The following is a 55,846-nucleotide window of genomic DNA, read 5'->3' on the forward strand; positions in this document are numbered from 1 at the left end:
CGGTCGTCGAGCCCGACTGCGCTAACCGGCAAGCCGGTAAGCTTCGCGGAATCCCTTCGGGGTTCCGGCCTGACGGCTAGGGTCTGATGGCAACGACCAGGTCAACACCCGCAGCCGGCTTCGCCGCCGCACAGACACTGGCCGGTAAACCGGCCGCTAAGGTCGCCACGCCGTTCCGTCGTGTCGGGTGTGTTCATCCTGTCCGGGCTGTCCGGCGAACCATCGCTCAGCCAGCCCTTCCGCGCGGGCTTAAACGTAGCACCGCCTGGTCATCCGGCAAGGGGTATATAAACTCCGCCAAAAACTTTCCTCCCGTTCCGTCCGTAAACTTTTTGTCTCCGCCCCTTGCCGTCTGCCTGCGTTGGTACTCCGTTGCCCTTGCCGCGAAAGAACTCACTGAGAGATGGACTAACCACCGAAGGGGAACAACCAGAATGAACACACAGAACGTCAAGACCGCCGCTCCTGAATCTACTGAAAGATGGGGGAAACACACAACGCTGCGCATGAACGTCCTCATTACTGACATTTCGTCCTCCCATCCCTTTGACGTATTTCGTTCCGACGCGGTGATTTCCACTCTCGAAAAGGAAGCACAGGCAGGATGTGGGCTGTATTGGGAAATTTTCGAATTTCGCCTAATCCGCAGTTTATTGGAACGTCTCTGTCAGCTGCCGTTGAAAGATCGTGATGTCTTTATCGTCGCGATAGGACTCAGAGGCATCACGTTTACGTGGGCAGAAGTGGAGCGTATTCAGACGGCTTACCGTGAAGTAATGGCAGAGATTGCGGCCGATCAGTAATAACAGCCGACGGTGGGATTGTCCCGCCGTCAACACCGAGGAGAAACACCATGTACACAACTGAAATCAGCCAGACCGGCTACCAGAATCCCGACCGTTTCCAGTGGGACGCGAGCGCGGAGGCCGCTTACTGGCAGCAGCGCGAAAAGCTGGCCTATACGGACGTATCAGAAATCACCCTGACGGCATTTATGGACGCGATCGCGCTGATGTACCCGAAGGACTGGCAGGGCGACGCGCACTGCGAATCGTTCAAGCTGGCTGAAATGGTGTGCGGCGACGTGACGGATATTTACGCCAAAGTAGGGGAGCGTTATTTCACGTTCCGCGACAAGGCAACCATGACCCACGCGGCGATTGTCAGCCGTATCACTAAGGAGGTGTTAAGCAAAGAAACCGTATCGCAGAAATGAAAAAAGCAGACTTTCGTCTGCTCTCTCGTGCCGGTTTGTCCCTTAGAAAGCTAAACCGGCTATCAATACTCGATTGGAGTTAATGCTATGAATATCGACGCACAGATAATTGCATCCCCCACACCGTTTGTAAAGTCTGAGACGGCAAAAAAGCATCCGCGCATTGTGCGGGAACCGCTGAAAAGTCAGGACATCGCCGTGCCGTTTAAAGCGCTGGGACGTCATATCGCCAAATGCCAGCGCAAAGGTCAGTCCGTCAGGGTGCCCGCCATGCGGGGCAGTGAACTGGGACAGGTGCTGCGCACGCTGGAACTGAAACGGGCTTACGCCTGATGACCTTGCCGCCCTGCGGGGCGGCAATTCAATGACTTTTCAGAGGTGAACAATGCCGAATAAATTGATTTTTAAAGCGGAGACGCTATCGCCGGTTATTCAGGATGTGACGAAAAATGCGTGTGAGCTGTGGTTTATGGCCGATGACGGCATTTATCTGACGGCGTCAACCGCAACCTTTATCCGAAAAAAACGCAATATCTGTTATGCGGAGGGGTTTGATCCGGATTTATGGGATGACGCAGGTGCGCATTTTGACGCGATTGATAGCGTGCTGGGCAACGGTGATATGTGGGAAAGCGTGAAGTTAGCGCCTAAAACGCTCGATGCCCTGTTAACCGGTAAGGCAGATCTTGCGATTGAGGTGACAGATGACGGATTTGTGTTTACTGCCCGCCAGCGTGAAGCGGATAAAACAGCATGAGCCAGTTATCGTTTGATTCGCTGTTTTCCTCGCCAGAAATGCCGGAGACCGTGGCGGTTAAGCCGGTAATTGTAACAACCGCGCTGCCTGCTGAGGTGGTTTCACCTTCGTGGCCTGTAAGGGATAGCTCAGTTTCGCTGCTGGATAATCACCGAAAAGAATTCGTGAAACTGTTCCGTGAAACTGCTCGCTATCACAACCGGTTTCAGGTGTTCAGGGATTTTGTGACGATGGGCGCCGTGGCTCTGGAAAATGTTTTTTTGCAGTGCGACGAGCTGGAGAATGAATATTTTCAGACGATTGCCGGTTATGAGAAAGACGACCTTAACCGCATGGCACACCTGCTGGCTCTGGTGACGTCAGGTCTGGACGCGGGTATGTGCGATTTTCTGGGCTCCATTTTTATGGAACTGGAGATCAGCAGTAAGGAAATGGGGCAGTTTTTTACCCCGTTCTCACTGAGTGAGCTGATCGCGGGGCTGGTCATGGGGCAGCGCGTTCAGGAGCTGGCGGACGGTGCGCCCTATATTACCCTCGATGAGCCGACCTGCGGCGCGGGCGGCATGGTGATCGCGGCGGCTAAAGTGCTGCTTGACCGTGGCTATAATCCGCAGACGCAGCTGTTAGTGCAGTGTACCGATCTGGATCCGGTGGCGGCGCGGATGTGCTACGTGCAGTTATCACTGTTGGGTATTCCCGCCTGCGTCAGGATCGGTAACTCGCTGAGCCAGAAAATCACCCGCGAAATGTACACGCCGTTCTGGTATCGCATTAAGGGCAGTCGCCGGACGTTCTGATAACAGGGCAGGGAGCACTCCCTGCTTTTTAGCTCGCCTAAAACCCGCCCGCAGGCGTACCGCCTGCCCAATCAGAGTGACGGGGCGGCTTCGCCGCCCTTTCTCTCCGTTATGTTCCGGGGGCTTGTCTCTCTCTTCCCTTACTGTCTTTTTATCTCCGGGCTTTCGCTCTTTTTCGCCGTGCAGCTGTTGTGCGTGATCCTGTATGTATACCTCATTTCCGATCTTTTCCTGGTCGTTTTTGCCACCTTAAGTCACCCCCAGGACATGGCCCCCTTCGGCTCCCGACCTGCGGCCGGTCGTCGAGCCCGACTACGCTAACCGGCAAGCCGGTAAGCTTCGCGGAACCCCTCCGGGGTTCCGGCCTGACGGCTAGGGTCTGATGGCAACGGCCAGGTCAACCCCCGCAGGCGGCTACGCCGCCGCACAGAAACTGGCCGGTAAACCGGCCGCTAAGGATCTAGCAATGCGAGGGGCAAAATAGTGTTAACTGAAATAATAGATTGTTACCTCCGCGTGTTTAAAAACTATGGAGGTAGGCTGTAAATAGCTAATTTTAACGGTGGAGAATGATAAAAAAATGGCGGGCAATATAGGGGGTAATAGGCTGGATATCACAGCTGAAAATTCTGCTGACAGTTGATGTGAGTGATGGTTATGTATGTCGAGATATTAATAAAGCTGAAAACAAAACCAATGCTGCCGATAAACGAGAGCGATGTAATCAATTCTCACTAAGGAGTAAATAATGGTAATGTTTTCTGGTATTAAATGCAGTACAGCACATATGAGCAAGCAAGATTATGAAATATTTGCTGACAACGCGCATCGTGACCGCCCTTGGATACATGATACCTACTACGGGTATCTACTGATATTTCGGGAATATAGACATCCAGGTTTAATGTTGAAAGATCTAGGGATTTCGAAATCTGTCAGAAAATTGATCTATACAATGATGAAAACACATGGCGTAGAGATACTTAACTTTGATAGAGACGCTGACACCATAGACGGTTTTGAAACTTTTGATTGGTAACGACGATAATGTAAGCTCTCCATCTTGGAGGGCTTACATTATCTCCGTCAATCCATCAGTGCGAAACGGAAAATGACCCTTTTATATCGATTCTACGCTGGGGTTACCTCGTTTGGTTAGTCACCGTTAGATTTATCCTCCATATGAGGGGGATTAAAAAGGACTGGTTATGAGTATGATTTGTTGGATATGGTTAATCAAACGTTAAATAAATTCCCATCGAAGGGATTTATTTAAACCCCGCCCGCCCGAAACGATAAAGCAGTTTCTGCCGCTGCCCCAAAGGGGCTCCCTAGTTAGACTGACTTACCCCCATACCCACCGCCGTTATTTTTCACCTCATTTCGGTGAAAAATCGCTGAAGCTTATTTTATTCCCTAGGTGGGGGAATAAAATGACGCTGGCGACACGCCCGTGTATATAGGGATAAGTCAGACCCACTTACCCACAACTCCACAGCCGTCGTTTTTCACCTTGTCCCGGTGAAAAACCGCTGACGCTTATTTTACCCCTTGTTGGGGATAAAACTGCGCTGGCTTTAACGGCTGGGGATTTGATGGATAAGTGGGGTTCTGTGTCGCCTGTTTGTTTTCCAGTATTTGTCGGGCAAGCAGGATGCTGTAAATGGATTTGATAGTGTCGCTGTATTTTTTACGTATCGCGGCCCTGTTTTTACCTGCCCCTGCGTTATATATTCCCACGCTGTTCCAGTTTTTTCCGTACTGCTTGAATATTTTTGCTAATACCCAGGTTCCGGTATACACGCAGATGCACGGATTTTTCAGGAGGTCGCTGCGGGTAATATTAAACCCCTCCAACTCCTTAAAATGAATGCTGTTGACCTGCATTGCGCATACGTCCTCAGTTTTATTCGTATTCGCGCTATTTATCGCCCCGGCGCGCAATCGTGATTCATGTATTCCTATTGCCATGAGCAACAGAGGATCAATATGGTTGTCCCTGCCGGCATTATCAAAACATAAATTCGCATGAGCCGGTAAAGACAGGCTCATAAAAAGCATAAGGGCGGCAATGCGTTTCATTCTGGACTCGCTTAAATGTGCATGAGTGAGAAGCTGTGCGGTTTTGCGATAAAATACCCGCGCCGATCACCGCATGCAAGATAAATCACTGTGGTCGCGCACAGGCTTATTTCCTGCGGAAATCTGTAGCTACGCCTAAATAGCTGAATTCGCGACAACAGTTCCACTTAAATATCCCGCTCCTCACTGAAGAAAAACATCACACCCCACGCAAGGCTTCGCCTTGCTGATTTATCTATGTAAATTAGTGAGTTGCCATCTATATTTTATGTTTTTTGGGGGGGTAATGCCAAATGGTGGCCTTATCAGGCCACACAACAGTGCCAGGTGGTGGCCTGATGGTGGCCTAATTAGGCACTATTAGGTGTTCGCTGAGTGGCTAATATTAAAAATCAGTTATTTAACTAGGCAACGATCCGGCACTGGTGCCGGATACAGCCACCTGTATATGCTTGACCAGTGCCGCATAAGGCCACACAATGCAAAGGCATTCACCAGCGCGGGGTGATTGAAATTCGACCCTGTGAGCTGCTATTTTCTGTTCAACAGTGCCTAATCCGGCACTGCTTAAAAATGAGAGAAATTTATATGGCACGGCATAACGTCTATCTGAAAGATAAAATCGAAAATGAAATCAAAGATATTATTGCGTTAGAGATCCAGAACGGTGCCAGTAAATCTGAGATGAACGTGTCGGCGATGGTTAATGAGCTTTGTCGCTTGGGTTTGATGATTTATAAATCCTCTGAGGATGAGTCATCTTTCAATCTTGAGACCTATCGTCGTGATCTGATTAAGAAAGCTTCCGGGGCAAGAGAAGGGACAATGCTGCTGGTGTCCATGATGACTGAGTTATATCTTCGGGGGATCGGGGAGACAAACAGAGATAAACTTGATGAGGCTATTGATGCCCATCTTACGGCAATTAACGCGGCAGAAGACGAGCTTGAAAAGAAACACTTTGTAATCGAGTAATTGGGGTTTCGGGCACTCAGAGTGCCCGAAAATCAACCTTCTCCTTTTTCATTGGGATTTTTCTCTGCGGTATCCTGCTTATCAAGTTCACCCAATCTTGCTTCTATAAATTCCGAGAATAATTGAGACAACTTCACAAGTCTTTTGCCTTCCTGTGTATCAACAGTATCTTTTTTGGGTTCATAATTAAGTGACACCATTAAACGAGATAGCACTTCATCATTGATGCTGTGCCCTGCAACTCTTGCACTCAGTCGTAGTTCATTTAATAGCCCTTCAGGCATTCTTAAACCCCACCGGACTTCTTCACCCACTGCGATTTTACGTGGCCGCCCTCGCCCTTCTGGTATTTTTTCTTTATCTTTCATTTGGTTATGTTCTTTGGCATTGAATATCTCTCATGTCGATACCCTTGTCCGCTATTTACAAGGCGAAACAAATAAACAGATGTGTAAGATAAAAAATGTGATCTAGATCACATTCAGATTTAATGGCACCATGCGATTATAAATGCGCGTATTTACATCTCTTTACGTAAATTCGGGTCTTTCCTATTACACAACAGAGGTTCCTTCCATGGCTGGTTTAAGCAATGCCCTTTGCGCTTTAAAGGGACGGGCGGTAGCGTGCCCGTCCTTTTTTTCGTCTAAATTTAGTAAAAACAGTAAGTTAATTAAATTTGTTGTTGCGGCTTTTGGGGCTCTTGCAGTTACGCATCCTGCTCTAGCATCAAGCTCAGCCGATCTCTTCTCAAGTCAAAGCACTACTGTCTCAAACACATTTGGACATGGTTCTTCCATCGAAAAGTGGATTTACTACGCAGAAATTATTATTGCGCTAGCGGTTTATATTAAAGCTCGTAACCCGCTGGTATTCGTGGGTATTGCGATGGTGATGATTTTTACTCGTGTTGCTTTCGGTATTGCGGGGTAAATCATGGAAGGGGAAGATGATAAATATTCTTTCCCGGAGACAATAAATCAGCAAGGCCGCTATTTTGGATTGCCCATCGACGAACTAGTTGTTATTGCGGTGCCGGTAGGACTTGGCATCGTGTACAACATGACGGGTGTGCTTTCCATTCTGGCGGCTTTTCTGTGGTGGGTAATAAGGCGTCTTAAAAAAGGGCAGGGGTCATACTGGTTAATTAATTTGTGCTACTGGTATCTCCCCAACCTGCTTTTTAATTACGCATTTAAAAAACTGCCTGACTCCGGAAATCGCCACTGGATGAAATAGGGTATTTCATGAAGCTTTCAGTTAAACGTGCCAGTGATAAAATCCTGGCCATTATTTTTTCCGTTGTCATCCTGGCGTTAATGCTGAGCATTACGGCGAACATTGTGATTGGTCACCTGGCTTATGTGTTCTATACAGAGCAGCGTATAACCACCGTGCCTATGGTGTTTGATAAAGCCTTTACCACTACGCTTAATTCCGCCGACGGCAATTACATGAATATGGCTGCGCTGTCGTTTATTACGCTGCGACTGAACGTTACGCCGGAAACGGTTGACGGTCAGCATAAGCAATTATTGTATTACGTGCCGTCCGAGCACCGCTCAGCGCTTAAAAATGCGCTGTCTGTGGAATCTGACTACATCAAGAAAAATGGCGTATCGACGGTGTTCTACAGTGACTCTATTACGATTGAGCCGACGTCCGGCGCGCTGATATTTAAAGGCACGCTGAAAAGCTCAACCTCTACCGGGCAACTCCCTGACGTACCAAAAGCCTATCGTCTTGATATTCGCTATCACAACGGTAAGCCGGATTTAGAGGAGTTTACCGAACTGCCTTATTTATCTGTTAAATAACCCCCGTATTTACGTGAGGTCGGAATGAAGCTTTCACGCACGTTACTTTCACGCAGTCTTATTGCCGGCGGTCTGTGCGCTATATCCGCGACGGCCACAGCGGCATCTTATTATTCACCCCCGTCAGAAACGGTATTTTCTGACAACCAGCAGCTAAACGTGACGCTCAGTAATACGAACCCCAACAAAATTGTGATTGAGGGCGAGCGCATCATCAAACTCGACGGTATGGATGGCGCCTATCAGGCGTCAAACTCCGACGACGGTTCCGTCATTTTGACGCCAACTTCAGGGCAAGCCTTCACCGTGTTTATCCAGACGGAGCACAACATTTCCGTCTCACTCAACGTCACGCCAAAGGCGGGAGTGGGTAAAACACTTTCACTTTTACCGGATAGTGTTCCTTCTCTTCCCAATGACTCCGCCAGGTCATGGGAAGAGGGGGAGCCTTATATTGATACGCTAAAAAACATCGCGCACGACGTGGTAAACGGCAAAGTCCCGCCAGACTTTATCGACTACCCCGTGCGCCGTTCGCAGGCTTATCAGCCAGCGGCCGGTGTGCAACTGACCCCGGAGCGCCAACTCCTCGGTTCACACCTGCGCGTGGTGCGCTATCGCATGACCAATCCGGGCTCTATCACACAGCACCTGCAGGAACGCCAGTTCTACTCGCCAGGTGTTCGTGCGGTCGCCCTGTCCACCGCGCAGCTGTATCCGGGCGGACAGGGGTTTGCCTGGGTGATTTTTGCCTACAACGGTGAGGGCAACAAATAATGGCGACTAACATCAACGTCAGCGCCCGCAGAAAGCAGCTGGCCATTTTGGTGGCCGCCGTCGTCGCAGCAAGTGCGATTGGCGGTCTAGTCTGGTACTTCGGTCAGGACAAGCCGGTAGCCGCTTCCACCAACGCCAACGCTGCGCCTTTGCCTAACATGACCGGGGTGGTCACCAGCTCGTTCACTGACAAAGAGCAGCAGTCGGCGCTGACGCAGCAGCAAAACAAGGTGGCTGCGCTGGAAAACAGCCTGGCTAAAGTGACCGACACGGTAAGCCAGGTGAAAGAAAGCCAGCAGAAGACGCTGGAGATGTTGCAGGAGAGCCTGGCCCAGAATGAGCAGATGCGTAAGCAGCTGCAGGGCAGCACGCCGGCCGCACCGTTGGCCAACGGCGGGGCGGGGATCAGCCGCGACGCACAGGGTAATCCGCTCCCGGCGCAGCTCTCCGGCATTCCTGCTGCGCCTCCGGCGCAGTATTCCGTCACCACTCCCCCGGCGGGCGGGCAGGGCGTCGGGTTCTATCCGGGCGGCAGCGCGGCAAGAGTGACCGGCACGCTCAAGTCTACGACCTTCACCTACGCCAGTTCCCTAAAGAAGAATAACCTGCCTTATATCCCCTCGGGTTCCTTTTCCGACGCGGTGATGATCGAAGGGGCCGATGCGAACGCCAGCGTCACCGGTAGTACGCAAACTACCCCAGTTGAGTTTCGTCTGTCCGGCAAGGTGCAGTTGCCAAACAGCCATGAATACAGCATGGAAGGTTGTTTCGTGACGGCGGAAATCTGGGGCGATATCTCCAGCGAACGTGGCACAGGACGCACCCGCAACATCAGCTGCAACCTTAAAAACGGTCAGCATATCGACCAGAAGTTCGAGGGGCACTTTGCCTATCAGGGTAAAGAGGGGATCCGCGGCAAGCCGGTCATGCGTAACGGCAAAATCATCGGCTACGCCGGTGCGGCGGGCTTCCTGTCCGGTATCGGTGCCGGCATCTCTTCCGCCGCGACGCCAAGCGTTGGCCTGGGTGCCACAGCATCCGTGGGCGGTGGAGATATCCTGAAACAGGGCTTTGGCGGCGGGGCAGAAAAAGCCGCTGACACGTTGAGTCAATACTGGATAAAACGCGCCGAGCAGTACCATCCGGTGATTGATATCGGGGCGGGCAACCCGGTCACCATCGTCTTCCAGGAAGGATTCCAGCTGGAAACCATCGAAGAAGACATGGCAAAGAAGGCGGCGGCGCAGGTGCAGACGGCGTCGGCACAAACGGCCAGTGCGGTGACCAACACGGTCAGCAGTTCAGCGGGCAACGTGAACCCGGACGACGTTCTGCGTCAGGCCAGGGCGCTGCATCTGGGCGACACCATCAACTGAGGAATGGGTAATGAAAGCTGTTAAGGCGTTGTACCGCCCGTCGTTTCTGGTTCTTGTCCTGTTGTTTGTTTCCCTGCTTTGTGGCTGGGTGCAGTTAATTCATATCGGATTTATGCCGCCTCAATGGATGGCGTGGCGAATTTTTGCCATGATCGTCTGCTTATTTTTAGGGCTGGCGTGGTTTATTCCTATTGATTGCTCGGAAAACCTCATCGTCGCGAACATCTTAATAGTGGTTCCCTGGGTTTTGTATGGCGTTGTATTCGGACTGGGCAGTATTGCACTCTGGCATCCCTGGATAGCGCTTGTGAACCCGGATGCGTTTTATTATCTGGGGGGCGCGTCTTATTTTCTGGCCGCCATTCCCCTTATCTTCGAGTCTTCAATTTTTACGAGGTATTGGGAATGACGTTTATTAGCAAAAACAACCGTGTGCCGCTGGTCGCGGTGATCTTAGGATGCTTCTTTGCTGAACTTTAACGCCGGATCTTGCCGATAAGACATCAGTAAAAAAAAATCCCTTAGTCTGACGTTTACCCTCGCGTTTCCCTTATTTACACCGTTACCTCACTTTATTCCGGAGTTTCTATGCCTTGTAAAATTTTAGGTGCGGCTTTGCTGTGCGCCGCGCTCACCGGCTGCGCCGGTATGAACTCAGATTTTGACTGTAATAAATCCGCCACCGACCAGTGCCTCACGATGGGGCAAGCCAACAGCATGGCCACGGCGGGCAAAAATCTCGACACGCTGGCCGCCGCCGGAGACAACAGCGCAAAAAAGGCTGCGGGTGAGACGCTGAGCGCGCCGGCCAACGTCCCACCGGTGCTTAAACCCTTGTCGGCGGCAACGCTGGGTGGGCCGAAATACATCGCGCCCCGCCCAATCCAGCCCGTTTCCGGCAGCGATGCAATGATCTTGCCCAACACGGCCAATCCGACTCGCGTGACCTACGGCACGCTACAGACGCCGCAGAAGATGGCCACGCCGGGGGCGGTGATCGCCGACCGCGTGCCCGACCAGACGCAGCGCCTTTGGGTCGCGCCGTGGGTGGATAAAGACGACGCCTTTCACCAGCCGGCGATTGTCGTGATCGTGAAAGACAAATCTCACTGGGATCAGAACTATTCGGTTATCGGGGAGGGGCAGTAATGAGTGACCCACTGGAAACGTTAACCCGTCTGTTTGGCTCGATGAGCCAGAAAGACGGGGCGGGCACCGCCAGCGAAATGCTGCAGCAGAACTGGGATTACCCGTCCCTTACCGCCGCTTTGCCCTACCGCTATTCCGATGACGACCACGACCTGTACGTGAACGCGGACACCACCGGTTTTATTCTGGAACTGTCGCCGCTGATTGGCGCAAACCAGCAGGTGGTGGCTTCACTCGACGACATGATCCGCAAAAAGCTGCCGCGCAATATGCCCTTCACCGTGATGATGGTGGCGAGCAAGTGTGTCGGTGACCGCATTGCGCGCGGGGTGGGCGCGGACTACTGGACGGGCGGGATGGCCGACCGCCTGAATAAAATCACCCGCGCCTTTTATGAGCGTGCGTCGCTAAAAGGCTTCACCAACAAAAACGATCTGCCGCTCTATCTGCGTCACTACCGCGTCTTTTTTATCTATTCGCGCCGCGGCAAGCCGAGCAGTAAAAGCCTGGGCGAGCTGTCGATGTTGCGCAGCACCCTGAAAGTGTCTCTGGAGTCGGCCAAGCTCAGCTCGCGCAACGTTGAGGTGCCGGAGTTTTTGGCGATGATACGCGAGCTGGTGAATTACCGCGCCGGGCAGATTAACCCGAGCAGCAGCCACTACAGCACCGACGAGCTGATTAACCGGCAGTGCGTCGATCACAGCATCGACCTGGAGGTCAAACCCTCCTATCTACGGGTGTCCCTTGACCGGCAGGAAAGCGACCGTGGGGGAATTGGCGTCGGCGACGACGGGCGAAAAACCGCGTCGCGCATCGTCAATCTGCAGCTGACCAAGAACCCAGGGCGCTTTGCCCTCTGGCAGACGCCGGACAACGTGCAAAATTTACGCTTTCCTGACATGGGGATCCCGTGCCCGTTTGTCATCACCTGCTGCATGGAGGTGGAAGAGCAACAGGCCAGCTCCACCGAGGCCCTGAAAAAGGACTTCGACCTGCAGAAAAAAATGGCCTCGGCCTACGGCCGGCTGTTTCCGGGCACCGAGAAGGCCGCCAAAGAGTGGAAGCGGCTGCGTGAGGGGCTCAGCAACGGCGAAGAGTCCATGTGCCGTTACTTTTACAACGTGACGCTGTTCTGCCCTGACGACGACGCCGAGGCGCTGAAATGCGAGCTGGCCACGGTGAACACCTTCCGCAAGAACGACTTAGAGCTGAGTCCGCCGCGCTATCAGCAGATGCGCAACTACATGGCGATGTTCCCCTTCATGCTGCAGGAAGGGCTGTGGGACGACATCAAGATGACTGGTGCGTCGCTGCGTGCCACCGCGTTTAACACGCTGAACCTGCTGCCGCTGGTGGCTGAAAATCCGATGAACGTCAGCGGGCTGCTGCTGCCCACCTACCGCAATCAGGTGGCGTTCTACGACATGTTCAGCGAAGAAAACGGTAATACCAACTTCAATATCGCCGTTACAGCCACGTCGGGGGCGGGAAAAACCTTCTTCGTGCAGGGCGTGCTGCGTCAGGTGCTCAACAGCGGCGGGTTTGGCTGGGCGATTGACATGGGGGACGGCTACAAGAACTTCTGCGAGCAGGTGGGGGGTGTTTACCTCGACGGCGCGGCGCTGCGGTTTAACCCGTTTGCCAACGTCACAAACATTAAGGAGTCGGTGTCGGGCATTGTCCGGCTGATCACCGTGCTGGCCAGCCCCGACGATATGCTGGACGAGGTCTGCGAGGCGCTGCTTGAGCAGGGCGTGATGCGCGCGTGGGAAACCCGTCAGAACAAGGCGCGCATCGATGACATCGTGCTGTTCCTCAAGTCGCCGGCGGTCACCGAAGAATACGCGGACAAGCCGACCATCCTGTCGCGCATGGCGGAGCTGGCCCTGCTGCTGGACAAATACTGCACCTGGGGTGCCAAGGGCGAGTATTTCAACTCGGACAAGCCGTCGATGGACTTCGACAACCGCTTCACCGTGCTGGAAATGCTCAGCCTGGAGGACGATCCGGACCTGATGAGCGCGGTGCTGTTCTCCCTTATTCTGGCCATTCAGGAAAAAATGTACCACTCGCCGCGTGACCTGAAAAAAGTGGCGGTCATCGATGAAGCCTGGCGGCTTTTAGGCGGCTCCAACAAGCACGCCGCGCGGTTTATCGAAACCGGCTACCGCACGGTGCGCCGCCACACCGGCTCGTTTGTGACCATCACGCAGGGCATCAAGGACTTCACAGCGTCGCGGGAAGCCGAGGCGGCGTGGAACAACAGTGCGACAAAAGTCACCTTGCTGCAGGACGGCAAAGCGTTCAAATCCTACCTGCAGGACAACCCGGATCAGTTCACCGAGCTGGAAAAAGAGGTCATCCGCAAGTTTCAGAAAGCCGCCGACACCGGGTTCAGCTCGCTGCTGATCACGGCCGGCGAGTACAGCACCTTCCACCGCCTGTTTGTCGATCCGGTGACCCGCGCGATGTTCAGCTCGCGGGGAACGGATTTTGCATTTATGCAGGAAGCGAAAAAAGTGGGCGCAACCAGTGAGGAAGCGGCCTATCTGTTAGCAGAAAAGCTCTATCCACAGGAGCTGGAGGAACTGGAAACATGGTACACAGCGGCGTAACGCCCGATGTCACGTTTAAAGAGTTGTTTGATGTACAAGGGCAGGCTGGCTATCCGGGCCTGTCCGGTACGGGCATCGCGGTGCAGGGCGACGGCGTGCACGAACGCGTCACGCTGGTGAAAGCGCTGTGCGCGGACGTTCGGGCTAAGGGGGGCGACGTGCTGCTGGTCGATACCTGCGACCAGTACCGCCTGTTTTGTGAAAAAAACGGCGGGCGGCGGCTCTCGCTGCACGCGGTGAGCTTCACGCTGACGCCCGACCGGCTGGAAAACCCCTTCGACCGCTACCGCCCGCCGGTGGCCTACGGACGGCTACCGGTGGGGGACGTGACGCAGGGCGACCTGCTGCACGTGTCCATCGGCGAGTTTGACAGCGTCTTTCCCGAACGGCGAACGGAGGCCATCGCGACGCTGCTGCAGGCGATTGAAATCACGCTGATGTCGTCTCAGTTGCCAAAAGTCACCTTCTGCGTGCTCGATGACGGTCTGCTGTATCACATCAGTTCGGACGACGCGCTGCGCAGCAAACTGACCGCGCTGCTGGGTCAGGCGCGAAAGTTCGGGGTGAACTTTGTTTTGGAGACCGACACGGCGCTGCCGTTTGAACCCGGTCACGACGCCTGCGACCGGCTGCTGGTGGGGTGCTGCGACCGCAGCCTCGACCGTCTGTCAGACGTCAGTGAGAGTGACCGGCTTTTTCTCAGCCAGCCTCACCGCGACGGCGTATTGCCTGTCGTCAGGGGACTCAGGGGGCAGTCTGGCCAACGTTTTCATGTGCACATCAGCCCGCACGAACGGGTGAGCCTCATCGACTATGCCGGCGACATGGCCTTTATGGACGAGCTGCAGGATGCGGGACTGACCCGCATAGCGGCGTTACACGAACTCGCCCGCTACCGCTGGCAAAGTGATAACCACGCGTCCGGTGAGGCGCAGGAGACGTTATGACACAGACATATATAGGCATTGAATCCCCGCGCGCTGGGCGTCGTTACGCCGTTTGGGCGGGGGCAGTGGTCGGCGCCGTCCTTTTCTGCGCGCTGTGCTCGGCGCTGACGTTCTGGCTTATGGCGCCGCGCGTGGTGCAGTTCGACATGAAAGGCACGGTGGATTTGTTCAACCAGCAGGCGGCGCAGCAGCAGACCGACAGCGCCTCGCTGCAGCAGCTGTCGGCGAAGTTCGGTGAGTCGATGGCGGCGGCGCTGACGCAGTATCAGCAGGCGAACCACGCCGTGATACTGGTCTCACCGGCGGTCATCGGCGGGGCACAGGACATCACCGTGCAGATCCGCAGTGATATTTCCAGACGGATGCAGGGGGCGAAATGAAGACGCGTCTGGCCTTGATTCTCCTGTTGGGCATGGCGTGCGGGGCACCGGCGGTGGCGAAGAACCTGGGCACCATCGGGCAGGTCTTCCCCATCACCGAGCCGGACATGCTGGACTTTATCGCCCAGCGTCTCGACAGCATGCAAAAGAGCGGCGAGCTTGACCGTCTTAAAGCGCAGGCGATTGCCAGGGTCAAAGAGCACGCCGTGCGCCCGCCGCCGGTGCGCGGCCTTTCACCGGCGACTGTCGATCGCGTGACCGCTTATGACCCTACGTTTGTTGCAAACCAGACCATCACCGACATGCAGGGCAACGTGATTGTTCACAAAGGCGACCGCGTGCACCCGCTGGAGAAGATCCCATTCAACGAAACCCTCTACTTTCTCGACGGCGACAACAAGGCGCAGGTGAAATGGGTGAAGGCGCAGCTGAGCCAGCTTGCCACGCCGTTCAAGGTGATTCTGGTCAACGGCAACATCAAGGACGTCAGCGACGCACTGGATGAGCGGGTGTATTTCGATCAGGCCGGCGTGCTGACCACCAAGTTCGGTTTTGAGCATACGCCGGTGGTGGTCAGCCGGGCTGAAAATCACCTGCAGGTTAAAGAAGTGGCCTTGCCGCCGTCAGGAGGCACGCAGTGAACCTCGTTAAAGAGCGTGCCAGAACACTGCTGAACTGTGTTGTCGGTAAGGTGGCGGTAAAACGCTTAGCGGATATCGACGGGCAGGACGATGCGCTGTTTTTGACAGTGTCGCTCGAGCTGGAGCACCTGCTGTTGGACAACGGCCTGTGCCTGAGCACTGACCCTCACGCCGAGGTGGTTTTCCCCGAGCCGCTGTTTAGCCAGCTGGCAAACGCGCTGCTGTATACCTGGATCAACGCGCTGCCGCCGAATATCAAACCCGAACAAAAAATCGCGCAGATCCGCATGGAGATTGCCTCCGGTCAAAGTGCGCAGAAGGTGCACCGGATGCTCAGGCGGCTGCGTCAGCGGGGACTCTACGTGGCAGCTTATCCGCATTGTCAGAAGGTTGAATAACGATGAAATTATCTGCTTTTATTGAATCACTCACCCCCGGCGAAATACTGTGGCTGCTGTCATTACTCCTCTGCCTCTACTTGTTTTTTTGCTACAAAGCTGTCGGAAGGAGTGATTTTGTGGCAAAACCCCTGCCCCGTCCGGACGACGCTCCCCGTTCCGAAGGCAATACATCCATTCTGTTCAGGTACCCGGCCGCCATCACGGGGAAGGCCTCACATGCGCAGATGAATGCCGCCTACTTTGACACGATTTATTCCGCTTTTCTGCGCAGCCTGCAGGGCGCGGGTTACCACCTCTCTGACCGTGAGCCGGGCGTCGCGCCGCTGCTGTCCGGCCCCACCATTGATGCGCTGGCCCGTGAGGTTGAAAGGGCACGACAGGAGTTCCTGACCGTGCTGGGCACGGATGTTGAAGACGACATTGCCTATCAGATGCAGTCCGGACGGGCCCCGAAGTTTCTTATCCACCTTATCGACAGTTGCGAAAGATTGGGCTGGAAAGTCGTCCCTGCCATTCTGCTGGCGGAGGACGAATGCGTAAACTCATTCTCTGTTTCACCTTAATTTGGGCGGGGCTGCTGTGTACGCCTGCTCACGCCGCCAACGCCGGCGACGGCCGCTGGGTGAATCCCATCAGCGACGTATGCTGGAGATGTCTGTTCCCGATGACTATTGGCAGCATTCCGCTCGCCGCCGGTTCTTTACCTGATACCGGCAACCCGGCGTCGCCCATCCAGATCTGTCCGGTGGGTATCTTCTTCCGGCTTGGGATTGCGATCGGATACTGGGAACCGTTTGCCATGACCGACGTCACCCGCGAACCCGGCGTGATGGTGAACATGGGCGGATTTAAGATTGACTTCGGGCGCACGGGAACGGGCACCGGCGGGCAGAGTGACCGCCCCGTCGCCGGTGCGTTCTACCACGTTCACTGGTACAAATACCCGCTGATGGAATGGATGAACATCATCGCCAGCGAAGGGTGTCTGCAGGGCGGGGACATGGATATCGCCTACCTGTCCGAGGTGGATCCGATGTGGAACGACAGCAGCCTGTCGATGATCGTCAACCCCGAGGCAGCGCTGTTTGGCAACCTCCTGGCTCAGGGGGCGTGTGCCGCCGACTCCATTGCCAGCAGCGCAGGAAAGCCGCTCGCGCCGCTATTCTGGTGTGCGGGTGCACAGGGGTCGATGTACCCCTTTACCGGCTACACCAGCAACGAGTTCTCCCCGCTGGAGGCGTCGGTGTTGGTCAGCGAGCGCATGGCGTTCAAGCTGCATCGAGAGGGGTTGATCCAAAACAGCATCGGGGTGGACACGGCGGTCTGTTACACCTACCCGTCGCCGATTATCCCGAAAGACCGCTACCGCTATCAGATGGTGAACATGTACCCCGACGTCGCGTCCTGTCATCCCTTTGGCAGTACGACGCAGCTCTGGGGCAGCACGCACAACCTTCCTACCAGCAAAAAGAACTTTGGCTACCTGATCTGGCGTAAGCGTAACTGCGCCTATATGTGAGATCCGTTCATGAAAAAACCTCTCTGCGGGGCGCTGCTTAGCGTCCTGATGGGCTGCGCCTGTGCGTCAGCCTCCGAATCCACGCCCGTTGTTTCCCCCGTGCCCCCTTCAGCCGCCGATCGCGCCTGGATGAAGACGCAGCAGGATGAGTTGACCCAGTTTAAAAACAGCCTGCAGGGGCAGACGTTTTCCCTGCCGCCGGCGCAGCAGCAGTCGGTAGACCAGCTGAGCGACGGGCTACGTCAGCAGCAGGCGCAGCACGAAGCCGCGGCGGAAAAGACCCCGCCAGCGCTCTATTTCGTGAGCTTCTCCATCCCGAAAGAGGGGTTGCAGGCGATGCTGGACGAGGCGGCTAGCCTGAAAGTCACCGCTACCATCCGTGGTCTTATCGACAATGATTTTCGCAAGACTGCCGCGCAGATGCTGGAATTTTCCAAGCAAAACAACAAAATCGGCGTGCAAATTGACCCCACAGTGTTTAAGCAATTCAACATTCAGGCCGTTCCGGCGCTGGTGGTGACCTGTCCGGGACATTATGACGTCATTTCCGGCAATATCCGCATCCGCGATGCGCTGCGCCGTGTGGCCCGCGAGGGTGAGTGTGCTGACACGGCTAAAACGCTGCTTGGAGGTGATCTGTGAACCGGCGGGCGTGGGCACTATTGTTGATGTTGTTACCGGTGATGGCTGTGCGGGCTGATGCGTTAAGCGATGCGTATAGTGCCGGCTCCAGCACCGGTAAGGGTGCGACATCGGGGGCGAACGCCATTAAGAACACCTCACCAGCCGATATGATCCCTGGCTACAGTGGTTCACCGCCGCAGACAGGCTACTACGGTGGTGTGCAGGGCGGGGGAGGTTCAATGGCCAGCGACGGGCAGGCGGCGCTCAACAACAGCGAGGCAGGGCAGGCTACGCAAGATGCCATGATCAAAAATCCTAAGACGACGATAGACCCGAACGCAGACTTTATTACCAACGGTAAAAATGCGGAAAGTACCTCGGATACGGTGGCGAACGGCACCTACGCACAGTGTACGGATAAGGTGGTGAGTAAAACCACCTTCCAAAATTTTACCTGCGATCAGGACGTCAACGTTATTCAGGCGTGTGCGAGAACAGCTGTCGCCTCCGGGCATGAAAGCATTACTTACGAAGATCATGAAATCACGTTGGATTCGAATTCACTTTCCTTCTCTCTCAATGGTGGAGACTTTGCAGCGACTTATACGCTGCCTGCTGGCACCGTCATTTCGGTGACTTCAGACTTCACTTTTCATCCCGATAATGTGAAACCCAGCGCGTTAGACGGTGCTTACTACCTGACAGCCAATACCGTTTTTGGCGCGTTTGACCTTCACTCTACGGGGCAATACAACCAAAGCGGACATTATCAGTTACAGAGCGGACAAGTATTCAATGACCCGACAGTTGTTCGTTTTACGATCACCGACTTAAAGGGCAAAACGGCAAAGCCAGCTATCTGGTCAAGTAAAAATCTGGCCTATCACTTCGTGATGAACATCCACATCCGTCAGGAAACCAAAACCTGGGTGCCTGAAGTCACATGGAGCGAATCCTGCGCCTTTGACAAGGGGACGGCGACGGCGAGCGCGGGCAGCACCTGTACCGATCCGGGCGGCGACCGGCAGCAGGTGGTCAACGGCCAGACTTACACGGTACACAGCGACTGCTGGCAGTACACCGACAATTACGTGACACCCACTAATTCCGTCGGTAACTGCGGTACTTTGCAGTCTAATGCCAACTGCACCAAAGTCGGTTCTGGATGCACAGAGTCTGACAGCGGCACCTGTACGCATCAGCAGGTCACCTATCAGTGTCAGAAGACCATCACCTCAACCGGCAAAATGTGCGGCGGGGACTACTTCTGCATCACCGGCGACTGCGCCTCAATTGACCCGGACAACAGTAACGGTTTTGATCTGGCGATATCCAAGCTGGCCGGGCTTGCGGCGGCGGGAGACTCCGTGCGTGCCGATCAGGTCAACGTCCGTGCGTTCACCGGGCAGCCTGAATCCTGCCGAAAAGCGATGGCCGGGTTCTCAGACTGCTGCGTGGACTCAGGATGGGGCAACAGTGCCAGCCTGGCTCACTGCAGCAGCGATGAGGTGGCATTAGCGCAGGCCAAGGCGAAAAAACTTGTCGTCAACGTCGGTCAGACGTGCGCGCGGGCTGTACTCGGCGTGTGCATCCAGAAAAAAGCGGTGTACTGCGAATTCAGCAGCAAGCTGGCCCGCATCATTCAGCAGCAGGGGCGTCTGGGGCAGTTGGGCATTGGGTTCGGTAGCGGGGATTCACCGGACTGCCGGGGCATTACCGTGCCGGAGCTGAGCAGCATTAATTTCGACAAAATCGACTTCTCAGACTTCTTCGAAGACTTTGAGAAAAACAAAAACATCCCCAATCAGGGCGTGCTGTCTGACCGCATCAAGCAGCAAATTCAGGCACAGGTGCCGCAGAATTCAGGAGCCAATAAATGAAGAAACTGCCGCTGGTTCTGATGCTGCTGGCGACGGGAAACGCGCTGGCGGACGACATTGTGCCGCCCGCTGCGCCTTTCACCGGCTACCACTGGTACAACGAACCAAAAAATGTTCCCGCGACGCCGAAACAGCCTGCCCCTGCACCGCCGGGGAAGGATCTGGCCAGTATGTCACCGACGCAGCAGGCGAAGGTGCTCAAAGAGCTGACGCAGGACGCGCTGAACAAGGCGATTTTGTACCCCAGCAGTGAAAATACGGCGACGTTCCTGCGCTGGCAGAAGTTCTGGACAGACCGCGCCTCGATGTTCAGCCAGTCGTTTGCGGTCGCGCAGCTGAAGCACCCGGATCTCGATTACAACCTGGAATATTCGCACTACAACAGCACCGCGCCGATGCAGCAGGCCAAAGACCAGCAGGATCAGGAAAAGGGCATTGCCGAGCTGGCGGGCAAGTACGGGATGTTTTACTTCTATCGCGGTAAAGAGCCGCTGGACGCGCAGATGGCGGGGATCGTGGCTGACTTTGCCCGGACACACCACATCTCGCTGATCCCGGTGTCGGTTGACGGGCAGGTGGCCTCTACGGTGCCGGACAGCCGCCCGGACAATGGGCAGAGCAAGTCGCTGGATATTCACTATTTCCCGGCCCTGTTTCTGGTTCAGCCGCAGACGCACGTCACGCAGGCGCTGGCCTACGGGTTTATGACGCAGGACGACCTGGCCAAGCGTTTTCTCAACGTGGCCACGGGCTTTAAACCTAACTTCTAATCACCCGTTTTTACCCTTCTTCAGAACCAAGGATTTCTCATGTCATTTGCAGCGTGTAAAGCCGGTGCAATGTCCTGCTGGGCAGCGTTCAGGCTCGTGCTCGATATTGTGGTTATCGGGCCAGTGTTTATTTTTTCCTTCGTTATTGTCCTGAGTGCCTGGCCGTCTCCGGGTGCATTCATTCTGACCCAAGCCGAGGGACTGGTCAGGGGGGCTGAGCCCGGCAAAGTGTGGGGATGCGCTTCCCTTCCTGACGCAGTGACCCTCAATCAGCGTGCGTCGCCGCTGGTTCACAGAGGGGTGCCAGAAACGGTCTTATGCCTGCCAAAACAGGAGAGTCGTGACGCCTACGCGGTCGCGGTTGACCACTGCGTCTTTCAACTTTACGGGCTGGTCACCACGTTGTATGCGGTTTTGTATATGGCCGTCAGGTTTGCGTTAAATCATTTTGCACAAAACACAACGGTGAAGGTGGCGCGCGGCCGCCAAGCGACATCGGGTATGACACATAAAAGGGAGAAAAAACATGGCGAGCATTAGTCAGGTGATGGGGCTGTTCCTAATCGGGATGCTGTTTATGGCACTGGGTGACATTCTGGAATATTCGGTCAGCCTGACCCAGAGCCTCATTGCCTTTGTCGGGTACGGTTTTCTGGCCGCCGCCGCCGCGCAGCTGCTGTACTGCGAGTGGCGTCTTCGCCGTCAGCAAACCAGCGCTGAGCATGATAAAGAGGCAAAACAATGAAGGCTTTCGGTACGGCAGGATTTTTGGCACTTCTGTTTGCACTGCCCGCGCTGGCGTCCACGGCGGATGATATTGCTGCGCTGGAGGCGGCGAAGCACGAGCACACTTCAACCCAGCAGACCCTGCGGCAGGCGCCCACCGTCCATCCTTTTTCGCTGCCGGACGGGCGTGAAGTGAACATCAATAACTATGCGCTGGTGTTGTTTATGGGGGGCAACTGCCACTACAGCGCCCAGATGGATCCGCCGCTCAAGCAGTTGGCTGCGGATAAGGGGCTGAAAGTCTATGCCTATACGCTCGACGGCGGCGGCGACAGCTCTTTCCCGTACCCGATGCTGCCGCGTAAATCTGACCCGAACGCACCGATCGCTGACGAAATTATGTCGTTCTTTGGCAACGGCCTGCCGATAGCCACACCGACGGTGTTTATGGTCAACGTGAATACAATGAAAGCCTATCCCGTTTCGCAGGGTGTTATGGACATGGGCGTCTTCAGCGGGCGGCTCTCCACTGTGATCAGCGCTGACGTTGACAATCTCAGCGGCGCGCAGCTCGCTCCGATGCCGGTCGGACAAACGACTTCCCAGCAATAACGCCTCTTTTCAGCAGGAAAAAATCATGACTCAGCAGCGTCCAAAAGACGGGTTTTTCACCCGCGTGGGTATCCTTTTTCTCTATGGCGGCCTGACCGCCTTTCTGACCGCTTGTTTCTATGAATTCTGGATGGAGCGGGTGCTAAACAGCATGCTGACCCAGCATAAGCCGGAGTATGTAAACAATCTTATGTCGATGGCCACGCACCTTCCCGTCTGGTTCATGCTGGCCGTCAGTGCCGCTCTGATGGTCACCGGAGCACTGATTTTCGTTTGTGAAGCGGTGGACAGAATGATGACGGGTGCGGTGCGCTTGCTCCTGCGGCGTAAACCGACCAAATCGGAGGTGAAGCCATGAAGTTGCGTCATATTGCGCTTTCTTTTGCGCTCACCGTGGGCGTCACACTGCCAGCGTGGGCCGACGTAAACGGCGACCTGAACGGGTACTTCTCGAGTCTCGGCTATTCAGGCAACGTGTCCAAGGCGCAGGCCTGGCAGGGTCAGGCGGCGGGGTTTGCCACCGGTGGGTCGGTATACCTGCGCGATCCGGTCAAGCAGGTGCAGTTGATGTCGATGCAGGTGCCGTCTCTGAACGCGGGCTGTGGCGGGATTGATGCCTATCTGGGGGCATTCTCTTTCATCAACGGTGCGGAGTTACAGCGCTTCGTGAAGCAAATCATGTCCAACGCCGCTGGCTACGCCTTTGATCTGGCACTGCAGACAATGGTGCCTGAGCTGAAGCAGGCAAAGGACTACCTGCAGAAGCTGGCCACTGACGTCAACTCCTCAAACATGAGTTCGTGTCAGGCCGCGCAGGGGATCATCGGCGGACTCTGGCCGACCACGCAGGTCAGCCAGCAGAAAATCTGTCAGGACGTCGCCGGCGAAAGCAACATGTTCAGCGACTGGGCTGCATCTCGGCAGGGGTGCACGGTGGGCGGACAGGGTGACAGCGTCACCAGTCGCGCGTCTGACGCGGACAAAGATCAGGTGCTTAAAAATAAAAATTTGATGTGGGACACCCTCGGGCGTGACCACATGTTTGACACCAACCGGCAGCTGAAAGAACTGGTGATGAGCGTGGTGGGTAGCCTGATCTTTGATAAGAACGGGCAGGTATCCATTCTGCCATCGCTGGTGGACAACCGCGACATCCTGAAAGTCCTGATGCGCGGCGGCACGGCCAAAATGTACGGCTGTGACGAAGCCACACTGTGCCTCGGGCCGACCATCACCAGCGTCAGCATTACTGAAAACAACGCGCTGGTGAGTCAGGTACGCCAAATTCTGCTCTCGATACAGAACAAGCTGGACACGGACACCGCCATCTCCGACCAGGAAAAAGGCTTCATCAACACCACCTCCGTGCCCGTGCTCAAGTACCTGACCAATGCACGCACGATGGGGATGAGCGCGACCTACCTCATCCAGATGTCGGACTACATTGCCCAGGACATCATGATCCAGTACCTGTCCGAGCTGGTGAAAAATGCCAGCGCCGATCTCGCGGGCAAGAATTTCCCCGAGTCATCGGCACAAACGCTGCGCGACGGCGTCAGCCATGCACAAAGCCTGCTGGCCGACATGAAGCTGCAGTCCGCGGCTGACCAGAACGCGCTGGACGGTATCGACCGTAACATGCAGTACCTGCAACAACAGGTGTCCACGATCCTGGTGGGTTCCTACCAGAACAACTACCACTGGGAGGCACAATAATGATTGAAATATATACTATTTACGGCGGGGACATGTGGCGGTCGGCGCTCAACGGCGTGGTGACCATTTTGGGTACCAGCTCGTTCCACACACTGATGCGGATCGCCGAAACCTTCTCGGTGCTGACGGCAGTGGCCTGCTTTATCAGCAAGCGTAACCCAATGGTATTCGTGTCCTGGGCGGCTATTTTCATGCTGATCACCTCCGTGCTGTTAGTGCCCAAGCGCAGCGTGCAAATCATCGACATCACCAATCAAGGTGCGGTGTATGAGGTGGACAACGTGCCGGTCGGGCTGGCTGCGATTGCCGGGCTGACCACCGGCGTGGGCTACAACACGGCGAGTTTGTTTGACTACACGCTCGCCCGCCCGGATTCGCTGACCTACACCAAAACGGGGATGCTGTTCGGGTCGCAGATTATTGCGGAAAGCTCGGATTTTCAGACCCAGAACCCGCAGGTGGCACAGGCGCTGTCCAGCTACGTTGAAAGCTGCGTGGTCGGTGACATGTTGCTCAACCACAAGTACACCACCGGCGACCTGCTCAACAGCAGCGACCCGCTGACGCTCATTACCAGTCGTCCAAGTCCGCTGCGCGGGATGTACGTCGATACCAACGATGGTCAGGGTTACACGTTCCATCCCTGCACCGAAAGTGCGGCGTACCTCAAAACGGCGGTGGGCAGCGACACGCAGGCGGGAGGTAACACCTGGCACTACTACGCCAATAAGATTTTTGGCAGCTCCATCAGTGCCGACAGCCTGCTGAGTCAGCAGATGGGCGACAGCTACAGTTACTTCTACGCCGGTGGCCTGTCCGCGTCACAAATCATGCGTAACAACGTGGTCAACAACGCGATCCGCTCCGGTGTTAAGGGGTTTGCTGCAGGCTCTAACGACACGGCTAACCTGACTAACCTTGCCTCTTCCACGGCGTTTACCAAACAGCGTCTGGCGTGGTCGGCGGGGCAAACCATCGCGGTGCGCACCTTACCCTTTATGCAGTCGTTGCTGATGCTGGTATTGATCTGCGTCTTTCCGCTGGTGATTGTACTGGCCCTGTTAAACCACGACACCTTTGGGCTTAAAACCCTGAAACTTTACGTCGGAGGCTTTTTGTACTTTCAGATGTGGCCGGTGATGTTCGCCATTCTTAACTTTGCGGCCAACTTCTGGCTGCAAAGTAAAACCGGCACGACGCCGCTGGTGTTGTCGAATCTCGACCAGGTGGCGTTGCAGCACTCCGACGTGCAGAACATGGCGGGGTATCTCTGCCTGTCTATTCCGGTTCTGTCCTATTACCTGACGCGCGGCGCCGCATCGGTGGGTTCACAGGTGGCCAGCAGCGTGCTGGGCGGGGCGGGCGAAACGGCGTCCCGTCAGGCGTCCACTTCTGCAGATGGAAATTGGTCGTTTGACAATATGGCGATGGATAATGTCAGTGCCAACAAGTTTGACACCAACATGATGCACCGCAGCGGCCAGATGGCGCAGCAGACAACAAATGGCGCGATGGTGACGCAAACGCAGGATGGTCATGCGGTGTATGACACTTCGGGAGCGATTTCGAATCTGCCAGTTAACTTGCGTCTCGGTCAGCTGGCGAGCAGCGGATTCCAGCAACAGGCGCGTCAGGCAGAAACACAGGCGCAGACGGCGATGGAAGGCTATAACCACAGCGTGACCAGCAGCTGGAATCAGTTATCACAGATGCAGTCGCAGGCGGGCAACAGCGACAGCATGGTACACGGCAGTGACAACAGTCAGGCAGTGAATGCGACGATGGGTGCCAGCAAGATGATGTCTGCGGCCAAGAGTTATGCGGCGTCGCATCATATTTCTGAGCAGGAGGCATACAGTAAGCTATCTGATATCGCCAATAATGGTAGCACTTCGGTTGGCGGATCAGTTGATGCATCAGTTCGTTCAGATCGAACCTTAATAGGTAAGGCCGCTTCCTTAGCGGTTGGGGCTGAAGTGGGCGGGGAAATTCATGCGAGAGGTGATTTAACTCACATCACCGGCAGTTCTCGGAGTACCAAAGAAGATCACTCAGCGGGCAATGATCACCGTAATGATGAAACAAGCCAAGAGGCTCGTGACTTTAAACAAGGTATGGATATGGTCATGAGTAGTCGCGTAAGTGACTCCGGCAGCCATACCGATAACAGCGCCAATTCAAACGTTGAACAGTTAGCAGCATCACTAAGCGACGCCAAAAATCAGTATCAGCAATACACCGACAGCACAACGCGCAGCCATGAACTGAGCGAAGCAGCTACCCGGACGCAGAGCATGAGTGCAAGTCTGGATACGAATTACAATCAGGAGTTTGCAGACTACGTAACCGAACGTCACGGTGCCCAAGCGCAGGAAATCCTCACCCATGCGCCGCTTGCTGAGCAGGCCGCAACGCAGTTTGTGCAGGAACGTCTCGAACCGCTGATTGCGGGAGACTTTGCAAATGGACGCAGTCAGGTTGGAAGTGGAATTCCTGAAATGAGTCATTCGCCAGCGATACCGGCGTCAGAGCAGAGCAATCCGATATCCTTTAAAGGACATGAAGGTGGTCAGGATCACATGCAAAATAGTGTTGGAAATGATTATGTGGGGCGGCAAGAGCGCGCGGATACGGTTAGTCCAGGTGGAATAGAAAGTACCGGTCAGATAGTAAGTTCGGCGCAAACACAAGGTAGCACAACTTCACCTTCATCAGGACAAGTAGTGGAAGGGAGCCAAATTCATCGTGAAAATACGGGGAGCAGTGCTGGTAACGGTTATGTAGGGGGGCAAGAGCGCGCGGGTACGGTTAGTCCAGGTGGAATAGAAAGTACCGGTCAGATAGTAGGTTCGGCGCAAACACAAGGTGGCACAACTTCTTCATCAGGACAAGAAGTGGAAGGGAGCCAAATTCATCGAGAAAATACGGGGAACAGTGCTGGGAACGGTTATGTAGGGGGGCAAGAGCGCGCGGGGACGGTTAGTCCGGGTGGAACAGTAAGATCGGCGCAAACACAAGGTGGCACGAATTCACCTGAGTCAGGTCGGCTGGCAGAAAGCGGGCAAAGTCATCGTGAACATACGCCGCAGAGTCACGCTGAATCATCACGTCACATTCAGTCTGAATCAGGGACAGTTGTAACATCGTCTGCGAGGGGGGGAAACCCGGCGGCAAGCCCTGATCACATTCAGCCTTCCGACACGCTGCAAAGTGAGAAAATGAGAAAAGACTTTGCCGAGCATCAACGGGAAATTGCAGAGCATTCTTCAGGTGCAGGTATTGCAGGAAACATGGCAGGAAAAGTAGCAGCACAACGATCTGAAAATCAGCAAAATATCGCCAATAAAACTGGAGATATTGAGAAAAATAAAACCACTGTTCAGGTATCCAGTGATAAGCTAAGAGAAGAAGATAATGTTGTAAAACACAACTTTAAAGTCGGTTCAAAAGAAGCGGAAATTGACCAAACCCAAAGCCCACTAAGTCGTAGTCAAATGGAAAAAGATTTGGAACGACTTAGAAAACAAGGATAGAGAGGAAAGAAAATGAAAAACGCCTGGAGATATGCTGTTTTTGCTCCCGTAGTATTTTTCTTGATGACTCCCATTTTACATGATGTCCTGCCAAGCCATGATTTGGCTACGGGGCTTTTTTGGAAAGCGATCCTTGAAATTTATGGCATAGGTCTACTCATGAGTCTCATTCCTGTGGGTATTTATACTTATAAGTTTCGGCGGCTGGGTAACCATCAGAAAGAAATTTCAGTCATCAGCAAGCGTTCTCTTATCTTGTGGGTTTCAGGGATTTTATTAATTCAAGCAGTGACCTTTATTTCCTACTGGAATGATGCAGGTAGTTTTTACTTGGCAGCGAGTCTGGTGACCATTTTTACATCAGTTGTTTGTGCTGCTGGGATGCGTGTAAATGGTGCTGCTCTGATTAGTCTGAACCCATCACCCAATGGGCAGAGAAATCGCAAGATGCCGTCTGTTAATCCAACAACTGGCATTCCGATGATTGCAACCGGTGTAGATGCTGGCGGTAATTACTACGGTTCAAACAATAAGTTCAGATAGTAGCCTCTTGATATAAGTACAATATTTCCTAATGGTTTTGCCAACGGTGCCGATACCTCCACTAACCTATAAAGTGAATGTGGCTATCAGTCATCGTCGGCAATCCAGGCTATACCCAATCCATGGGAATAGCTGGTAAGGGAAGTGTGTATACAGCGGATGTATTCTTCACCTAAAAACAACTCTCCATTGATAACTTTACGGCACCTGAAAACAGGCGCCGTCATTCCCCGCAAGGACAAAACACAATGACATTTAAAAAAGTGGCTGTCATAAGCCTCGTGGCTTCGGCCGTCCTGCTTTCTGGCTGCAGCGCAATGACCACGGCAATCAAAAAACGTAATCTGGAAGTTAAAACCCAGATGTCGCAGACCGTTTGGTTAGAACCGTCGTCTCAGAAAACCGTCTACATTCAAGTGCGTAACACATCTGATAAAGACATGAGTGACCTGCAAACCCTGATTGGCAAAGACCTTATTGCAAAAGGCTACCAACTGAGCAACTCACCTGATACAGCGTATTACTGGGTTCAGGCCAATGTGCTGAAAGCCGAAAAAATGGATCTGCGTGAAACCCAGGGATTCCTGAGTAATGGCTATGAAGGCGCGGTAGGTGCGGCTGGCCTGGGGGCAGGTATCTCTGCCTACAACGGTAACTCCGGCGGTGCTATTCTCGGTATCGGCCTTGCTGCCGGTCTGGCCGGTATGGCCGCGGACGCGATGGTAGAAGACACCAACTACACAATGGTGACCGATCTGCAGATTTCTGAGCAGTCCAAAGCTAACGTGACGACCGATAACGTTGCCGCGCTGCGTCAGGGCACGTCAGGCATCAAGCTGCAGACCAGCTCAGAGTCCGGCAACCGTATGAAGTATCAGACCCGCGTGGTTTCCAATGCCAACAAGGTTAACCTCAAGTTTGAAGAGGCAAAACCGGTGCTGGAAGCGCAACTGGCCAAGTCTGTGGCCGGTATTCTGTAATACCTGCAGGGCGTTTTCGCGCTCCTGCTTAGCCGGTTAGCCCGCGCGTCCGCGGCTGACCGGCCTCTCTCCCCTTCTTTTACATCCCCTAAATTCAGATAGCCCTCCAGCCACGCACCCTGCGGTGGCCGCGTTCGGCTGTCTTTTTTCCGAGATTCATCATGAGCATGAAAGCGTCTGATGTTACCCAGGGCGGGCAGATAACGGCCTACCGCTGGCGTATGTATCTGCAGGTCAACAACTGGATATTCTTCTGGCTCAGCCTCGCGTTCGCGGCGTTAACGCTGCTGGGCGTGCTGGTCATTACCCCGCTGGAAGTGATCCGCAACGGCAGCTGGTACTGGTTTGCCAACAGCAGTGCCAGCTTTGTGAACCTCATGGGCCCAACCAGCCCCACGCTGTACAACATTGAATATTATTCCGCCGCCAATAACCTGACGTACACCCTCAAAATGTCCCTGGCCCAGATGCTCACCGATCCTTACATGGTCTGGGTAGGGGAGAAGTTGCTGAGCAATATTCAGTACATGGCCATCGGCTGCGGAGTCGTAGTGATCTGCTGTTATCTGGGTGCGACCTGGTACATCGGCAGGGTCGGTAAGAAAGAGAGCGAAGACGAGTACCTCTCCGGGATGCAGCTGACGGAGGACGTGGGCAAAGTAAACCGCCTGCTGAAATCGACCGGCCAGTATTCCGATCTCGCCGTGGGTGACCTGCATCTGCTCCTCAACGCCGAGGTCATGAACATGCTGATCCACGGCACGGTCGGCGTGGGTAAATCCACAATTATGCGGCATCTCATGACCTACATCCGGGCGCGCGGTGACCGCGCCATTATTTACGACTCCGGAGGCACGTTCATTGAGTCCCACTACAACCCGCAAACCGATTTTATTCTCAGCCCGCACGACGAACGTTGTGCGAACTGGCAGCTGTGGGACGAGTGCGACGATGTCACTGATTTTGAAAACCTGGCCAGTTCTCTGATCCCCATTGAGGGAGATTCAGATCCGTTCTGGGTGTCATCTTCGCGCACCATTTTCGCGGATACGGCCATGCGCATGGAGTCAGATCCTGAGCGTAGCATTGAGAAATTATTGATGGTGTTGCTTTCTCTGGACATGAAAAGCCTGCGGGAATACCTCAAGAAAACCCCGTCGGCCAACCTGGTCGAAGAAAAGATTGAGAAGACGGCCATTTCCATCCGCTCGGTCGTCACCAACTACGCCAAGTCCCTGCGATTTTTGCAGGGACTGGATAAGTTCGGCAAGCCCAGTTTCACCATCAAAAGCTGGATGCTGGATGAGGAATATGACCACAGCTGGCTGTTTATCTCCACCACTGCACGTCACCGGCCGTCGGTGAGACCGCTGATCTCCATGTGGCTTTCGCTGGCCACTATGTACCTGCAAAGCATGGGGGAGAACAGCGACCGGCGGGTGTGGTTCTTGTATGACGAGATAGCCAATCTGCAGAAAATACCCGAACTGCCCAGCGCGCTGGCAGAGGGGCGTAAATTTGGCGGGTGCTTTTCTATCGGCATTCAAAACATGCCGCAGCTCATAAACATTTACGGGCAGCAGGTGGCCAAGTCCATCTTTGACCTGCTCAACACACGGTTTTACGGACGTAGCCCCAGCTCTGAGGTGGCCACGATGGTGGAAACGGACCTCGGAACGCAGCGCCGGCGCGAAGCGCGGGTGCAAAACAGCTACGGTCTGGATCAGGTGCGCGACGGTATCTCCATCGGTAAGGACAAGGTGAAAGAGCCGATCGTGGATTACACCGAGATTATGCGCCTGTCGAACCTGAAGTTTTACGTGCGCATGCCGGCTGATGATATTCCGGTGGTCAAGTTGGCGTTGAAGTACAAATCCTACGCCAAAAAACACCCCAACATGATCGCCCGCAACATCAAAGACGCGCTCAGCCCGCAGCTGGAAAGCAAATTACGTGAAGTTGAGCGGGAGACCAAAGAGGCCGGGCTGGTGTTCCCGACCGGCAACGAATTTGATGAGCGCTTTGTTTCATCACCGGCGAAACCGCCGTCGGTATTCGTTACGACGGCGCATAGACCGGCTCCGGACGAGAACGTCCCATCCGCGAAACAGGAGTCAATGCTTGCTGCTGAACAAAAGGCACCGGCTCAGCAGACGGTAACAGAACCCGGTGAAAAAACGGCAGGGGCAGAGTCAGAGCGTCCTGCAGTATCTGCCCCACCCCGGCTGAGGGTCATGAACGGTGGCAAGGCGGATCCTGCGGTCAGTGTCCCTGATAAACCGCGAGAAAAACCGAAACTTTCCGAGACGCAGACAATCTCCACAGCAGCGAAAGCAGACCCCGTAATTTCCCCTTCAGACATCCCTAAAACAGCAGAAACCGCGATGCCAATGCGGGAACGTCAGCTTGCTGCGGATCCTGCACCGTCCTCTCAGCCTTACCTTGCCGCCCTGAATGCGGTCAGGCGTAACCAGCGACGCGCGGGCAGTGAGGCCGAGTCGGAAGGGGATCCTGAGACTGATGACGGCGGTGAGAGCCAGTCGTTGGACATGGAAGTATTGGACGATAACGAAGGCGGGCTGCGGGTGAAAACCGCCGGACAGCGTCCGGACAGGGAGAAAGAAGACCCGGACGCTCAGGGGGAGCGCGACGCAATCCCGACTACCAATCAGCTGATGGCCGACGAAGAAACCAACATCCTGCGTCACCGCGATGACTATGCGGCGTGGGAAGCCATGAACCGGGATGGGGTCGTCTCAGAAAACGGAAAATAAAGCACGCTAAGCGTGCGTGGAGGCTGGCACCCAGCGGTACAGCGTCGGAATGGACACGCCGAGGTTCTTGGCCACGTCCTTGGGCGGCACCCCGCTGGCCAGCAGCTTCTTGGCCGACTCGATCTTGCTGTCGGTCATCTTCGGCTTGCGGCCGCCTTTGCGGCCGAGCTGCTTGGCGACTTCCAGCCCGGCGCGGGTGCGCTCGACGGTCAGCTCGCGCTCCATTTCGGCAAGGCTCGCCATGACGTGGAAGAAGAACCGCCCGGATGGTGTGCCGGTGTCGATGGAGTCGGTGAGGCTCCTGAACTGGACACCGTGCTTGTGCAGATCGCCGACCAGATCGACCAGTTGCTTGACCGACCGGCCCAGCCGGTCGAGCTTCCAGACGACCAAAGTATCGCCTTCGCGCAGCATTTCGAGCGTCTTGGCCAAGCCAGGCCGGTCTGCCCGCGTGCCACTCACCTTGTCCTCGAAGACCTTTTTACATCCGGCCTTGCTCAAGGCTTCGCGTTGCAGCTCCAGGTTCTGATCCTGCGTCGAGACGCGCGCATAGCCAATCAACATGGCTTGTCTCGCGCCCGGTCGATGCGTTCCTGCATCGCCTGCATCACTTCTTCGTGGGTGTACGATCTGGCGTTGGCGTCGGTGGCTTGCCGCAGGGCTTCCTCAACCTCGCGCGTCATCCGCTCGTAATCCTCCGGCCACAGCGCTTGCTCCATGCGCAGCGACGCCTGACCCAGCAGGTGCAGCAGGCTGAACAGCCGCATGTCGTTGGTGGCGACGATGCGCTCCCGAATCTGCTCCTGAATAGCTTCGCTAGCCCGATGCGCTTGTGGTGTGGCAGTCCCCTCGTAGTCAGCGGGGAATTCCGCTTCCTCGGCAATCCTTGCCCAGGCGCTGGCCAGCGCCTCGATGGTTGACGTGCTCATTTCCGCCGCTCCTGTGCTCTTTGGCGAATCAACCGGCCAAGGGGCCTCGACGCGAAAACCAGCAGCATCACGCCTATCGGATACCAGGTCGAGAAGACCACCAAGGCATCGAAGGCTGGCCGTCCGGTGTTGGTAGGCAGTACGGCGGTCACAGCCATCAACCCGCCGACCGTCCAGATGATGCGCCACACGTAGGGCATCACGCGGGGCACGTAGCCGTCATCGAAAGCGGTCTGGTAGTAGCGGCGCAGGCCGCGCTCGGCAAGCGCCTGGCGCTGCCGCTCCGACAGCGCATCCGTCCGGCCATACCAGCGCCGGAATGGTGGACAGCGCAGCAGCAAAGGGGTGAAGAGGATCATCACCGCCACGATCGCGACACCCCACGCCATGACGGCGCCGGCATCGGGCCGCTTGGCGTTCTCGATCACGGGCGCGAAGACGCCCGGAGCACCGATCATCCAGAACAGCGCAATGTGCTGATGGAAGGAGAGCTTCATTTGCTCATCCACTTGCGCAGCAGGCGCTTTTTCAGGGAGGCGCGTTCTTGCGGGTTGCGTCCCTTGTGATTGGCGATGCGATCCGCCGTGGCGGCCTGGCGCTTGACGGGCCAGTAGGAGCGGCCATCCTTGCCCATCGACCAGACGCTGCTGGCCTGGTTTTCCAGCAGGGGCAGATGGGCGCTCAGGGCTTCGGGCGACGCGCTGGTCAGCGCCGTGCGCTCACGGGTGCGCCAGCGCTGATGCCAGAGCTTCTTGTCCTCGCGCTCGCTGCCGCAGGTCGTGTGCCCGACGATGGGTGTTTTGCGGCGGCTGCGGCTCATAACGTAGTGGTCTCCAAGAACATTCAGGACTGATCCCAGGCGTCGATGGTCAAGACCTGATCGGCAGGACAGGCGGCTACGCGGTCGGGAACTGGATGGTGTTCAGTCTCATGCCGACCCCATTCGATTGATCGCGTCGCTTGCGGCACGCTGCGACGCAAGGAGGTTTGCGACCTGGTTTAGCAGCCGTGTCCGCTGCATGTCTGTTACCTATCTCCCCGACCGCTCATTGGACCAACTCCAGAGATTGGGCTCTATCGCTCAGCCAATACGAAACCGGCATTGGCTGATGCCACAACCGAGACTAACACAAATGGCTCGGTACCTGTATTTCGCGCCCCGTGCACTTGGCCCGGTCTTGCCACGGCTATCTCACCTTCCCTGAGGGCACGAACAATCCCATTGCCCTGAAAGTAATCAGCCATTCCCGACAAAACAGTCCACGTGTCTTGGCCGTGAGGATGAATGTGAGCCGCAATTTCCTGCCCGGGATGGACATGCCAAACCACGATAATTGAGTCTCGGGTTTCAAGCACAACGGAACGAATAGGCTCGCCTTCGGACGGCTGAACATACTCGGCTACAGAAAATATTCTCGATTCAACAGTCATCGGAGATTCCTCTTTCACAGTTGTCGTTACGGTCTTCATCGTCGGCATCCTGACGCACGGCGGGCAATTGCTGGAGCAACGCCGGCAGCCATTCCTGTACCGTCTCCCACACCACATCGAGGTTGATGTCGAAATAGCCGTGAGCCATGCGATTACGCATATTGCGCATGCTGCGCCACGGCACGTCGGCATGCGCCTGGGTGAACTCGACGTAGCCATCCATCACCTTTGTGGCCGCCTCGCCGATGACGATCAGGCTCATGATGACGGCCTGCTGGGTGCGCTTGTCGGCCAAGAAGTCGTCCTTGGCCATCCCTTCCACGAAGCTGCGCGCATCGGTTGCGGCCTGCTGAATGTGGTCGAGGTAATCGGGCAGGCGGTTCTCGCTCATATCGGTTGCGCCTCCGCGAGCACCTTGGCCCGGAACTTCGGCGGCAGGTCGCCGGGAGTCAGCAGATCGACGTCAACGCCGAGCAGCGATTTCAGTTCTTCTTCCAAATCGCCCAAGTCCAACAACGTGGCACCGGGCAGCGCATCGACCAACAGGTCGAGGTCGCTGCCATCCCGGTCGGTGCCATGCAGCACCGAGCCGAAGACGCGCGGGTTCGCGGCGCGAAAGCGGCCTACCGCTTCACGCACTGCGCTTCGCTTCATGTCAAGCACAACAGACGGTCGCATGCGCATCCTTTCTTATCGAAACTCGTTGAGATGATATGCAATCAAGAATAGAATTTCAAGAACTATTTTCGAGAATCGCAATGCCTTGATTCCCGTGCCGCGCCGGTTGCCTTGGCGGGCTTGTCACAAACCTACGTTTTCAAGAAGAAGGAAACCGCATGCCCCGCCGTTCGATCCTCTCCGCCGCCGAGCGCGAAAGCCTGCTGGCGTTGCCGGACACCAAGGATGAGTTGATCCGTCACTACACGTTCAGCGAAAGCGACCTCTCCATCATCCGGCAGCGGCGCGGCCCGGCCAATCGGCTGGGCTTCGCGGTGCAGCTCTGCTACCTGCGCTTTCCCGGCGTCATCCTTGGCGCTGATGAGCCACCGTTCCCGCCATTGCTGAGACTGGTCGCCAACCAGCTCAAGGTCGGCATCGAAAGCTGGGACGAGTACGGGCAGCGTGAGCAGACCCGACGCGAGCACCTGGTCGAGCTGCAAACGGTGTTCGGCTTCCAGCCGTTCACGATTGGCCACTACCGGCAGGCTGTCCAGTTGCTGACCGAGCTGGCCATGCAAACCGACAAGGGCATCGTGCTGGCCAGAGCCTTGATCGAGCACCTGCGGCGGCAGTCGGTCATTGTGCCCGCCCTCAACGCCGTCGAGCGGGCGAGCGCCGAAGCGATTACCCGCGCCAACCGGCGTCTCTACGACGCCTTGGCTGAGCCGCTGACGGACGTGCATCGCCGTCGCCTCGACGATCTGCTCAAGCGCCGCGACAACGGCAAGACGACGTGGCTGGCCTGGCTGCGGCAATCCCCGGTCAAACCGAACTCGCGGCACATGCTGGAACACATCGAACGCCTCAAGGCGTGGCAGGCGCTCGACCTGCCCTCCGGCATCGAGCGGCTGGTTCACCAGAACCGGCTGCTCAAGATCGCCCGCGAGGGCGGCCAGATGACGCCCGCCGACCTGGCGAAGTTCGAGCCGCAGCGGCGTTACGCGACCCTGGTGGCGCTCGCCATCGAGGGCATGGCCACCGTCACCGACGAAATCATCGACCTGCATGACCGCATCCTGGGCAAGCTGTTCAATGCCGCCAAGAACAAGCATCAGCAGCAGTTCCAGGCATCCGGCAAGGCGATCAATGCCAAGGTGCGGCTGTTCGGGCGCATCGGCCAGGCGCTGATCGAGGCCAAGCAAGCGGGCCGCGATCCGTTCGCCGCCATCGAGGCCGTCATGTCCTGGGATGCTTTCGCCGAGAGCGTCACCGAAGCGCAGCGGCTCGCGCAACCCGAGGACTTCGATTTCCTGCACCGCATCGGCGAGAGCTACGCCACGCTGCGCCGCTACGCGCCGGAATTTCTCGACGTGCTCAAGTTGCGGGCCGCGCCCGCCGCCAAGGACGTACTCGACGCCATCGAGGTGCTGCGCAGCATGAACAGCGACAACGCCCGCAAGGTGCCCACCGACGCGCCGACCGAGTTCATCAAGCCGCGCTGGCAGAAGCTGGTGATGACCGACACCGGCATCGACCGGCGCTACTACGAACTGTGCGCGCTGTCGGAGCTGAAGAACGCGCTGCGCTCCGGCGACATCTGGGTGCAAGGCTCGCGCCAGTTCAAGGACTTCGAGGACTACCTGGTGCCGCCCGCGAAATTCGCCAGCCTCAAGCAGGCCAGCGAATTGCCGCTGGCCGTGGCCACCGATTGCGACCAGTACCTGCATGACCGGCTGACGCTGCTGGAAACGCAGCTCGCCACCGTCAACCGCATGGCGCTGGCCAACGAGCTGCCGGACGCCATCATCACGGAGTCGGGCCTGAAGATCACGCCGCTCGATGCGGCGGTGCCCGATACCGCACAGGCCCTGATCGACCAGACGGCGATGATCCTACCGCACGTCAAGATCACCGAATTGCTGCTGGAGGTAGACGAATGGACGGGCTTCACCCGGCACTTCGCCCACCTGAAGTCAGGCGACCTGGCCAAGGACAAAAACCTGTTGCTGACCACGATCCTCGCCGACGCGATCAACCTGGGCCTGACCAAGATGGCGGAATCGTGCCCCGGCACGACCTACGCCAAGCTGGCCTGGCTGCAAGCCTGGCACATCCGCGACGAAACCTACGGGGCGGCACTGGCCGAGCTGGTCAACGCGCAGTTCCGACATCCCTTCGCCGAGCATTGGGGCGACGGCACCACGTCATCGTCGGACGGCCAGAACTTCCGCACCGGCAGCAAGGCCGAGAGCACCGGCCACATCAATCCGAAATACGGCAGCAGCCCAGGGCGGACGTTCTACACCCATATCTCCGACCAGTACGCGCCGTTCCACACCAAGGTCGTGAACGTCGGCGTGCGCGACTCGACCTACGTGCTCGACGGCCTGCTGTATCACGAATCCGACCTGCGGATCGAGGAGCACTACACCGACACGGCAGGGTTCACGGACCACGTCTTCGCGTTGATGCACCTGCTGGGCTTCCGCTTCGCCCCGCGCATTCGTGACCTGGGCGACACCAAGCTCTACATCCCGAAGGGCGATGCCACCTACGAGGCGTTGAAACCGATGATCGGCGGCACGCTCAACATCAAGCACGTCCGCGCCCATTGGGATGAAATCCTGCGGATGGCCACCTCGATCAAGCAGGGCACGGCGACGGCCTCGCTGATGCTCAGGAAGCTTGGCAGCTACCCGCGCCAGAACGGCCTGGCCGTCGCCCTGCGTGAGCTGGGACGCATCGAGCGCACACTGTTCATCCTGGACTGGCTGCAAAGCGTCGAGCTGCGCCGCCGCGTGCATGCCGGGCTGAACAAAGGCGAGGCGCGCAACGCGCTGGCCCGCGCCGTGTTCTTCAACCGCCTGGGGGAAATCCGCGACCGCAGCTTCGAGCAGCAGCGCTACCGGGCCAGCGGCCTCAACCTGGTGACGGCGGCCATCGTGCTATGGAACACGGTCTATCTGGAGCGGGCCGCGAACGCCTTGCGTGGCCACGGTCAAGCCGTCGATGACGGCCTGTTGCAGTACCTGTCGCCGCTCGGCTGGGAGCACATCAACCTGACCGGCGATTACCTCTGGCGCAGCAGCGCCAAGATCGGCGCGGGCAAGTTCAGGCCGCTACGGCCGCTGCAACCGGCTTAGCGTGCTTTATTTTCCGTTTTCTGAGACGACCCCGGGATGAGCCGGAAGGATTTGAACGATGATGACCGTGGCACCCGTAGCGTCTGCCGGCTCGGCCGCAGATTACTACAGCAATAAAGATAACTATTACTTTTTGGGAAGTCTGCAGAGCCAGTGGTTAGGCCAAGGTGCAAAGCAGCTGGGTCTGGAAGGGCCGGTCAACGGCGATGACTTCACCCGCGTGCTCGAGGGAAAACTCCCCGACGGCACCGAGCTGGGAAAAGACGTGCAGGGCAAACACGTCCACCGGCCGGGGCACGACCTGACGTTTTCCGCGCCGAAAAGCGTTTCTTTGCTCATCCTCGTTGGTGGTGATAAGACGCTACTGGCCGCGCATGACAAAGCCGTGGGCGTAGCCGCAAACTACATCGAAGGGCTGGTGTCCGCACGACTGACGCAGGACGGCGTCACGTCCATTGTCCCCACCGGTAAAATGGTGGCGGCGGCCTACACCCACGATACGTCGCGTAATCTCGACCCGCAGGTGCATACGCACCTGATCGTGGCCAACGTTACCGAGCTGGAAGGGCAGTGGAAAGCCCTGGCCACCGACTACGTTCACAAGGCCGGCTTTATTGAAACGGTGATGGCTCACCAGGTGACGCTGGGCAAAATCTACCGCGATGCGCTAAAGGAAGAGATTGAGAAACTCGGCCACGAAACGGAAATCGTCGGCAAGCACGGCCTGTGGGAAATCAAAGGGGTACCGGAAAACGTCCGTGAAGAGTTCTCCTCGCGGGGCAAGGAAATCGAGACGGCGGTCGGCGTCGACGCCACCCTGAAAAGTCGCGACGTGGCCGCGAAAGATACCCGTCAGGCGAAGGTCGATCCGAGCAAAATGCGTCTTCTGGAGCGCTGGAACACTCAGATGAACGACATGGGCTTTGATATGAAAGCCTATCAGGCGGGACTGACGCCCGTCGCGCCTGTCAGTGTGACGGATAAAGCATTGCCGGACGCGATGCAGGCGGTGCGCAGCGCCGTGTCCCTGCTCAGCGACAACAAAACCCGCTTTACCCAGGGCGACCTGCTGCTGACGGCGCTCGGAGCCAGCGAACAGCAGATTGACATCAAAGACCTGCGCACAGCGGTCGGCGAAGCCATAAAAGAAAGCCTTATCGTGCCGCTGGACAAGGAAAAGGGTGTCTTTACCTCACAAATCCACCTGCTCGATGAGCTGTCTATCCAGTCACTGGCCAAAGACGTGCTGATGGGGGGCAAGGTCGTCACGTTCAAAACGCCGGAGCAACCGGTGTCGCCGGCGCTTGAAAAAAGCGAATATGCGCCGCTGGCCATTCTCAACGCCCCGGCTGGCGTCACCCGACTGCGTGAAACAGTTGAGCAGTTAGTGACGGTGTCACAGGATAAGGGGCGGTCGGTCAGCGTGCTGGCCAGCTCGCTCGAGCGTGGAACGTCGCTGGCGAAGTCAGAGGCGCTGAAAGATATTCTGATACCGCGTCACACGCTGCGGGAAAAGGGGTTCGGCCTGCTGCCGCACAGTACGCTGATTGTGGAGGGGGCGGAGCGGCTCGGGCTGAAAGAAACGCTGATCCTGGTGGGGGAGGCGCGGGAGAAAGACGCGCAGGTGATCTTTCTCGACAGCGCGGGGCGGCAGGGCAACGGCAACGCATTAGCAGTGCTCAGCGACGCGGGGGTTGCGCGTCATTCTCTGACCAAGCCCACGGAAAACCTGTCCGTCAACGTGGCCAGCATCAGCGATAAGCGCGACCGCTATCAGGCGGTGGGCGAACGCTTTGCGGAACTCAGCGGCGGCGGGGAGCCGGTGACGGCGGTAGTGGTAGGCAAGCGTGAACAGCAGGCCCTGACCGACGTTATCCGCGACGCGCTGCAGAATGCCGGTAAGTTAGAGACGGCCGGGGTGCAGGTGGAAAGCCGCAGCCCCGTCTATCTCGATGACAAAACCCGCAAACAGCCCGAAAGCTACCGCGCGGGGCTGGTACTCGAAGATCGGTCGGACTACAAAAATCCGCGCAGTTTCGTTATCGACCGCGTCCATCCGGATACCCGGATGCTGTCACTCATCGACGGCGACGGGGTGCTGCATCAGCAAAAAATTCGCGACATGGGTGCCGACTGGCGGCTTTACGAATCTGCTCAGATGACCGTCGCCCCCGGCGAGCAGCTGCTGGCCCTCGCCGGCGACAAGTCGGCGGGTATCAAAGCCAAAATGCGCCTGACGGTCACGGCGGTCAGCGACAAAAGCCTGACCGTCAGCGTAGGCGATAAAGGCAAAACCGTGAAGCTCGATGCGGGGCGGCCGCTGTACGCTACCTACGGCTACGTGGCTTCGCCCGGCGGGCGGGATAACGACACCGGCACGGTGCTGGCCTCGCTCAACGCCCGCGACCTCAATACGCAAAACGTCAGCGCGCTGGCCGCCTCCGGTGACCGCGCCGAAATCTACACCAGCGAAACCCTGCTAAAAGCCGAAGAAAAGCTGGGCCGGATGCAGCAAAACGCGTCGCCGCTGACGCTGGTCAGGCGAGCGAGCGGGGAAGAGGCCGTGGAGCCGGCGCTCACCGGGTTGCGCACAGGCCTGCTGACCGATGCCCAAAAGGCGGTGAATTTCGCGGTTGCCTCACAGCGCACCGTGTCGTTCAGCCTGCTCAGCATTGTGACGATGGCTCAGGAGTTGCACAACAACGCGGGCGAGATATCGGCGGAGATTGGGAGGCAGCAGAAATCCGGTGAACTTATCCCCCTCGATGCCGGTGCGCGCGGCGACGTGACCCAGTACGTGGCCAGAGCCACCTACGAGCTGGAAAAAAGCATCATCCGGGTGATCGAAACCGGTAAAAACACGCAGGTGCCGCTGTTACCCAACGCCGATCCGGCCCTGCTGGCCGGACTCACCGCCGGTCAGCGGCAGGCCACCGAGCTTATCCTGGGCACCTCCGACCAGTTTGTCGGCGTGCAGGGATTCGCCGGCGTCGGGAAAACTACCCAACTGCGCTCGCTTAAAGCCGCCGTCGAGACGCTGCCTGACGGCCAGCGACCGCAGGTGCTCGGCCTTGCCCCGACCCACCAGGCGGTCAAAGAGATGCGCGGCGTGGGCATCGAGGCGCAGACGCTAAAATCCTTTTTGGTCGAGCATCAGCAAAAAATTGCCGCTGGCGAAAACCCGGACTACAGCCGCACGCTGTTTGTCATCGATGAGATGTCGATGGTGGGGAACCAGGACACCGCCGCCGGCTATCAGGCCATCCAGAACGGCAACGGGCGGGGTATCAGCGTGGGTGACATAGATCAGCTTAAATCAGTCGAGAGCGGCGCTCCCTTCCGGTTGGTGCAGGAGCGCAGCCCGATGGACGTGGCCATAATGAAAGAAATCGTGCGTCAAAACTCCTCCGACATTAAAGCCGCCGTCTACGACATTATTGAGAACAAAGCCGCCGCCGCGCTCGAGCGCATTGCAGAGGTCAGCCCGTCGGTCGTGCCCCGCGAGCCTGGCACCGCGGCGCCCGCGTCGTCCATTGAAGAAATTAAAGCGCCGCCCGAAGACGAGAACGGCAAGCCCACGGTGACGTTGAGCGCGGAACGGCAGCGCAGGATTGATATGGGGGTCACCGGTGCCATCGTGGAGGACTACGTGGGGCGCACGTCTGAGGCCAGGCAGAACACGATCATCATCACCCAACTCAATGAAGACCGCAAAACCATCAACGCCGGCATTCACGCCGCGCTGCAGGAGCGCGGGGTCATTGGCACGCAGGAGCTGACTATTCCGGTACTTGAGCGCGTATCCCATGCACGCCACGACTTCAACCAGATAGAGAAATGGTCGTCAGGGCAGGTGATTTTGCAGGGTGACCGCTACCTCGACGTGGTGAACGTCGACACCCACGGCCGGCTGGTCACGCTGCGCGATGCGTCAGGACGGCTGAGCATGATGTCGCCATTCGAGCTGGACACCGGACAAATTGAGGTGTTTGAGAAGCAAAACCGTGCGGTGGCGGTGGGCGACGCGCTGCGCTTTAACAAGACGGTGCGACAGGACGGACATATGGCCAACGAGGCGTATCAGGTGGCGGCGGTCAACGACAACGGGACGCTCGTTCTTAAGGGGGCGCAGGGGCAAAAAACGGTGAACCCCACAAAAAACCTGTCCGATCAGCATCTGGACTATGCCTGGGCAGTCACCGGCTACGGCGCACAGGGGGCAAGCCGCGACTTTGTGATTGCCCTGGAAGGGACGGACGGCGCGCGTGGTCGCATGGCCAACAAGCGGGAGTTTTACATCAACGTTTCGCGCGCCCGCGAGCACGTCCAAATCTACACCGACGGGGTTAAAGACTGGCTAAATCAGGTAAGTCGCCCGGACAACGCGCTGGCCACGGCGCATGACGCGCTGAAGCCGGAAACCGAACGTCAGCAGGCGAAGGCCATCTGGGCGATGGGTTCCCCGGTGGCCAAAACCGGCATCGGGCGCATGTGGCAGAAGCAAAACGACCTGAAAGACCCGTCGCTGACCGCCCGCATTATTCCGCAGACCCGCAAGTTTCCGCAGCCGCACCTGGCCCTGCCGGTGTATGACAACTTCGGCAAGTCTGCCGGCGTGGTGATGTACCCGCTCACGCCGGACGCGCAGGGCACGCTGACGCCGGGGGCACCGCGGTTGGTGGCTACGGACAGGGCGCAGGGGGCGGTGGTGAGGCGCAGCCACAACGGGGAAACCTTACTGGCCACCTCGGCGGCCGACGCGCTGGAACTGGCAAGGCAGAACCCGCAGTCGGGGATCGTCCTGCAAACCGGCGTACAGGCACCGTCGGCTCAGCTGATTAAGCTGACCAAAGGCGAGCTGGTTGCCCATCAGGATCCGGTTGTCCGGGTGGCCAAACAGGTGGCTCAGCACATTGATATGGAGTTCTGGGACCACAGCGAAGCAATGTCGCGTATGGAGGCCGGGCTTGAAGATCACGATGAGACTGTGCGTCAGTGGGAACAGCAGATGAAAGATGCGGCAAAAGACATCAGCGCAGGGCTGCAGCAGGCGAAGGAGGAACAGCAACATATGACGCTGCCGGACATGGGGAAAAACAGTGTTGAAGACGTCCTGCAGCAGCGGATCGGGCAGGTGATAGAGAGTGAAAAAGAGTCCGTCATCCTGATGCCTAAAGGGATTGAGCCACCGTCAGCGAATGAAAACCACCGTTTACAACACGATATTTCTTCGGCCAAAGAAAACCTGCGTTCAACGCAGGAGCTCGAGCGCGCTCAGGCAAGGGATATCTCTACCCGTGAGCTGGCTATCGAGCGTGGCGAATATGCCAAACCTTCCGGCCGTACCCATCACATTCAAAAGGAACGCTGATCATGACATTACGTCTTTTGCGACGCGCAACAACGGGTGCGTCACTGGCCATCGGGCTTGTTTGTGCCTGCCCGATGGCCATGTCTGCGACCGTCACAGCCGGTTTTTCTCCCGACGGAACTGCCCAGGCCCTGGTTCTCACGACGGTCGGGCAAAGTACACGCCAACTGGACGTGGCCGCGTACAGCTTTACCAGCAAACCCGTGGCGGAGGCCATCCTTGCGGCAAAACAGCGGGGCGTGCGTATCCGTGTGATGGTGGATGACAAAGCCAACAGAGAGAAATATTCGGCGGCGACTTATCTGGCTAATAAAGGAGTTGAAGTGCGTACCAACGGCAACTATGCCATTCAGCATAACAAATTCATTGTGGCTGACAGGGATACCGTAGAAACCGGTTCTTTCAATTATACCGCCAGCGCCGACAGCCGAAATGCAGAGAACGTGGTGGTTTTGGAGGGAATTCCTGCTATTTCATCACAGTACGAAATAGAGTTTTCACGCCTGTGGGCAGAATCCAAACCCCTTATGCCCGGCTACTGAAGGCTCTTCTCACACCTTAATAATATTCTCACCGGCGCATCCGGCAGTTGCCCATATGCGCTGCTTTCTACCTTATGGCTTATAAACCATCACACCGTTATCTGACCAATATATGGAACCCTTTAATGAAGTTAACAAAGGTAATTATAGTTACAACATTCATGTGTTATGAAAGTCTTGTACATGCTGGCACTGAGTTATCTGCCTTCAGTCCGAAACAGGAGCAAGCGATCGGAGAAATTGCAGCGGGCTACCTAATTAAACACCCAGAAATTCTGGTGCAGGTCAGCCAGTCATTACAGAAAAAACAGGCCGAACACCAGCGCGAAGAGTACACATCGGCGGCGATAAAGTACCGATCTCTACTACTGTCGAACGCCGATACGCCATCAGTAGGGCCAGACAATGCCCGCGTGGCCGTGGTGGAGTTTTTCGACTACCAGTGCATCTACTGCAGCCGCACCGCGCCTGTGATCGAGAGCGTCATGAAATCGAATCCGAGCGTCAGGTATGTATTCAAGGAGTGGCCAATTTTCGCTGACCGCTGGGAAATATCGCGCACGGCTGCTGTGCGCGGCCTGCAGGTCTGGAAACAAAAAGGCGCTCCAGGCTATTTGCAGTACCACAAAGGGCTGTACCAGACGCGGCATTATGAGGGCGCACTGACCGCTGAAGATATCGTGAAAGCCAGCCAGAGCGTGGGGTTCGATGATAAACAGGCCGTTTCTCAAGAAGCCGCGCTGGGCATGCTGCAGGACACCAACACGCTCGCTCTGGCGATGGGGATCAGCGGTACGCCCGCGCTGGTAGTGATGCCGGTAACAAATGCACGCCAGGAAAACACCACCGTCATTCCGGGCGCCGCGAGCGCCGAAGATTTACAGCACGCGATCGACCTCGCATCACAACCCTGACGTTAACCCATGCTGGCCGGATCGACGGTTATGCACTCATCCACACGAGGAGAAGCCAGCGCAGCCGTTTCCACGCCAATGGAAACGGCAAGCGGGAGCGCCCCTTTGCCGTCAGGCAGAGGGTGACGACTGTGGGTGACGTGTATAACCCCTTCCAAACGTTGGTATTGCTGAATATTTAAGCCGTAGGAAAACCTTTTTACATCCGGCCTCAAGTCGGGTGGGTATTTACGCTAGATTTACACTTTAGTAATGGTTATGCTTCCACCGTGCGATCCTTCGGAGCATTCCGAACCCCGCGTTCTGCCTGGCGGCGTAGTGAACACGGTAAAGCGCGATCCTTTTAGGTGCGTTTTTCGCATAAAGAATTGAATAAGGCAGGGCGTTATGAATACCGTTGTCTGGCGGCTTCGGGAATTGATAGTGTCTTGTTCTGGCTGGCCACGCCGAAAGGTGGCAGGAAAGGCGCTGTTAGTAGTTTGGCAGTCCTGTAAAAGCAAAAACCCCGATAATCTTCCTCAACTTTGGCGGGTCAGAGAAGATAACCGGGGCTCACTAAAACAGCATAGAGTTGTTGCTCTATGCTGGGAGTATAGATTTATGCCTTTTCAAGGTCAACTCCCCCCGTGCAACATAAGCGCCGGGAACCGTGTCTGAACGTGCTATTTCTCTTTTTTCATCCTCAGTCGATGAATTCTCAACTTCACGCCGTGGCGAATCAAACCGCCTGCGTAAAGGCCAGTCCAAGACGCACCGCAACCATCAGCCTGAGTACACGGGCAAGACGCCGCGCGGCATGGCGGCAAAAGTGGTGGCCTGTTTCCGGCAGCACGACTGGCGTCGCAATCCCGATTTGATCGCGCTTCGCAGTCAGGGTTACACACCTTATACGCGCGCGGCCGATCCGTCTTTTAAACCCAAACCAATGCGAATCACGGCCAGGTCAGAAAGCCGTGAAGCACTTACGTCCCTCTCACTGACTCTGGCGGCGAACTGCGACTACAGCCCGGACAGCGACTTCCTGTTCGAGGTGATGCTGCCGGTGGAAGAAATTGCCAGCCGCATGAACGTGCTGCACGTCTACGAAAATGGCCGCAAAGCGTATGACGTTTTGCTGCACGCGCTCCGGGTGTTGGAGCAGATGGATTACGTTGTCATCCACCGTGATCGCGACGCGGATTCTGGCCAGAACAAGCCGATGCGCATTTTCCTGACCGATAAGTGCTTTACCTCACGCGGTATCCGGGTCGAAAACATCCGTGAATGGTTGCACCAGTATCGCCAGTGGGCGATTTCACGCGGACTGGCGGAGACGCTGCGCGAAAAGTACGAGCGTCATCTGTTAAAAATGGCCAGACTGGGGATCTCGATGGAGCGTCAGCACTCGCTGAAAAACCGCCTGCGGCAGATAAAGCGCTGGGTCGTCAGCCCGGAACTGCGCGGAGAGAAGGCGCGCACTGAAGCGGATATCGGTGCCATTCTTGACGAACAGGCACGCAAGGTGCGGCAGCTGCGTGACAACGGTGGCAAGGTGAACCGCCACAGAAATGCCTGGTGGCGTTGGGTGGCCAGCGGCCAGTGTACCCACGTGCTCCAAATGCAGATCGAAAGTGCCGTGAAAGCCGAGCATCCAACGCTGTTGGCCAGAGACGCGGAGACGTTCTACCGCCTGCTGCTTGAGCGCGCCGGCGTCCAGCTCTCTTAAACCCAAAGTAGACTTAAGTTACACATTTCCGCGTCAGGTGGAGACTTTGTGCTGACATTTTTTTGATGCCGGCAGGATTTTCCGTGCCTGCAATCTGGCGGATGCGGCCTTGCTGACGCCGGCGCGAGAAATTCCCCCATTAGGGTGGTGGCTAATGAATAATAATTATACAAATCAGGCGGCCACCGCAACATCGAGGCCAGTGAGGAGCGTATTAATTTCGAAAAGTACTGATAAATGTCGTTAATTTCGAACGTAGCTTCTGAACAAAAACGCTTTCTAAAGAAAGAGTACTCCTGAGCCGGCTTTCAGCACGGCATCGGGAGTAGCTCCCTTCGCTTTGCTCAGGGCGATCCTCATGCCGACATCAACGGCGTTGAGATAAATAAGAGGTAGCACCCTCCACGTTGTTTCGGGCAGATGTAAGAGCGCCAAATTGGCCAAACAGTCGTTTTCGCTGGCCGTGGGTCTTTTACCCGGACGGGCAACAAGCCCGGCCGGATAAAAGAATCAGGAACAGTGAATGTTGTAACTAGTTTTGCGGGAAGGTTCTTTTGTCATTCGACCATTGAGCTTCTTCGTTGCTGAGAGTCCGCAGTATCGGCTTTCGCACGCTCAAGCCTCTTTAAAAACGGTCTGGCAGGACGGGGGGCTGACTGGGGGATATTCGGGTCACAGACCGGCTGCGCCGGGCTTACGGCGACGTTTGGGTACAAGGCTATGCGGAACAACGTTTGTCGCCTTCATGCCGCTGTGCGGCATATATACGAACTCAAATTTCCGTTTTCCAAGCGGACCCTTGTTAGAGGGGTCCGCTTGGAAAACGGAAAATATCCTACGTTAAGGCCGTTTCTTAAGCAGACATGACAGGCAGCTCTAAGCGAGGAGCGGACATTGTATCCTGTTAGCTTGAGTGATGAGCATTCCACTCATCACGAGTAATCTCCCACAATTCTGAGTCCAGAAGACCGCTGACAAACTGTTTCTTTTCCGTTTTGATTAGTCGCATGCCGCTACTGGCTGAAATGTGCTGAGAACGTATATTTTCGGCCGCTTTTGGGGCTCGCAAAACAGGCTTGTTCAAAGTGTTAAACCAGTAATTTGTCACCGCGATACTTGCTTCCTTCATTAATCCCTGCCCCTGATACTCAGGTACTAACCAGAAACCACGATTATTATCTTCCGCTTCGTCCAGGCAGATAACGCCTATCAAATTGTCAGGGTTATCCCGGTGCCGTATGGTCCAAACCCAGGCATGGCCTTTTGCCATAGCGGGCAGCGCGACGTTATTCACGTAATGCGCTGCACCATTGTCAGGAAAGGGCCAGGGAACAGATGACACCATATAACGCACAATTTCCCAGCGCGGATAGAGCTTCTGAATCTGGAGTGCATCTTTGGAAACTAATGGTTTTAATAGCAAACGATCTGTTTTTAGCGTGGGTATCAGCATGCGCTCTTTTCCTTACTGATTAAAAGGTCCATTACTATTTTCTGTTAGTCCAATACTTAATGTAATTCATTTTGACGTGCTCCCTAATTTTTAATGCAACGCGATGTTAGTAATGTCCGCTATTGGCACACAGCGGACTATCATGGCTGTTTTTAGATGATGTACGAAAACGTTCGATTGCGTACACCATGCCAATAACATGTACGAAAGTAAGCAAAACTATTAACGGACAGTTAGATCGTTCCGTACATCCCTTACGGTCAGGGGTTTGCGCTCAATGGGACGAAATCCCCCGTTAAGCTCAAAACGCTTAACGTAGGATAATTTCCGTTTTCCAAGCGGCCCCCTTTAATCCATATAGAATTATTTTCAGATTTGCCTAGATTTGAACTCGAAATCTCGACATTTTCAGCCATTAGGTGTGACCTTCGCACCTGTCCTTTTAGTCTCAATATCAGTCATTAAGGTACTTGGTATTCCCGTCACAAAATCCGCAGCCATCCAGCCCACTCATTTCACCGACTGATGTAGAGCTTCCTCCACAATAGTCGCAAGTACTAAGTGAATCATGAAAAACAAGGCAGTTTGTGCACAGAAATCCACCTCCGAACTCACATACCGTCTCATAGCTCTCACAATCCGAACAACTTGCAGGTAGACCCGAATAACTAATATCCTCTGGCTTGCCAACCCACTCGTCTAGCAAACGGTATCGGGATGATGAGTAATTACAGTTACCGCAATTGAAATCCGTTTCACCGGTAGCGTTTAGATCCTGCCTTGCCTCGCAATCAGGGCATGTAACTTCGACATATGGGGCAGCACGGCAACCACAAACTAAGCAAGTTGCCTCGTGAAGAGTATTCCCGCTCTCCTCATTGATAAGCATATCAACGGCAGCTTTTTTGCTACAGGCAAGACAGGTTGAGATCGTGCATCCCTGTTTTCTAAGATCATCGAGTGTGGGCTGGAGATAACGAAATTTTGCATCAGCGTAGAACAATGAACTCCTGAGCATTCGTTCTTCATCTGAAGCCAGCTTTGAGTTCAGAGGTTCCCCAAAAAGGTAGAACCACTGATCACGCATAAAACGGTTAAGCGCAAACCAAGCATCAGCCTGTTCATCAAGGATTGTTTTCACTTGAGTTTCGGTGAGGTCGGAATGAAAAAAATGAACCACACGATTACGGTGATCTTTAACTTTTTTGAATACAGCGATGGTTTCTTTGGGTAGTGGGTTTTGAAGCACATCACCTAATCGCTGACAGGTTTCATCATATGTAACCGACTGGAAATCACCGTCAAGGTATTTTGCTCGCTCAATTTTCCTCCCGGAACACACCAGGCTCCAGTGTTCATGTACCAGCGGCACTTTCAGCATGATTTCTACCGCTGTCCAGAAACTGACAATCGAAAATTTTGCCTTGGAGGCCTCTAGTTCTTCGCGAGCCTTATCCAGAAACTCCAAACCGTTGTTGATAAGAGCACGAACGTCTTTAGATACAAATGATTCGTCATCGCGCTCAAAGCTGTATTTTTTATACTTCATCGCTATATAACCTATGTTTATTCATAAGGCACGCATTATAAGTATCCCGCTTAACCGGATCACTCACCTTTATATCGTCAAAACGGTGTTTCAAAAACAGGAGTGACCATAGATTCCATTTTCCAAGCGGCCCCTAAAACACACCCCCACGGTTGATCAGAACTTGCCCCGCCCTACACTACATATAGTATGGATACTAGCGAATAGGGACACAACATATAGCTTATACACAGAAACGGTGGATAAGTGCGGCAATTCGGTTGAATGGACGTTTTACCGAGTTGCGGCATCAACTACAGTTCACCAACAAGAAAGAAGCCTCTCGCTGGCACAAATTATTTTTTCTTATATTTGATGCCGAAAAGCTGTCTTACTAGTAAGAAGTCTTCCGGCGCTTTAAAATCCAAATATCCGTCATCTTTCACATTACCCTGAGCAATTCTTGCATGCCCAAGTGCATCTGGTGGTAATGGTTGGTCAGCGAATGGGTTATGAAGTACATATAAGCCATCTAAAAGATGTTCTTTATAATTACATTTTTGGGCTGTATGAATATTAGGAATAATAGATTCAGGGTTAGGAGTTAATGTTTGAAAAACAACAGGAGCAGAAGAATCCTCAGATAATGCTCTTAGTTTACCCCACGTTGCTAGGCTGCTATAAATAACGGCGCTTACATCTGAAAATTCAGGGGTACAGAATAACCCCATATCTATCTTGGTATTCTCATTTTTTAATGCTTGCTCAACATTATATGATATGATTTCATCTGAACCTGATGCCATTGTTACTTCTTCATCATGATAAATTCCATACATCGCCGCAAGAATTGGCCTGCTAGCCGAATAATGAGAAAACGGCCTGTCGAATGAAGCAATGGCAATAACAAATGGTTTACTCTTGCAATGTTCTAGCTTTGAATATCGTTCCCTAAGCTTTCTAACTTTACCCATGAAACTGTTAGTTATACGAATGGCTGACTGAGAGTTAAATTCATTTAAATCTCCGATTTTAGTTTCCCTACCAAACCCGTGGGCTGGTTGCCCGCCATGTGCGGGCAACGCAATAGTTGCTTCAATACAAAATTCATATTCACTGAATATTACAAAGTCAGGTGCGTCGAAAGAAAAATCGGAAACATGCCCTAATTCTTTCATGTAAGCATGTAAATATAACTCCCAAAGACACGGTTCGAAAGTAGTCTGAAATTCCGTGACGAATTTATTATCCCTATCTTGAAAACCTTTCGACCATTCTTTTAATACATCGCGTTCTGCCCAGTACTCATCTTCTTTAATTAATTTGTAGATTGGATGCTGCTTTTCGGGTCTTACCACATCAGTAAATAGATCCATCTTGATACCCCAAGTGAGATTGCCGAGCCAAGTGCTGGATACAACAAATTGATTGACGAATTTTACCAGTAAACGCGATACGAGGGGAAAAAAAACCTAGCTTGATGGACTAGGTTTTTTTTCATCATAGGGTTGGTTGCCCACACCCGCGAATTACCCTGCTTCATAGAAATATCTTACATGCTCGACATATCTTCAGCCACAAGGTTTTTTTATTCGATAGTATTCCCCGAAATAATTACTTGGATGCCTCAGCCCCGCTCATACCAGGAGAACCGTCGTGACCTCCATTACTTCCACCGCTTCCCCCCTGGCCACCCTGCCCTCCGGGACCAGCATCCCCCCCATTACCTCCGTTCCCCGTTCCATCGCCGCTTCCCCCGTTTCCTCCATCCCCATTAGAACCGGAGCCTGCATTCCCGCCATCTCCCCCGTCTCCATTGCTTGACCCGTTACCTCCATCCCCACCATCTCCATCGTCTGCGAAGGCATTAAAGCTCGCAGTGAAAGCCAAAACAGGAAGCAGAAATGAAGGTGTGTAGAAGATTAATACTCGTAGTGTTACGACAGCTATTACTAATAATGAGCTTACAAACGTGCGTTGAGGGAAAAGTCGCATTTACATTCTCGGGGTTCGAGGGCCACCCGTGCAGAAAACCACGTTAAGGAACTAACAGCCTGAAATGTCATAAGTTTTTAGACTGTATATATGGGCCAAAAAATCGGTTCCAAATATCATGTTTTGGTAATTTTGAGACTGGATCGTATCAAAATCGATTCCTGATACTGCTTAGCGTGGTTTTTTACATCACTGGACTTCAAACCCCTTTTATGACTCCTTAATTCATAGACAGGAAAAAATTTATTAATGAAGGATTTTTTAATTGAGGCAAACCGTTTTCTTTACAGCTCACCCGATACGTTAATCATAAAAAAGCTGCCTCAAAAAGATGTGAATCTCATTGAATACCGTCGTGATGAATATTCGTACAGGAATTATTTCACAGAGGGTAAAATCGTTTTTGGTCAGATAATTATCTCATTAAACGATAAGCCCATCTGGTGTATGCAATTCAACGGCGGGGCAACGCTCTCTGCGTTAGATGAAAGGACAATGCGAAATTTACGCTTTATTGCTCGCAAAAACCGGGGGCTTGCCGATGACACCTACCCTATCAGGGGACCAAGGGAAAGTATTTACGCTGATTTGCATTACTTTAATGACATATTTGGCTGCCTTGATAACTTTCAGGGTCAGGAGATCATCCAGCTCCAGGGGGAAACCTGTTTCAAAATGAAATTTTGTGGCGGTTCATTGTGCTAGACATACCCCTCGTTCAAAAATAATAGAGACAAAGAATAATAAAGACGAACAAGTAAAGCATTACATGGTTGATTTATTTTGATGTAACTCGCTGATTTTAATATTATTTGGTCTTATTATTCTATTCAGCTCCCTATGTCTTCTGCGGGGAGGTAATCACAGAACACTCAGTTTTTAAACAATCCATTTCCTGATTTTCACGCCATGCTGGACAAACGATGATTTAGCCGCTAACCTATCTACTAGTAGGTTGTTTGATTGTTATTTATTTCACTGTTTCCTCAGGAAACCTCAGGAGTCACCATGTCCCAAACAGTAAAACCTTCTGCCGCAGCTGATGCGATCCACAATACTCGTGAAGCAGTACGTGTCCAGCCGGGCCTGGGTAATCTGACTTTCCAAATGAAAGCCCGTTCTAATGGCGGTTTAACCGTGCGTACTGAGACCGGCGCAACGATTCAGGACGGCGTTATCGATAACAGCCGCGTAGGGAAATTCTCCAATATCGGTGATGAACCTGCAGGTTTACTGGGTACCGATACCGGCATGAGCCCGACGGAATATATTATGCAGGCACTGGCTGGCTGTTATACCGCAACGCTCACTATGATGGCGGCTGAAAAAGGGATAGAGCTTGACGGTATCGAACTGGATATGAATTTCGACATCAACCTTAACGGCTTCCTCGGTCTTGATAGCAACGTGCGTAAAGGTGCGAAATCCATTCGCGTGGATGTGCATCTGGAAAGTAAATCTGCCAGCCGCGAAGAATTAGAAGCACTGGTTAGCGAAATGAAAAAGAACTCACCGATCCACGACACGCTCGCTAATCCGGTCGATGTGATCACCCGCCTGGCCTGATGCCCGTTGCCGGTTAATCTTTTAAAAAGATAATGCTGCCTTATTTTAAGGCAGCCTGTCTTTTCATAAGGTGTAATGCGTGACAGTCATGAAAGTCATGCCGCCGAGCACGGAGACGCCCCCGCTCTTTCCGGAACCATAAATCTCTTTTACGCTCAGGCTGGGAATAGAACTTGCCTCACTAAAAGGGCAGGAATAAAATCTATCTACTAGTAGATTATATGAGGTTTTTATGACAACCATGACGCGGGAACGCCTTCTCAACGAGGCGGAAAACTTGATGCGGGCAAAAGGCTACTCGGCATTCAGCTATGCCGACCTGTCGAAAATTGTCGGTATTACAAAAGCCAGTATTCACCATCATTTTCCGACAAAGGATATTTTAGGTGAACAGGTCGTAGTACAGGCATTCTCCGACACGCAGAGACAGTTTGAGCAAATTGAAGCCACTGAGAAATTAGCAGAAAAGAGGATCGCGGCTTACGTCGGTCTTTTTTTACAAAGCTACAGGGCTTCCCTATTGCCGCTGTGCTGTGCGCTTTCTGCCGATACGGCCAATTTGCCACCAAATGTTACCGAACAGACGTCACGCTACTTCGATATGCAAATCGCCTGGCTCACGAAAATCGTTCAGGGCGGGGTCGACGCAGGCGAATTTTTCCCCCACACCGCCCCCTCAGACATGGCACTGATCATCATCAATCTGTGTGAAGGTGCCAGCGTTGTTGCCCGTGCAACGGCCAGACCCGAAGTATTCTGCAACAACATTAAGTACATAAATTTGCTCCTTAATCCTCTTTCTTCCGGAGAATAAAATCATGTTAGACTGGAATAATTACCGCACAGATTTAATGCAGCGCCTAGGTGAACTCGGTAAGCTGACCCCGGACACCATGAAAGGCGTGGTTGCTCTGGGAAATGCAGGCAATAAAACTGACCTTCTGGGTGCTAAAGTTCGCGAGCTTATCGCACTGGCATGTGCAGTCACCACACGCTGCGACGGCTGCATTGCCTTCCACGCAGACGCCGCTGTAAAAGCCGGCGCAACGGACGCGGAAATAGCTGAAGCACTTGGCGTGGCGATCAACCTCAACGCGGGTGCGGCTGTGATTTATTCAGCACGTACTCTCGATGCAGTGAGCCAGGCTCGCAGCTAAACATGAGTGTAATAAAGGGCATTACTGCCCTTTTTTTATTTCTGCAATCGCCTGAACGTATACCGCAGAAGGTTTCACGCCGGGGATGCGTTTTACCAATTGCCCCTCATGAAATATCAGCACCGACGGCAGTCCCCATATTTCGTATTTAGTCGTCAGAACAGGTGCCTGATCAACATTAACCTTCCCTATCTGGATATCATCCTCGAGTCGTTCTACAAACTTGCTGAACATTTCTTCACTCGCCCGACAGGGCGGACACCAGGGCGCAGAAAAACGCACCACGGATATCCCCTCGTACCCTTCTATATCCCGGAAATTGTCTTCGTTATAAGACGTTAACTTACGCATATCGATGACCTCATTAATTGGACGGGCGTTTAAACAGGTGCCTGTTGCGTTAAACAACGAAATATCTTGCTTCACTCATTGACCTACCTACTAGATGGTTGGTATAGTGACACCTATCCGATGTTTACGCAACTTCCATGCGATGACGTTCGCTCTGTGAATCTGCCTGACGTTGTCATTCCCCCCGGGGTAAACCCTTTTTGTCTTTGTGAGGTACACGATGAGTAAGCTGTTCACTCCCTACAATCTGTCTGGCATATCGTTAAAAAATCGCGTGGTCATGGCACCAATGACCCGTACCCGCACGATGAATGACGTGCCGGACGAGGTCGTGGCGTTGTATTACGCACAGCGCGCTTCTGCCGGTCTGCTCATCACGGAAGGTATGCCCGTTTCAGAAGAAGGACGCGGCTATCTCTATACGCCGGGAATTTACAACGACGCACATGTTCACGGCTGGCGTAAGGTCACGGAGGCCGTTCACGCTAAAGGTGGACGCATTTTCGCCCAACTGTGGCATGTTGGCAGGATGTCTCACGTCTCCTTGCAAGCGGGTCATATTGCACCGGTGTCAGCAGGCACGGTTCAGGCTGTCAACACGACCGTGTTTGCACTGACCGAATCCGGTGAGCCGGGCCCGGTAGTGCCAAGCCAGCCGCGCGCGCTGGAAACCCATGAAGTGAAACGTATCACCGCCGACTTTGTGCATTCCGCCCGTCTTGCGATGGAAGCCGGCTTCGACGGCGTGGAAATCATGGCGGCTAACGGATTCATCTTTGACCAGTTCCTCAGCAGCGAACTAAACACCCGTACTGATGAATACGGTGGTTCCGTCGAAAATCGTCAGCGCTTCCTGCTTGAAACTATTGACGCCGTTGCTGCTGCAGTTGGTAACAGCCACGTTGCCGTGCGCCTGTCTCCGTTCGGCCGTATTTATGACCTCGCGCCGTATGAAGGTGAAGAGCAAACCTGGGCAACCATCACAGACGCTCTCGGCCAGCGCGAACTGGCCTACGTGCACCTTTACTATCAGCCGGTGTACACCAAAGCACCGTTACCGGAAGGATTCCGCCGCCGTTTCCGCAACACCTTCAAAGGCACCATCATTGCTGCAGGGGGGTTCACCCGCGACATCGCCGATCAGGCGCTTGAGGCTGACGAGCTGGATTTAGTGGCGTTTGGTGTGCCTTACATTGCCAATCCAGATCTGGTCGAAAGAATGCAAAACGGCTGGCCACTGGCTGAAAGTGACCGTACCACCTACTACGGCGTCAGCGGTTCGCCGGAAAAAGGCTATACCGATTATCCGGTCTGGCAGGCTCAATAAATATGACGCGGGCACAGCTCTCCGTTCAGTGAGAGTGCGTGCCCCACGGTCTATGAGGAATTTATTATGCAAACCTTAAAACCTACCCTCACCATTGATATCTGGTCAGATTTAGTCTGCCCGTGGTGCTGGATCGCTAAAAAAAGATTTGAACAGGGTCTGAACAG

The 55,846-nt window shown here is 54.8% G+C and carries 58 protein-coding genes (1 of these 58 cut by a window edge); 44 read left to right on the forward strand and 14 right to left on the reverse strand.

From position 1 onward, the window contains the following. Nucleotides 1-434: 434 nt before the first annotated feature. The 6 genes from AC0Z7K_RS19060 to AC0Z7K_RS19085 all read left to right on the forward strand — a co-directional run bounded on the left by AC0Z7K_RS19060 (nucleotide 435) and on the right by AC0Z7K_RS19085 (nucleotide 3,809). Nucleotides 435-803, forward strand: a complete 369-nt coding sequence (locus tag AC0Z7K_RS19060) for a hypothetical protein (RefSeq protein ID WP_119823643.1) — start codon at nucleotides 435-437, stop codon at nucleotides 801-803. A 50-nt stretch (nucleotides 804-853) separates the two neighbouring features. After that, nucleotides 854-1,216 carry a hypothetical protein gene (locus AC0Z7K_RS19065; protein WP_485615486.1) on the forward strand — a complete coding sequence of 121 codons (363 nt, stop codon included), beginning with the start codon at nucleotides 854-856 and terminating at the stop codon, nucleotides 1,214-1,216. Between the two features lie 87 nt (nucleotides 1,217-1,303). After that, nucleotides 1,304-1,549, forward strand: a complete 246-nt coding sequence (locus AC0Z7K_RS19070) for a hypothetical protein (RefSeq protein ID WP_119823639.1) — start codon at nucleotides 1,304-1,306, stop codon at nucleotides 1,547-1,549. Between the two features lie 52 nt (nucleotides 1,550-1,601). Continuing rightward, nucleotides 1,602-1,973 (forward strand): DUF3085 domain-containing protein, encoded by a 372-nt coding sequence (locus AC0Z7K_RS19075; protein WP_485615487.1) that lies wholly within the window; start codon nucleotides 1,602-1,604, stop codon nucleotides 1,971-1,973. After that, nucleotides 1,970-2,770 carry an N-6 DNA methylase gene (locus tag AC0Z7K_RS19080; protein ID WP_485615488.1) on the forward strand — a complete coding sequence of 267 codons (801 nt, stop codon included), beginning with the start codon at nucleotides 1,970-1,972 and terminating at the stop codon, nucleotides 2,768-2,770. Before AC0Z7K_RS19075 ends, AC0Z7K_RS19080 begins: the two co-directional genes overlap by 4 nt. A 748-nt stretch (nucleotides 2,771-3,518) precedes the next feature. Continuing rightward, nucleotides 3,519-3,809 (forward strand): DUF5983 family protein, encoded by a 291-nt coding sequence (locus AC0Z7K_RS19085; RefSeq protein WP_485615489.1) that lies wholly within the window; start codon nucleotides 3,519-3,521, stop codon nucleotides 3,807-3,809. Nucleotides 3,810-4,309: 500 nt separating this feature from the next. Here the strand turns inward: AC0Z7K_RS19085 and AC0Z7K_RS19090 are convergent, their stop codons facing one another. After that, nucleotides 4,310-4,852, reverse strand: coding sequence for a lytic transglycosylase domain-containing protein (locus AC0Z7K_RS19090; protein ID WP_485615490.1), 543 nt, complete (start codon nucleotides 4,850-4,852; stop codon nucleotides 4,310-4,312). A 588-nt stretch (nucleotides 4,853-5,440) separates the two neighbouring features. Here AC0Z7K_RS19090 and AC0Z7K_RS19095 point away from each other — a divergent pair. Beyond that, nucleotides 5,441-5,827, forward strand: coding sequence for a relaxosome protein TraM (locus AC0Z7K_RS19095; protein ID WP_485615491.1), 387 nt, complete (start codon nucleotides 5,441-5,443; stop codon nucleotides 5,825-5,827). A 32-nt stretch (nucleotides 5,828-5,859) separates the two neighbouring features. Here the strand turns inward: AC0Z7K_RS19095 and AC0Z7K_RS19100 are convergent, their stop codons facing one another. Next, nucleotides 5,860-6,195, reverse strand: a complete 336-nt coding sequence (locus AC0Z7K_RS19100) for an Arc family DNA-binding protein (RefSeq protein ID WP_485615493.1) — start codon at nucleotides 6,193-6,195, stop codon at nucleotides 5,860-5,862. 208 nt (nucleotides 6,196-6,403) lie between these two features. Between AC0Z7K_RS19100 and AC0Z7K_RS19105 the strand changes: the two genes are divergently transcribed. The 26 genes from AC0Z7K_RS19105 (at nucleotide 6,404) to traD (ending at nucleotide 31,607) form a co-directional block, all read left to right on the forward strand. Next, entirely contained in the window at nucleotides 6,404-6,760 is a 357-nt protein-coding gene (locus AC0Z7K_RS19105; RefSeq protein ID WP_485615495.1) for a type IV conjugative transfer system pilin TraA, read from the forward strand. 3 nt (nucleotides 6,761-6,763) lie between these two features. Next, nucleotides 6,764-7,066, forward strand: a complete 303-nt coding sequence (traL, locus tag AC0Z7K_RS19110; RefSeq protein ID WP_485615497.1) for a type IV conjugative transfer system protein TraL — start codon at nucleotides 6,764-6,766, stop codon at nucleotides 7,064-7,066. Nucleotides 7,067-7,074: 8 nt separating this feature from the next. Next, entirely contained in the window at nucleotides 7,075-7,644 is a 570-nt protein-coding gene (gene traE, locus AC0Z7K_RS19115) for a type IV conjugative transfer system protein TraE (protein WP_485615498.1), read from the forward strand. A 24-nt stretch (nucleotides 7,645-7,668) separates the two neighbouring features. Beyond that, on the forward strand, nucleotides 7,669-8,421 hold the full coding sequence (gene traK / locus AC0Z7K_RS19120; protein WP_056777649.1) for a type-F conjugative transfer system secretin TraK: 753 nt from the start codon (nucleotides 7,669-7,671) through the stop codon (nucleotides 8,419-8,421). Next, entirely contained in the window at nucleotides 8,421-9,797 is a 1,377-nt protein-coding gene (gene traB, locus AC0Z7K_RS19125) for an F-type conjugal transfer pilus assembly protein TraB (protein WP_056777652.1), read from the forward strand. The genes traK and traB overlap by 1 nt, the downstream gene beginning before the upstream one ends. A 10-nt stretch (nucleotides 9,798-9,807) precedes the next feature. After that, nucleotides 9,808-10,206 carry a hypothetical protein gene (locus AC0Z7K_RS19130; protein ID WP_056777655.1) on the forward strand — a complete coding sequence of 133 codons (399 nt, stop codon included), beginning with the start codon at nucleotides 9,808-9,810 and terminating at the stop codon, nucleotides 10,204-10,206. 179 nt (nucleotides 10,207-10,385) lie between these two features. After that, entirely contained in the window at nucleotides 10,386-10,946 is a 561-nt protein-coding gene (gene traV / locus AC0Z7K_RS19135) for a type IV conjugative transfer system lipoprotein TraV (protein ID WP_485615500.1), read from the forward strand. Then, a complete protein-coding gene (gene traC, locus AC0Z7K_RS19140; protein ID WP_056777661.1) occupies nucleotides 10,946-13,561 on the forward strand; it encodes a type IV secretion system protein TraC in 2,616 nt (871 codons plus the stop codon). Before traV ends, traC begins: the two co-directional genes overlap by 1 nt. Then, nucleotides 13,543-14,508: a hypothetical protein gene (locus tag AC0Z7K_RS19145; protein WP_485615501.1), complete on the forward strand. Its 966-nt coding sequence runs from the start codon at nucleotides 13,543-13,545 to the stop codon at nucleotides 14,506-14,508. The genes traC and AC0Z7K_RS19145 overlap by 19 nt, the downstream gene beginning before the upstream one ends. After that, complete coding sequence (trbI, locus tag AC0Z7K_RS19150) at nucleotides 14,505-14,888, forward strand: type-F conjugative transfer system protein TrbI (RefSeq protein ID WP_485615503.1); 384 nt, start codon at nucleotides 14,505-14,507, stop codon at nucleotides 14,886-14,888. Before AC0Z7K_RS19145 ends, trbI begins: the two co-directional genes overlap by 4 nt. Further along, nucleotides 14,885-15,529 (forward strand): type-F conjugative transfer system protein TraW, encoded by a 645-nt coding sequence (gene traW / locus AC0Z7K_RS19155; protein ID WP_485615504.1) that lies wholly within the window; start codon nucleotides 14,885-14,887, stop codon nucleotides 15,527-15,529. Before trbI ends, traW begins: the two co-directional genes overlap by 4 nt. Beyond that, the gene (locus AC0Z7K_RS19160) at nucleotides 15,526-15,927 is read left to right on the forward strand and encodes a hypothetical protein (RefSeq protein WP_485615506.1); all 402 of its coding nucleotides are present in this window, start codon (nucleotides 15,526-15,528) and stop codon (nucleotides 15,925-15,927) included. Before traW ends, AC0Z7K_RS19160 begins: the two co-directional genes overlap by 4 nt. A 2-nt stretch (nucleotides 15,928-15,929) precedes the next feature. Continuing rightward, the gene (locus AC0Z7K_RS19165) at nucleotides 15,930-16,493 is read left to right on the forward strand and encodes a hypothetical protein (protein ID WP_485615507.1); all 564 of its coding nucleotides are present in this window, start codon (nucleotides 15,930-15,932) and stop codon (nucleotides 16,491-16,493) included. Next, entirely contained in the window at nucleotides 16,463-17,449 is a 987-nt protein-coding gene (traU, locus tag AC0Z7K_RS19170) for a conjugal transfer pilus assembly protein TraU (protein WP_056777674.1), read from the forward strand. The genes AC0Z7K_RS19165 and traU overlap by 31 nt, the downstream gene beginning before the upstream one ends. 9 nt (nucleotides 17,450-17,458) lie before the next feature. After that, on the forward strand, nucleotides 17,459-18,091 hold the full coding sequence (gene trbC / locus AC0Z7K_RS19175) for a type-F conjugative transfer system pilin assembly protein TrbC (protein ID WP_485615508.1): 633 nt from the start codon (nucleotides 17,459-17,461) through the stop codon (nucleotides 18,089-18,091). Between the two features lie 26 nt (nucleotides 18,092-18,117). Further along, the gene (gene traN, locus AC0Z7K_RS19180; RefSeq protein WP_485615561.1) at nucleotides 18,118-19,953 is read left to right on the forward strand and encodes a type-F conjugative transfer system mating-pair stabilization protein TraN; all 1,836 of its coding nucleotides are present in this window, start codon (nucleotides 18,118-18,120) and stop codon (nucleotides 19,951-19,953) included. Then, nucleotides 19,950-20,723, forward strand: coding sequence for a type-F conjugative transfer system pilin assembly protein TraF (gene traF, locus AC0Z7K_RS19185; RefSeq protein WP_056777684.1), 774 nt, complete (start codon nucleotides 19,950-19,952; stop codon nucleotides 20,721-20,723). The genes traN and traF (AC0Z7K_RS19185) overlap by 4 nt, the downstream gene beginning before the upstream one ends. Before the next feature lie 39 nt (nucleotides 20,724-20,762). Further along, nucleotides 20,763-21,263: a hypothetical protein gene (locus AC0Z7K_RS19190; RefSeq protein ID WP_485615510.1), complete on the forward strand. Its 501-nt coding sequence runs from the start codon at nucleotides 20,763-20,765 to the stop codon at nucleotides 21,261-21,263. Beyond that, entirely contained in the window at nucleotides 21,250-21,468 is a 219-nt protein-coding gene (locus tag AC0Z7K_RS19195; RefSeq protein ID WP_056777690.1) for a hypothetical protein, read from the forward strand. The genes AC0Z7K_RS19190 and AC0Z7K_RS19195 overlap by 14 nt, the downstream gene beginning before the upstream one ends. Beyond that, on the forward strand, nucleotides 21,465-22,061 hold the full coding sequence (gene traF / locus AC0Z7K_RS19200) for a conjugal transfer protein TraF (protein WP_056777692.1): 597 nt from the start codon (nucleotides 21,465-21,467) through the stop codon (nucleotides 22,059-22,061). Before AC0Z7K_RS19195 ends, traF (AC0Z7K_RS19200) begins: the two co-directional genes overlap by 4 nt. A 25-nt stretch (nucleotides 22,062-22,086) precedes the next feature. Then, entirely contained in the window at nucleotides 22,087-22,419 is a 333-nt protein-coding gene (locus AC0Z7K_RS19205) for a hypothetical protein (protein ID WP_485615511.1), read from the forward strand. After that, complete coding sequence (traH, locus tag AC0Z7K_RS19210) at nucleotides 22,416-23,777, forward strand: conjugal transfer pilus assembly protein TraH (protein ID WP_056777699.1); 1,362 nt, start codon at nucleotides 22,416-22,418, stop codon at nucleotides 23,775-23,777. The genes AC0Z7K_RS19205 and traH overlap by 4 nt, the downstream gene beginning before the upstream one ends. After that, the gene (gene traG, locus AC0Z7K_RS19215; RefSeq protein WP_485615513.1) at nucleotides 23,777-27,310 is read left to right on the forward strand and encodes a conjugal transfer mating-pair stabilization protein TraG; all 3,534 of its coding nucleotides are present in this window, start codon (nucleotides 23,777-23,779) and stop codon (nucleotides 27,308-27,310) included. The genes traH and traG overlap by 1 nt, the downstream gene beginning before the upstream one ends. A gap of 12 nt (nucleotides 27,311-27,322) precedes the next feature. Beyond that, nucleotides 27,323-27,853: a hypothetical protein gene (locus tag AC0Z7K_RS19220; protein ID WP_056777705.1), complete on the forward strand. Its 531-nt coding sequence runs from the start codon at nucleotides 27,323-27,325 to the stop codon at nucleotides 27,851-27,853. Nucleotides 27,854-28,101: 248 nt separating this feature from the next. Further along, the gene (gene traT, locus AC0Z7K_RS19225; RefSeq protein ID WP_056777710.1) at nucleotides 28,102-28,833 is read left to right on the forward strand and encodes a complement resistance protein TraT; all 732 of its coding nucleotides are present in this window, start codon (nucleotides 28,102-28,104) and stop codon (nucleotides 28,831-28,833) included. Between the two features lie 161 nt (nucleotides 28,834-28,994). Beyond that, on the forward strand, nucleotides 28,995-31,607 hold the full coding sequence (traD, locus tag AC0Z7K_RS19230; protein WP_485615515.1) for a type IV conjugative transfer system coupling protein TraD: 2,613 nt from the start codon (nucleotides 28,995-28,997) through the stop codon (nucleotides 31,605-31,607). Between the two features lie 6 nt (nucleotides 31,608-31,613). Here traD and AC0Z7K_RS19235 read toward each other — a convergent pair whose 3' ends face one another. From AC0Z7K_RS19235 to AC0Z7K_RS19265, 7 genes are all read right to left on the reverse strand, one after another. Next, nucleotides 31,614-32,171: a recombinase family protein gene (locus AC0Z7K_RS19235; RefSeq protein WP_003100847.1), complete on the reverse strand. Its 558-nt coding sequence runs from the start codon at nucleotides 32,169-32,171 to the stop codon at nucleotides 31,614-31,616. Then, complete coding sequence (locus AC0Z7K_RS19240; RefSeq protein ID WP_003100853.1) at nucleotides 32,165-32,536, reverse strand: hypothetical protein; 372 nt, start codon at nucleotides 32,534-32,536, stop codon at nucleotides 32,165-32,167. Before AC0Z7K_RS19240 ends, AC0Z7K_RS19235 begins: the two co-directional genes overlap by 7 nt. Further along, nucleotides 32,533-33,033 carry a hypothetical protein gene (locus AC0Z7K_RS19245; RefSeq protein WP_003100856.1) on the reverse strand — a complete coding sequence of 167 codons (501 nt, stop codon included), beginning with the start codon at nucleotides 33,031-33,033 and terminating at the stop codon, nucleotides 32,533-32,535. The genes AC0Z7K_RS19240 and AC0Z7K_RS19245 overlap by 4 nt, the downstream gene beginning before the upstream one ends. Next, nucleotides 33,030-33,356, reverse strand: a complete 327-nt coding sequence (locus AC0Z7K_RS19250) for a hypothetical protein (RefSeq protein WP_003100858.1) — start codon at nucleotides 33,354-33,356, stop codon at nucleotides 33,030-33,032. Before AC0Z7K_RS19250 ends, AC0Z7K_RS19245 begins: the two co-directional genes overlap by 4 nt. Nucleotides 33,357-33,610: 254 nt before the next feature. Then, nucleotides 33,611-33,967: a cupin domain-containing protein gene (locus AC0Z7K_RS19255; protein ID WP_000215515.1), complete on the reverse strand. Its 357-nt coding sequence runs from the start codon at nucleotides 33,965-33,967 to the stop codon at nucleotides 33,611-33,613. Then, nucleotides 33,957-34,358 carry a HepT-like ribonuclease domain-containing protein gene (locus AC0Z7K_RS19260; protein ID WP_001293886.1) on the reverse strand — a complete coding sequence of 134 codons (402 nt, stop codon included), beginning with the start codon at nucleotides 34,356-34,358 and terminating at the stop codon, nucleotides 33,957-33,959. The genes AC0Z7K_RS19255 and AC0Z7K_RS19260 overlap by 11 nt, the downstream gene beginning before the upstream one ends. Further along, complete coding sequence (locus AC0Z7K_RS19265; RefSeq protein ID WP_001247892.1) at nucleotides 34,355-34,645, reverse strand: nucleotidyltransferase family protein; 291 nt, start codon at nucleotides 34,643-34,645, stop codon at nucleotides 34,355-34,357. The genes AC0Z7K_RS19260 and AC0Z7K_RS19265 overlap by 4 nt, the downstream gene beginning before the upstream one ends. 158 nt (nucleotides 34,646-34,803) lie before the next feature. Between AC0Z7K_RS19265 and AC0Z7K_RS19270 the strand changes: the two genes are divergently transcribed. The 4 genes from AC0Z7K_RS19270 (at nucleotide 34,804) to AC0Z7K_RS19285 (ending at nucleotide 44,597) form a co-directional block, all read left to right on the forward strand. Beyond that, nucleotides 34,804-37,770, forward strand: coding sequence for a Tn3-like element ISPa38 family transposase (locus tag AC0Z7K_RS19270; protein WP_003100881.1), 2,967 nt, complete (start codon nucleotides 34,804-34,806; stop codon nucleotides 37,768-37,770). Nucleotides 37,771-37,828: 58 nt separating this feature from the next. Beyond that, nucleotides 37,829-43,141 carry a conjugative transfer relaxase/helicase TraI gene (gene traI / locus AC0Z7K_RS19275; RefSeq protein ID WP_485615518.1) on the forward strand — a complete coding sequence of 1,771 codons (5,313 nt, stop codon included), beginning with the start codon at nucleotides 37,829-37,831 and terminating at the stop codon, nucleotides 43,139-43,141. 2 nt (nucleotides 43,142-43,143) lie between these two features. Further along, nucleotides 43,144-43,683: a phospholipase D family nuclease gene (locus AC0Z7K_RS19280; protein ID WP_485615519.1), complete on the forward strand. Its 540-nt coding sequence runs from the start codon at nucleotides 43,144-43,146 to the stop codon at nucleotides 43,681-43,683. Nucleotides 43,684-43,808: 125 nt separating this feature from the next. Next, nucleotides 43,809-44,597 carry a DsbA family protein gene (locus AC0Z7K_RS19285; protein ID WP_485615520.1) on the forward strand — a complete coding sequence of 263 codons (789 nt, stop codon included), beginning with the start codon at nucleotides 43,809-43,811 and terminating at the stop codon, nucleotides 44,595-44,597. A 2-nt stretch (nucleotides 44,598-44,599) separates the two neighbouring features. Here the strand turns inward: AC0Z7K_RS19285 and AC0Z7K_RS19290 are convergent, their stop codons facing one another. Then, nucleotides 44,600-44,755, reverse strand: coding sequence for a hypothetical protein (locus tag AC0Z7K_RS19290; RefSeq protein WP_156361994.1), 156 nt, complete (start codon nucleotides 44,753-44,755; stop codon nucleotides 44,600-44,602). Between the two features lie 491 nt (nucleotides 44,756-45,246). Here AC0Z7K_RS19290 and AC0Z7K_RS19295 point away from each other — a divergent pair, with 491 nt between their 5' ends. Next, entirely contained in the window at nucleotides 45,247-46,302 is a 1,056-nt protein-coding gene (locus AC0Z7K_RS19295; protein WP_485615521.1) for a Replication protein, read from the forward strand. Nucleotides 46,303-47,206: 904 nt separating this feature from the next. On the opposite strand, the gene AC0Z7K_RS19300 is transcribed toward AC0Z7K_RS19295, so the two are convergent. From AC0Z7K_RS19300 to AC0Z7K_RS19310, 3 genes are all read right to left on the reverse strand, one after another. Further along, entirely contained in the window at nucleotides 47,207-47,755 is a 549-nt protein-coding gene (locus AC0Z7K_RS19300) for a GNAT family N-acetyltransferase (protein WP_134187327.1), read from the reverse strand. A gap of 454 nt (nucleotides 47,756-48,209) precedes the next feature. Further along, a complete protein-coding gene (locus tag AC0Z7K_RS19305; RefSeq protein WP_485615522.1) occupies nucleotides 48,210-49,304 on the reverse strand; it encodes a hsdR in 1,095 nt (364 codons plus the stop codon). Between the two features lie 335 nt (nucleotides 49,305-49,639). Next, complete coding sequence (locus AC0Z7K_RS19310) at nucleotides 49,640-50,659, reverse strand: glycosaminoglycan attachment site (RefSeq protein WP_485615523.1); 1,020 nt, start codon at nucleotides 50,657-50,659, stop codon at nucleotides 49,640-49,642. Between the two features lie 868 nt (nucleotides 50,660-51,527). Between AC0Z7K_RS19310 and AC0Z7K_RS19315 the strand changes: the two genes are divergently transcribed. The 4 genes from AC0Z7K_RS19315 to AC0Z7K_RS19330 all read left to right on the forward strand — a co-directional run bounded on the left by AC0Z7K_RS19315 (nucleotide 51,528) and on the right by AC0Z7K_RS19330 (nucleotide 54,001). Next, nucleotides 51,528-51,983: a DUF5680 domain-containing protein gene (locus tag AC0Z7K_RS19315; RefSeq protein ID WP_485615524.1), complete on the forward strand. Its 456-nt coding sequence runs from the start codon at nucleotides 51,528-51,530 to the stop codon at nucleotides 51,981-51,983. Between the two features lie 303 nt (nucleotides 51,984-52,286). Next, a complete protein-coding gene (locus AC0Z7K_RS19320; protein ID WP_485615525.1) occupies nucleotides 52,287-52,844 on the forward strand; it encodes an OsmC family protein in 558 nt (185 codons plus the stop codon). A 232-nt stretch (nucleotides 52,845-53,076) separates the two neighbouring features. Further along, nucleotides 53,077-53,658 carry a TetR/AcrR family transcriptional regulator gene (locus AC0Z7K_RS19325; RefSeq protein ID WP_390976675.1) on the forward strand — a complete coding sequence of 194 codons (582 nt, stop codon included), beginning with the start codon at nucleotides 53,077-53,079 and terminating at the stop codon, nucleotides 53,656-53,658. A gap of 4 nt (nucleotides 53,659-53,662) precedes the next feature. Next, on the forward strand, nucleotides 53,663-54,001 hold the full coding sequence (locus AC0Z7K_RS19330; RefSeq protein ID WP_390976673.1) for a carboxymuconolactone decarboxylase family protein: 339 nt from the start codon (nucleotides 53,663-53,665) through the stop codon (nucleotides 53,999-54,001). Nucleotides 54,002-54,022: 21 nt separating this feature from the next. Here AC0Z7K_RS19330 and AC0Z7K_RS19335 read toward each other — a convergent pair whose 3' ends face one another. Further along, nucleotides 54,023-54,352 carry a thioredoxin family protein gene (locus AC0Z7K_RS19335; RefSeq protein WP_390976695.1) on the reverse strand — a complete coding sequence of 110 codons (330 nt, stop codon included), beginning with the start codon at nucleotides 54,350-54,352 and terminating at the stop codon, nucleotides 54,023-54,025. A 220-nt stretch (nucleotides 54,353-54,572) separates the two neighbouring features. Between AC0Z7K_RS19335 and AC0Z7K_RS19340 the strand changes: the two genes are divergently transcribed. Both AC0Z7K_RS19340 and AC0Z7K_RS19345 read left to right on the forward strand, forming a co-directional pair. Further along, the gene (locus AC0Z7K_RS19340) at nucleotides 54,573-55,679 is read left to right on the forward strand and encodes an alkene reductase (protein WP_485615526.1); all 1,107 of its coding nucleotides are present in this window, start codon (nucleotides 54,573-54,575) and stop codon (nucleotides 55,677-55,679) included. Nucleotides 55,680-55,745: 66 nt separating this feature from the next. Continuing rightward, nucleotides 55,746-55,846 carry the 5' portion of a DsbA family oxidoreductase gene (locus AC0Z7K_RS19345; RefSeq protein ID WP_390976669.1) on the forward strand. The gene runs 601 nt beyond the window's last position, so 101 of the gene's 702 nt are visible here — the first part of the coding sequence; it begins with the start codon at nucleotides 55,746-55,748; its stop codon lies beyond the right edge, outside the window.

The organism is Rahnella sp. 1L-D-7-B-C2 (assembly GCF_057290995.1).

Bases quoted from the DNA above. Each gene is read 5' to 3' on its own strand.
- AC0Z7K_RS19060 (WP_119823643.1), top strand. From the start codon at position 435: ATGAACACACAGAACGTCAAGACCGCCGCTCCTGAATCTACTGAAAGA.
- AC0Z7K_RS19065 (WP_485615486.1), top strand. From the start codon at position 854: ATGTACACAACTGAAATCAGCCAGACCGGCTACCAGAATCCCGACCGT.
- AC0Z7K_RS19070 (WP_119823639.1), top strand. From the start codon at position 1,304: ATGAATATCGACGCACAGATAATTGCATCCCCCACACCGTTTGTAAAG.
- AC0Z7K_RS19075 (WP_485615487.1), top strand. From the start codon at position 1,602: ATGCCGAATAAATTGATTTTTAAAGCGGAGACGCTATCGCCGGTTATT.
- AC0Z7K_RS19080 (WP_485615488.1), top strand. From the start codon at position 1,970: ATGAGCCAGTTATCGTTTGATTCGCTGTTTTCCTCGCCAGAAATGCCG.
- AC0Z7K_RS19085 (WP_485615489.1), top strand. From the start codon at position 3,519: ATGGTAATGTTTTCTGGTATTAAATGCAGTACAGCACATATGAGCAAG.
- AC0Z7K_RS19090 (WP_485615490.1), bottom strand. From the start codon at position 4,852: ATGAAACGCATTGCCGCCCTTATGCTTTTTATGAGCCTGTCTTTACCG.
- AC0Z7K_RS19095 (WP_485615491.1), top strand. From the start codon at position 5,441: ATGGCACGGCATAACGTCTATCTGAAAGATAAAATCGAAAATGAAATC.
- AC0Z7K_RS19100 (WP_485615493.1), bottom strand. From the start codon at position 6,195: ATGAAAGATAAAGAAAAAATACCAGAAGGGCGAGGGCGGCCACGTAAA.
- AC0Z7K_RS19105 (WP_485615495.1), top strand. From the start codon at position 6,404: ATGGCTGGTTTAAGCAATGCCCTTTGCGCTTTAAAGGGACGGGCGGTA.
- traL (WP_485615497.1), top strand. From the start codon at position 6,764: ATGGAAGGGGAAGATGATAAATATTCTTTCCCGGAGACAATAAATCAG.
- traE (WP_485615498.1), top strand. From the start codon at position 7,075: ATGAAGCTTTCAGTTAAACGTGCCAGTGATAAAATCCTGGCCATTATT.
- traK (WP_056777649.1), top strand. From the start codon at position 7,669: ATGAAGCTTTCACGCACGTTACTTTCACGCAGTCTTATTGCCGGCGGT.
- traB (WP_056777652.1), top strand. From the start codon at position 8,421: ATGGCGACTAACATCAACGTCAGCGCCCGCAGAAAGCAGCTGGCCATT.
- AC0Z7K_RS19130 (WP_056777655.1), top strand. From the start codon at position 9,808: ATGAAAGCTGTTAAGGCGTTGTACCGCCCGTCGTTTCTGGTTCTTGTC.
- traV (WP_485615500.1), top strand. From the start codon at position 10,386: ATGCCTTGTAAAATTTTAGGTGCGGCTTTGCTGTGCGCCGCGCTCACC.
- traC (WP_056777661.1), top strand. From the start codon at position 10,946: ATGAGTGACCCACTGGAAACGTTAACCCGTCTGTTTGGCTCGATGAGC.
- AC0Z7K_RS19145 (WP_485615501.1), top strand. From the start codon at position 13,543: ATGGTACACAGCGGCGTAACGCCCGATGTCACGTTTAAAGAGTTGTTT.
- trbI (WP_485615503.1), top strand. From the start codon at position 14,505: ATGACACAGACATATATAGGCATTGAATCCCCGCGCGCTGGGCGTCGT.
- traW (WP_485615504.1), top strand. From the start codon at position 14,885: ATGAAGACGCGTCTGGCCTTGATTCTCCTGTTGGGCATGGCGTGCGGG.
- AC0Z7K_RS19165 (WP_485615507.1), top strand. From the start codon at position 15,930: ATGAAATTATCTGCTTTTATTGAATCACTCACCCCCGGCGAAATACTG.
- traU (WP_056777674.1), top strand. From the start codon at position 16,463: ATGCGTAAACTCATTCTCTGTTTCACCTTAATTTGGGCGGGGCTGCTG.
- trbC (WP_485615508.1), top strand. From the start codon at position 17,459: ATGAAAAAACCTCTCTGCGGGGCGCTGCTTAGCGTCCTGATGGGCTGC.
- traN (WP_485615561.1), top strand. From the start codon at position 18,118: ATGTTGTTACCGGTGATGGCTGTGCGGGCTGATGCGTTAAGCGATGCG.
- traF (WP_056777684.1), top strand. From the start codon at position 19,950: ATGAAGAAACTGCCGCTGGTTCTGATGCTGCTGGCGACGGGAAACGCG.
- AC0Z7K_RS19190 (WP_485615510.1), top strand. From the start codon at position 20,763: ATGTCATTTGCAGCGTGTAAAGCCGGTGCAATGTCCTGCTGGGCAGCG.
- AC0Z7K_RS19195 (WP_056777690.1), top strand. From the start codon at position 21,250: ATGGCGAGCATTAGTCAGGTGATGGGGCTGTTCCTAATCGGGATGCTG.
- traF (WP_056777692.1), top strand. From the start codon at position 21,465: ATGAAGGCTTTCGGTACGGCAGGATTTTTGGCACTTCTGTTTGCACTG.
- AC0Z7K_RS19205 (WP_485615511.1), top strand. From the start codon at position 22,087: ATGACTCAGCAGCGTCCAAAAGACGGGTTTTTCACCCGCGTGGGTATC.
- traH (WP_056777699.1), top strand. From the start codon at position 22,416: ATGAAGTTGCGTCATATTGCGCTTTCTTTTGCGCTCACCGTGGGCGTC.
- traG (WP_485615513.1), top strand. From the start codon at position 23,777: ATGATTGAAATATATACTATTTACGGCGGGGACATGTGGCGGTCGGCG.
- AC0Z7K_RS19220 (WP_056777705.1), top strand. From the start codon at position 27,323: ATGAAAAACGCCTGGAGATATGCTGTTTTTGCTCCCGTAGTATTTTTC.
- traT (WP_056777710.1), top strand. From the start codon at position 28,102: ATGACATTTAAAAAAGTGGCTGTCATAAGCCTCGTGGCTTCGGCCGTC.
- traD (WP_485615515.1), top strand. From the start codon at position 28,995: ATGAGCATGAAAGCGTCTGATGTTACCCAGGGCGGGCAGATAACGGCC.
- AC0Z7K_RS19235 (WP_003100847.1), bottom strand. From the start codon at position 32,171: ATGTTGATTGGCTATGCGCGCGTCTCGACGCAGGATCAGAACCTGGAG.
- AC0Z7K_RS19240 (WP_003100853.1), bottom strand. From the start codon at position 32,536: ATGAGCACGTCAACCATCGAGGCGCTGGCCAGCGCCTGGGCAAGGATT.
- AC0Z7K_RS19245 (WP_003100856.1), bottom strand. From the start codon at position 33,033: ATGAAGCTCTCCTTCCATCAGCACATTGCGCTGTTCTGGATGATCGGT.
- AC0Z7K_RS19250 (WP_003100858.1), bottom strand. From the start codon at position 33,356: ATGAGCCGCAGCCGCCGCAAAACACCCATCGTCGGGCACACGACCTGC.
- AC0Z7K_RS19255 (WP_000215515.1), bottom strand. From the start codon at position 33,967: ATGACTGTTGAATCGAGAATATTTTCTGTAGCCGAGTATGTTCAGCCG.
- AC0Z7K_RS19260 (WP_001293886.1), bottom strand. From the start codon at position 34,358: ATGAGCGAGAACCGCCTGCCCGATTACCTCGACCACATTCAGCAGGCC.
- AC0Z7K_RS19265 (WP_001247892.1), bottom strand. From the start codon at position 34,645: ATGCGACCGTCTGTTGTGCTTGACATGAAGCGAAGCGCAGTGCGTGAA.
- AC0Z7K_RS19270 (WP_003100881.1), top strand. From the start codon at position 34,804: ATGCCCCGCCGTTCGATCCTCTCCGCCGCCGAGCGCGAAAGCCTGCTG.
- traI (WP_485615518.1), top strand. From the start codon at position 37,829: ATGATGACCGTGGCACCCGTAGCGTCTGCCGGCTCGGCCGCAGATTAC.
- AC0Z7K_RS19280 (WP_485615519.1), top strand. From the start codon at position 43,144: ATGACATTACGTCTTTTGCGACGCGCAACAACGGGTGCGTCACTGGCC.
- AC0Z7K_RS19285 (WP_485615520.1), top strand. From the start codon at position 43,809: ATGAAGTTAACAAAGGTAATTATAGTTACAACATTCATGTGTTATGAA.
- AC0Z7K_RS19300 (WP_134187327.1), bottom strand. From the start codon at position 47,755: ATGCTGATACCCACGCTAAAAACAGATCGTTTGCTATTAAAACCATTA.
- AC0Z7K_RS19305 (WP_485615522.1), bottom strand. From the start codon at position 49,304: ATGAAGTATAAAAAATACAGCTTTGAGCGCGATGACGAATCATTTGTA.
- AC0Z7K_RS19310 (WP_485615523.1), bottom strand. From the start codon at position 50,659: ATGGATCTATTTACTGATGTGGTAAGACCCGAAAAGCAGCATCCAATC.
- AC0Z7K_RS19315 (WP_485615524.1), top strand. From the start codon at position 51,528: ATGAAGGATTTTTTAATTGAGGCAAACCGTTTTCTTTACAGCTCACCC.
- AC0Z7K_RS19320 (WP_485615525.1), top strand. From the start codon at position 52,287: ATGTCCCAAACAGTAAAACCTTCTGCCGCAGCTGATGCGATCCACAAT.
- AC0Z7K_RS19325 (WP_390976675.1), top strand. From the start codon at position 53,077: ATGACAACCATGACGCGGGAACGCCTTCTCAACGAGGCGGAAAACTTG.
- AC0Z7K_RS19330 (WP_390976673.1), top strand. From the start codon at position 53,663: ATGTTAGACTGGAATAATTACCGCACAGATTTAATGCAGCGCCTAGGT.
- AC0Z7K_RS19335 (WP_390976695.1), bottom strand. From the start codon at position 54,352: ATGCGTAAGTTAACGTCTTATAACGAAGACAATTTCCGGGATATAGAA.
- AC0Z7K_RS19340 (WP_485615526.1), top strand. From the start codon at position 54,573: ATGAGTAAGCTGTTCACTCCCTACAATCTGTCTGGCATATCGTTAAAA.